The organism is Pararhizobium capsulatum DSM 1112 (assembly GCF_030814475.1).
In the GTDB taxonomy this organism is placed as follows: Bacteria; Pseudomonadota; Alphaproteobacteria; order Rhizobiales; family Rhizobiaceae; genus Pararhizobium; species Pararhizobium capsulatum.
Genome location: NZ_JAUSVF010000005.1, coordinates 1 through 57,671, shown reverse-complemented (window position 1 = coordinate 57,671; position 57,671 = coordinate 1). Strand labels below are relative to the sequence as shown.

Below are 57,671 nucleotides of genomic sequence, written 5' to 3'. Positions count from 1 at the left end.
CCCATCCCTCAGGCGTGGTCAGCAACAGGCTGACTATGCCGTCGAGACCTGGAAACGGGTTCACGCCGAAGAATAGCGCGTAAATGATCACCGCAGCCCGCATCCAGACCAGCATCAGCATGCAGAGCACCATCCCCGTAAAGAACACCTGCTTTCCCGCGAGCGGGCGCACGCCAATCATGTCATGAAGCGTGATGCGCCCGCCCTCTGCCACGGTCCGACTTTTGGCATAGAGCCCGGCGGCAAAGAACGGCGCGACGATCAGCAATCCCGCCATCACGGGAAAGATCAGGTAGTCGAGGCCGGATCGGTACAGGGTCACTATAGCGGACGAGGCGAGGACGAAGACGACGAAGCCATAGACCAGGCTTGAAAATGGTTGGGTGAGCACGTCACGCCAGCCTAGACGGAGCCAGTCGAAAGGAGCGGTGACGGGTAGATGCCGCTGCCGCTTCGGGTTCATCGTCTCCTCGATCCCGGATACCTCGCTCAGATAACGGGCGGAGTTGTCATCCTGCGGCATCTGATCCATCTCCTTCGTTCAGCAAGCGGCCGCGGCGGCCCTGAACTCCATGGGCTGCTGGCCCTTTTCCTTGATATGTTCGACGCAGGCCGGCTGGCTTGCGATCGCGACGTAGACGAGATGCGCGTTGGCACCGACGAAGGTCACGCTGACCAGACCGACCAACAGCCATATGACGGTTCTCGCCGACGGCCTGCTTGCCGAGATCATGGCTGCTGCCTGCCCAGTCCGCTGACATAAAGCGCGACGATTTTGATTTCCGCGGGCGTCAGGCGTTCGTCCCAGGTGGGCATGTGGCCCTGCCGACCGCCATGTACCGTTTCGATAATCCGGCTCATGGTTCCACCGTAAATCCAGCGGCCGTCCGTCAGGTTGGGTGCGCCGAGGTCGGCCTTGCCCTTGGCATTTTCACCGTGACAGGAAGCGCAGCTTGCCAGGAAGACCTGATGACCAGCATCAATATCGCCGAGGCCTTCGCCGTCTAAAGCCTCCTGGCTGCTCAGGGAGTAAACATAGGCCGCGACATCGGTCACCTGTTTTCGGTCGAGCATCTCGTCCGCTCCAAACGCAGGCATCTGCGAGACCCGGCTGTTCGAGTGCCGGGAATTGACGCCCACCGTCATCGTCTCGACGATCCGTTCCGGTTCGCCGCCCCAGAGCCAGTCGTCGTCGGTCAGATCGGGATAGTTCTTTCCGCCTTTTGCGTCCCGGCCATGACAGGCAGCACAGTTGTCTCCGAACAACTGGTGGCCGCTCGAGTTGACCTTCGCCATCAACTCACCATCGGCTCTGATCTGATCAAAAGAGTCCTTCTCGATCCGTTCGGTCCACGGAACGCGGGAGGCGACTGCTTCGACGATCTTGCGCTCCACCGTCTGTTTCTGGTCGCCGCCGATCAGGCCTTTGGTATAGGTCGTTCCGAGCGGCCAGGCAGGATGAAGTACCCACCAAAGGGCGGCAAACAGATGGGTGACGATGAGGAATATGAGGATGCCGCGCGGGATCGGCGTGTCCAGTTCCTTGATGCCGTTCCAGATGTGTCCCGTCGTCCGGCGGCCGGTGACCTGGTCGGTTTCGGTTTCCTCTATCGCCATGGGGTGTCGTCCTTGTCGAATATCTCCGTTTCCGCCCGGTTGAAGCGCGTCCGGTTGGAGGGCCAGAACGTGTAGACGACCACACCGATCGAAAACAGGATGAGATACAGCAGTCCCCACACCTTGGAGAGTTCCAACATGGTCTCGTGGGTCAAGTCCATTTCAATCCCCTTCGCGCTCAGTTGTTGGGGTCCGGCATCTGCTCGGGTGCCGCGGTGTTTTCGTAGGCCGCTTTCGTCAGACGGCCCACGACCTGGAGATAAGCGACCAGGGCGTCCATTTCGGTGACGGTGTTCTTGACGCCGTCGAACGCCGATACCTCCGTCGCGTCGCCATAGCGTTCCGTGACGCCGGAGGACTGGTCGCTGTCCGGATTGGACTGGCCGTATGCGTCCGCGGCCGCACTGGCGATCATCTCGTCCGTGTATGGAACCCCGACAGCTCTCAACGCCGCGAGATGGCCGCCAAGATCGGACAGCTCGAGCTGGGTCGTCGCCAGCCAGCGGTAGGACGGCATGTTGGATTCGGGAACGACATCACGAGGATTGATCAGATGGGCCACGTGCCAGAGGTCGGAGTACTTGCCGCCGATGCGCGCCAGATCGGGACCCGTGCGCTTCGACCCCCACAACATTGGATGGTCGTACTTGGATTCAACTGCAAGCGAATATGGGCCGTATCGCTCCACCTCGTCACGCAACGTCCTGATCATCTGGCTATGGCACGCATAACAGCCTTCCCGGACGTAGATGTCGCGGCCCGCCGTTTCGAGAGGGGTGTAGAGCCTCATGTCGGGCGCATCTTCAACCGTCTCGTGGATGGTGAAGAGCGGGGCGATTTCAACGATGCCGCCAACGCTCCCGGCCACGACGATAGCCAGCATGAAACCGACTGCGGTGCGTTCCAGTTTTCCGTGCAGACGCTCACCCATTATCTCACTCCGCCGGAGAAGGTGCCGCACCGTAGATGCCCGAGGGCAACGGAGCGTCGGAGGTTGCAGTTACGGTGGCGGGAACCGTCCGGACGGTCATCCAGATGTTGTAGCTGGCCACGATTGCGCCGAGGAGAAATAGCAGCCCTCCGAAGGCGCGGGCGATGTAGTAGGGATACATTGCCAGCAGGCTGTCGACGAAGGAGTAGACGAGGGTGTTGTCGGGCGAATACGTGCGCCACATCAGGCCCTGGATAATCCCGGAGTTCCACATGGCGAAGACGTAGATCAGTGTGCCGATGAGAGCCAACCAGAAGTGCACTTCGACAAGCGTCGAAGAATACATCCGCTCGCGTTTCCAGATCGATGGAACGAGCGTGTAGAACGATCCGAAGGTAATCATGGCGACCCAGCCGAGCGCACCAGCGTGGACGTGCCCCACTGTCCAGTCGGTATAGTGGGACAGTGAGTTGACCGCTCGGATCGCCATGAAGGAGCCTTCGAATGTCGACAGCCCGTAGAAGAACGCCGCCATCATGATGAAGCGGAGCGTGGCGTCGTCGCGAACCCGGTGCCAGGCCCCGTTCAAGGTCAGCAAGGCGTTTCCGGCCGATGCCCAGGACGGAACGAGCAGCATCACCGAGAAGGTCATTCCGAGGTTCTGCACCCAAAGGGGTAGCGCGGTGTAATGGAGATGGTGGGAACCTGCCCACATGTAGAAAAAGGTGATGCCCCAGAAGCTGAGGATGGACAGCCGATAGGAGAAGATCGGACGCTGGGCGCGGATTGGGAGGTAGTAATATAGCATCCCCAGAAAGCCTGCCGTCAGGAAGAACGCCACCGCATTGTGCCCGTACCACCACTGTACCATCGCATCCTGGACCCCTGACCATACCGTGTAGCTCTTTGCATGTCCGAAGGAGGCGGGCACTGCGAGATTGTTGACGATGTGAAGGATGGCGACGACGATGATAAAAGCGAGATAGTACCAGTTGGCGACGTAGATGTGAGGTTCCTTGCGCCGTGCCAGCGTGCGAACAAAGAGCACAAAATAGGCAACCCAAACGACAACGAGCCAGATGTCGGCGTACCATTCCGCTTCGGCGTATTCCTTCGATTGGGTAACACCCATGAAGTAGCCGCTGACCGCGATCAGACAAAAGAGATTGTAGCCGAAAACGACGAACCAAGGCGACAACTGATCGGCAAGTCTGGCGCGCGACGTCCGTTGTACAACATGGAAGGAGGTGGCGATCAGCGCGTTGCCGCCGAAGCCGAAAATAACCCCCGTCGTGTGGACCGGACGTATACGGCCGAAGCTCGACCAGGCGGTGTCGAAGTTGAGGCTCGGCCAAGCAAGCTGAGCTGCTGCCCAGACCCCGAAGAACATCCCGAAAACGGCCCAGAACAAAGTGAGGGCAACGCCGACCTTGATGGGATCGTCATAATAGCTGGAGAACCGAACCGCATCCGGCTCCTTGCCGAAGAAGGAGGTCAGTATCCACCAGAACAACCCTCCTGAATACAGGAAGACCATGCCGCCGTGGACGCCCATCGGATCAAACCGGCCGGCGACCGCCATCGCGATGCCGAGGATCATCAGAACCACTAGTATGACCGATGCGAACTCGCGTTCACCTGTCGTAAGCTGTCCCATGCGTTCTCTACCCCCGATAGCGCCAAGCGCATGGTGCAGCACGCTGTTTAAAAAGGCAACTGTTTATAATAGCAGCAATTTTTGGCCCTACTTCTCAGAATTGCTGCAGTGAAAGTCTTGATCTACGGGCGCCTGTGTACGCGTCCGTCACTTCTGAGCGGCCATTCGGACTGCGAATCGGGGACTTATAGACATGGCGGGCATTTGCGGGTTTCAGAACACGGTCGGTTCGTCCTCATTCATTGTCAATCGGCTTGGTAACGGGGCTCTGACTCATATGTGGAACGGCCCGGTTAGCAAGGTTTTTCCTTTGTGAATCGCCGTCGGACGGTGCAGTATGGGCGCGGTCGGCGCCACCTGGGAGCGGCCGGGGAACGGCAACTGGATCCTCGCCAGTAACGCCTTCTACGTCGTCGGATCTGCCCGCCAGGGCGGCATGGGCGCACCGGAAACCGTCCTTTTCCAGCCGGGAGCGCGCCGAGGCCTTCTCCCTTGCCGAAGGCGGCCACGTACTGGTGCTCGCCGATATGACCGATGACATGGTTCTCGCGCCGGTCGAGGCCGGCGCCGACCCTGGCGCCAACGACGAGGATTACCGCTCGCGTTTGCACACTCTTTCCCACCCCGCCGGAGATTGAACCTTGATGATGACCCGCCGCCGCCTGATCGCGATTTCCGCCGCTCTGGCCGCCCTGCCCGTCGCCGCCCAGGCCAATGGGAGAACCGCGCACCTTTGGACCGGGCAGGCTATGGGCGCGCGCGCCTCGATCCGCCTTGACCACCCCGATGCCGAGGCCATCGCCGCCCGCGTCATGGGGGAGATCGACCGGCTGGAAAACCTTCTTAGCCTGTACCGCCCGCAGAGCGCGCTTTCGCGGCTGAACCGCGAGTGATACCTCGCCGAGCCGCCCTTCGAGCTGTTGGAATGCTTTTCGCTGGCCGGTGCCATGCATCGAGCGAGCGGTGGGCGGTTCGATCCGACCGTGCAGCCGCTGTGGGCGCTCTGGGCCGAATCCGCCCCCCGCGGCGGGCGGCCCGACGCACGCGCCATCGAAGACGCGCTGAGCAAGACCGGATGTGGCAAGGTTGAGCTCGACGCGGCCGCGATTGCCCTGCGGCCCGGCATGGCGCTGACGCTGAACGGGATCGGTCAGGGCTATGTTGCCGACCGGATCGCCGCGTTGCTGGAAACCGAAGGGCTGACCGACATCCTGATTGACACCGGCGAATTGCGCGCGCTCGGCGGCAAGCCGGAGGGCGGCGACTGGCCGGTGCGGCTGAAGACCGGCAAGCGCGTTGCGCTGCGCCAGCGCGCGCTCGCCACGTCCTCCCCCCTTGGCACGACCTTCGACCAGGCTGGAAAGGACGGCCATATCCTCGATCCCACGACCGGGATGCCCGCGCCGGCGACCTGGCAGTCCGTTACGATCTCGGCGCCATCGGCGGCCATGGCAGATGCGCTCGCGACGGCTGCCTGCCTGATGTCTGATGCGGCGGCAATTCTTGCGATGATTAGGACCTTTGAAGGGGCGCATCTGGAAGCCGGTACGTAAGTCGCCGCGTCGGTCTTTTACGTCGCACACCATAGGAAAGGCGGTGGTTTTTGTGGCTGATGGTCGGTTCCCTCATCCCCGCCAAATTACTCACTTTTAACAGGATGCGGAAAAAGGCGCTTGCTGCGAGCGGACTGGCGTGATTCCATGCCCGAGTGATTGGCCGGCAGGAGCAGGACATGCGGGGCAGTGATATCCAGACGGCGGGTCTGTTTTCTTATGTGAGCTGCGAAGCACGCGTTCCGACAAGCCATCCGCTGCGGGCAATCCGCGCGATTGTCGACGAGGCACTGGAAGTTCTGTCGCCTGATTTCGAGGCGATGTATTCAGCGATCGGCCGCCCGTCGATCCCGCCGGAGAAGCTTCTGCGCGCCCTGTTGTTGCAGGCTTTCTACACGATCCGCTCGGAGCGCCAGCTCATGGAGCAGATGGACTACAATCTGTTGTTCCGATAGTTCGTCGGCTTGTCGATGGACGCGCCGATCTGGGACGTCACCGTGTTCACCAAGAACCGTGAGCGGCTCCTGGCTGGCGACATCGCCGCCAAGTTCCTGGCCGCATTGCTGAGCCAGCCGCGAGTTAAGGCTCTCTTGTCAGACGAGCACTTCTCGGTGGACGGCACCTTGATCGAAGCCTGGGCCAGCATGAAGAGCTTCAAGCCCAAGGACGAGACTGATGGTGACGGTGATGACAACAACGGCTCCGGCGCTGACGCGAACAAGCCCGCAAAGGCTACGGCACGCAACCCTGAGCGGGATTTCCACGGCGAGAAGCGCAGCAACGCAACTCACGCGTCGACCACCGACCCGGATGCCAGGCTTTACAAGAAGGCCCGTGGGCAGGCGGCCAAGCTTTGCCACATGGGCCACGTCACCCTGGAAAACCGCAACGGGCTGGTTGTCGACGCCACGCTGACCCATGCGACAGGAACCGCAGAGCGCGAGGCTGCACTGGATATGGTGGGCCGCATGGATGGTCGTCATCGCATCACATTGGCTGCAGACAAAGCCTACGATACGGCAGACTTCGTTGCCGCCTTGCGGGATATCAAGGTGACGCCACACGTTGCTCAGAACACGGCGAACCGACGCTCAGCCATCGATGGTCGTACCACCCATCACCCCGGCTACGCTGTCAGTCAGCGCATCCGAAAACGCATCGAAGAGGTATTCGGCTGGGCCAAGACCAGCGGCGGAATGCGCAAGACCCGCCATCGCGGAAAGGATCGCGTCGGTTGGATGTTCACCCTGACAGCGACGGCTTATAATCTGGTGAGGCTGCCAAAGCTGCTGACGACGGCATAATCGCGCCCGCAATCCGCCGAGACACGGCGGATGACGACAAAAGGACCGAAAAGGCCGCTGAAAAAGCCTCATCCCCGCTCGTCTTCGAACCGTCTAGCGAGGATCGGTAGAAAAATTAGCGCTATTTCCGCAATCTGTTAAACGATCTAAAGCTCGGATGATCCATTTCTTTATCGGTCAGAGTTCGAAACCATATCGCACTCAGGGAGCGGATGGCATTCTCGGCTCGAGTTTTTCCCGTGGACTAGATCGGTTAACTCCGCTGAACTATCGGGTTCGTGAAACATCGTCGCTCTGCACGTATGGGGAGATAGTTTGTATATGAATAACGGAGAATAAGCCGGACGCAATAGACGTCTCATTTCTCGCCGCAACAACGCGCGAAACCTCCGGCAAAGGGGTCATAGTCAGAGAGTCTGGCGTCTCATCGTTCGGCGGACAATCACCGCACCTTTGTCATCAACTCCGACAACGCTGGAGCTGTTCTTTCCTTCTTTCAATGACGAGACATCATACTCGATGTTCTCGGAAGGGCGGGCCATCCCATGAAAGGAACCGAACCGTCGGCCTAGTTTCCCTTCGCGAGGAATTTATAAACCTCCCAAAAATTTGGGCTGTCGAGAAAGTCTAGTTTGGGCCGTCTCCGGACTGCCGCTCTTGAAGTGGCGAAAGCGGTCATCCGACCGCTTTTCAGCATCCTTTCGAATGCAAGTAGCTCACGGCGATCTCGCGCAGCCGGTCTTTACCAAACCTCGTTCCGTGTCCGCCATGAACGACTTCGACGTCAAGCTCTGCCAAGCGCTTCATTGTGCCTTTATAGCTTTCGACGTTGCATCCCGGCAAATCATCCACAAGGCCACCTTGGTATATGGCGTCCCCGCTAAAGAACTCACCCGTCGTCTGGTCGAGCAGACCAATGGAACCTGGAGAATGGCCGGGAAGATGCAGAACCGTGTAACACGCGTCGCCGATGTCGATGACGTCGTTTTCCACCAGGATCGTGGTGAGCGCTGCCGGTGAGATTTTGTAGGCGTCCGGCTTGATGCCTGTGGGCACCGCCGCAGTCAGGGCACCCGGCTGGGTGCGAAAATGGTCGGCGAGTGTGTCAGCATCCCGCATGAGTTCGAAGGCCTCGGCCTCAGCCAGGTGACCCAGCCGGGTCTCGAATTCGTGGAACGAGCCGACATGATCGACATGAACGTGGGTCGCCACTGCAAGCACGGGTTTGCCTGGAGGGATATGCAACTCGCTTCTTAGGTTGACGAGGCCCATGCCGAAATCAATGACGAGGTCGGCATCCTTGCCGACGACGTGAAACATGTTGGCCCGGAAGAATTTATGGACATGTGGCTCGCAGATCCGGGTCAACCGATCAGAGATCGCTTCCTTTGAAAACCAACCCGTATTGTTCAAGATAGCCTCGCTCAATGCAGCAGCTTGCCGAGGAAGCGCTTCGTGCGCTCGTGCGTCGGCGCGGAAAACAGGATATCAGGCTGGTTGCGCTCAATGATCTGGCCGCCATCCATGAAAACCACTTCGCTGGCGACCTCACGCGCGAAATTCATCTCGTGCGTGACGCAGACCATCGTTATGCCATCGGCGGCGAGCGAAATCATCGTGTCCAGGACCTCTTTGACCATTTCAGGATCAAGCGCCGACGTGGGCTCGTCGAACAGCATGATGCTGGGGTTCATGCAAAGGGCGCGCGCGATAGCGACGCGCTGCTGCTGGCCGCCGGAAAGCTGGCCAGGATATTTATCGGCCTTTTCCGGAATGTGCACCCGTTCCAGGTATTTCATGGCGATCTCGGTCGCCTGCTTTTTCGGCAGCCTGCGCACCCAGCGCTGGGCGACCGTGCAGTTCTCCAGAACTGTCAGATGCGGGAAGAGGTTGAAGTGCTGGAAGACCATGCCAACGTCGCTTCGAACGCGATCAATGCGCTTGAGCTGGTTGGTGAGTTCGATGCCGTTGACGACGATCGAACCTTCCTGGTGCACTTCCAGACGGTTCATGCAGCGGATCAGCGTCGACTTGCCAGATCCGGACGGCCCGCAGATGACGATGCGCTCACCCTTGCGCACGGTAAGATCGATGCCCTTGAGGACCTGGAAGGCGCCGTACCATTTACTGACGCCGGCAACTTGAATTGCGGTTTGCGTGTTCATATCCGACCCGTGGGTTTGCGGCGATCAGCGATAGCCGCGCGAAAGCACATATTCGATGCGATTCTGGGCGAGCGTAAGCACCGAGACGATGACGAGGTAGTAGACGAGGGCTGCGCCATACCACTCGAGGAACCGGAAGCTGGTGGCGATCGCGAACTGCGAGACGGTCATCAGTTCCTTCAGCGAGATCACGGTCGCCAGCGACGTGGTTTTCAATAGCGAGATGAACTCGTTCATCAACGAAGGAACCGCGATCCTGAGCGCCTGCGGCAGGGTGATGACCAGAAAAATTTGCCAGCGGTGCATGCCGAGCGCGGCCGCCCCCTCCTGCTGCCCACGCCCCACGGCGGCAAAGGCGCTGCGCAGGATTTCCGCCAGATAGGCGATCTGAATCAGTGACAACGCCAGGAAGGCCGCGACGAAGGGCGTGAACCAACCGGCGCGAAAGATTTCGGTGATCTGCGGCAGGCCATTCCACACGAAGAGCAGCACGAGCAGTGCGGGTGCGCCGCGGAACAGCCAGACATAGAGCGTCACCAGCCACCGGACAGAGCGCCGCGGCGAGCCCGCCATGGAACCGAGCCCCATGCCGAGCACGAGGGACACGGCCATGACGCAAAGCGACAGACCGATCGTCAGGAGTGCCCCCTTGAAAAGGGGGGCACTGAAGATCGCCTGGAGGAAGAGGTCGAGCTGGAACAACTTAGACCGCCTATCGTCAGTTGACGTCGTGGGAAACGTCGGTCGCGGTTTCCGGCAGCTTCCATTTCTGGAGCAGCGTTTTCATCTCGCCGCTCGCCTGCAGGGCCTCGATCGCGTCCTTCAGCATCTGTCGGTCGCCATCGCTCTTGCGCAGGTAGATGCCGTAGCTTTCGCTTTGCTCGTAGGTAAAGGGAATGCCAAGCCGGCCCGGCACCTGAAGCATGCGATAAGCGGCCGTCGTATCCTGCGTGATCGTCGCGGTGGCGCGGCCGACGAGGATCTGCTCGATCACGCCCGAGGCGGAGGGATATGTCTGTGCCTGGATCGGCTCTTTGCCGGCAGCTACCAGCTCGGCATTGAGATCGGCAATCATCTTTTCGTAGGAGGTGCCGGCTTCGATCGCCATCACCTTGCCGCTGACATCGGCAGGCACTTTCGTCTCCGCGTCGCTCGAGGAGGTGACCATCACTATGTGCGACCCGAAATACGGAATGCCGTCGTATTTTTCGAGGCGGGGCGGCGTGATCAGGATGCCGCTGGCGACCAGGTCGCAGCGCTTGGAATCGAGCGACGGCAGCAAGCCCTTGAAGTCGCCGACGACATATTCCGCCTTCGCGCCCCAAGCCTTGGCGATCGCGTCGACGACATCGATCTCGAAGCCGACGAGATCCTTATCGCCCGGATTTTCATAATATTCCATCGGCGGGAATTCTCCGCTGGTGCAGACTTTCAGGACGCCGCCCGATACGAAATCCGGCTTCTGGTCGGCGGAAAGTGCAGTGCCTGCGCCGAGCAGGTTTGTGAGCATTGCGCCCACCAAAAGAGACGTTTTCATTCCCAGTATTACGTTCGTCATGGCGTGTTCCCTTTTTTGGCTTTTTACATTGACGTTTTGTGAAGTCGTATATGAAGGCGTTTTGCAGACAAGCTAAATGTTTTCGCCACAAAGACGCAGAAAAACTAAACCATTTGGCTAGCCCACCGCGTTGAGGATCTGGCCGTATATCTCGGTATCAAAGGCCGGAAGGATGAGCGGCTCGACATGGCCATCGCGGCGCGCCGTGAGCACGTATTGCATCATCGCTTCATTGCTCGGCATTTCGAAGATCTGCATGAAATCATAGGTCCCGAGCAGGGCGTAGAAGGCGATCGATCTACCCCCGAGAGCGGCCACGCGATCCTCGCTGATCTTCCGGCGTTTGGCACTGTCGGTCAGCTCGGCAAGCCCCTTCTGCGTGAGGCGCATCAGCGAAACATATTTCTGGGTCTCGCTCATTTCGTCAATTTTCCAAGATTTGTCAGGCCTTTGAGCACCGCTTCGGTATCGGTCAGCGCGCCGAAAATGCCGTTCTCGACAGTGACCATGTGCAAGGCAGCCTCATGCGCATATTGATCACCGCTCGCGCAGGCATCCGCGATTGTCAGGCACTGGAAATTCCGGTCGCAGGCTTCGCGCAGCGTCGTGTGGACGCAGACATCCGTGGTGCAACCGGCAAACAGCAAATGCGTGATGCCCTGCGCGCGCAAGACATGCTCGAAATCGGTGTAGGTGAAAGCGCTGTTGCAGGTCTTGTCGACAATGATGTCCTGCGGGCGCACGTCGAGTTCGGGAACGAGCTGGAAGCCGGGGCTGGAGCGCAGCAGCGCAGTCGTTCCCTCGAGGCCGGACCGTTGCCGGCGCCATTTTTCATAAGGGGTCATATCGGCAAGGTCCGCGCGATAGCCCTGCCGCGTTTGGACGATCTGGATGTCCGCCTCGCGGCAGGCGGCAATGAGCTGGTTCACCGCGGGAAGGATCGCGCGAAGCGGCGCGGGATCATAACCCTGCAGGGCGAAATAACCCGTAGTGGAGAGGAAATCTTCTTGGAGGTCGATGATAACAAGCGCCGTCGTGTGCGCATCAAGATTGCCATCATAGGGGTAGTCGAACGGTGTTGCCGAGATCATGAAAAGGGCTCCTGTTTGTCGATGGGATAACACTCTTAACAGTTTGAAAAAATCAATTTAAAATCACCAATATCGTTCTATAAAGGTAAACAATCAGCCGGATATCCAGATGAGCCGCCTTCCTCCCTACCTGCAATATCTTCCCGCTTTCGAAGCCACCGCGCGCCTCGGCGGAGTGCGGCTTGCCGCGGAGGAACTTAACCTCAGTCCGAGCGCGATTTCGTTGCAGCTCAAGAAGCTGAGCGATGTGACGGGCATCGTCCTGTTCCAGAAGTCGGGCCGAAATGTCGCCCTCACTCAGGCGGGTGGAGATTTCTCGCACGCAGTCGCCATATCGCTGGGACAGCTCGACAGCGCCACGCGGGCATCGCGGAAAATAACCGCCGGCGACCAACCTGCATCACTCTCGGTCTCCGTGCCTACCGCGCTCGGAATCGCCTGGCTGACCGCAACGATCGTCGATTTCGCGCAATCACACAGCATTTCCAATCTCACCATCAACGAGGCGATCACCGCCGCGGAGGTGGATTGGGAGAATAACGACCTAGCGATCGTCTACGACAATCCGCCTTTCACCGGGAAATACTGGCGATCGCTCAGCGAGGTCCGGCTCTGTGCCGTATGCTCGCCGACGCTGTTCCCCCGGCTCGACCTCCGAAACCGCGAAAGGAAGCTGAGCGCCGTGGCGCTGCTGCACGAAGACGACGGCGGGGAATGGGCAAAATGGTCCGTCGCCGCGCGCATCAGCCTTGAGGGAAACACCCGCGTGCGGGTGAATTCCGTGGCGCAGGCGATCGCCTCTGCCGTCCAAGGCCGCGGCGTGGCGCTGGTCTCGGATGTCCTGACACGAAACTATCTGAGCGAAGGACGACTCATCCAGCCGTTCTCAACGACGATCAACGCGGCCCGGGAATATTACATCGTATGCCCCGTCGACCGGGCAAACGATCAGGTCCTGCGCACGCTGGCGGATCGCGTGGTCGAGCAGTTACGGCCCGGCCGCGACCTGACTTCCTAATCCGTTGAACGCCAATTAAGGGAAGAAACCAATGGCGCTACCAAACCTTCATGCCTTCCGCGTCTTCGAAAGCGTCGCGCGGCTCGGCAATGTCAGCGCGGCAGCGGCGGAACTGCATGTGACACCAGGTGCGGTCAGCCAGCAAATCCGCGCACTTCAGGCAGCGCTCGGCGTCGATCTCTTTCAAAAACGCGGCCGGCACCTGGGCTTGACGCCAAGCGGAAGCCAGCTCCAGCGCTCGGTGGCAAATGCCATGGAGGCGATCCACACTGGCGTGCGCCAGCTATCGACGCACCAATATGGCGGAGCACCAAAGCGGGCGCTCACCATCTCTATCCCTCAAGTTCATGGCGTTACTTGGCTCGCCACCCGACTTTTCACCTTTATGGAGGAAAGCCCGAATTTTCAGTTGAAGGTTCTCACCTCCAGCCGCTTTCACGATGTCGACTGGCGCAAGACCGATGTCGCGATCGTTTATGGCATGCCACCATGGCCGGGCTTCTGGTGGCGCCTGCTGCATGGAATCCGCATGACCCCGGTTTGCAGCCCCCAGCTCCTGCGTGGACCTAACGCCATCCGCCAACCCTCCGATCTCGCCTATCATCGACTGCTGCATGAGGACGACGGTTCGCAATGGCGGCGTTGGCAGGCAGAAGCCGGCATCCCTTATGCCGGGGAGTCCGATGTGCACTTCGACGACTTTGGCATAGTGCTCCAGGCCGCCCGAGATGGCTTTGGCGTGGCGCTCAGCGATGAAGTAGTTTCCGCGCGTGATCTCAATGAAGGGCGCCTTGTGCAACCGCTTCAACTCAGTGTCCCGGCCCTTCACAATTATTATTGCATTTGTGCGGAAGCAAAACGGGAGACCGCCGAAGTAAACTCGTTCATCGACTGGCTCATCGAGGAGGCCGCAATGCCTTGAATGCCCCAAGACATCAATGGCATTGAAATAGAAAATTGCGGCCCGGCAAGACCTAACCGGTGATCCGTCTAAAAAAGCATCGCCTTGGACCAAAACCAACGGCCGGTTCGGGGCAGGAAGCGGGCTGGCAAGATATCACTCGAATATCCATGGCATCCTGCTTGCAGCGACCGCAAAAATCTTAACCCAAACAGCCCGAGGCATTCTTTTTTGGCGTTGAACAGCCGTGAAACAAAACTGTAACATACGCCCCGCCGCCCCGGCACCGCCCTGCAACACTGAGGGCGCAGAACTCTCCGCATATCCTTTTCGGGCAATCCCGCCCACAGATATTCGGAGAACGCACTATGTCACAGACCCACATCACCCTCACCGGCTCGGTCCATACCTGGAAGGCCCCGGACAATAGCAGCTATTACGTCACCGGCACCAACCTTGTCGATACGATCACCTCGGCGGGTGGAGACGACATTCTGGACGGCGGAGCGGGCAACGATGTCCTGATCTCGGGTGATGGCGAAGACATCGTCTATGGCGGCGACGGCAACGATACCATCGAGGTCGGTGACAAGGGCATCTATAACGACACCGGCGACGCCACCGTCTATGGCGGCCAGGGCGATGACCACATCACCTCGCATGCTGATACCGCGCTCATCTATGGCGGCACCGGCAACGACCAGATCGACATCGACGGCCCCAACGGCACCGCCTATGGCGAGGACGGTGACGACATCTTGTACGTCGAGGCCGATGCCAAGGTCTGGGGCGGCAATGGCAATGACCAGTTCTTCCTGACTGAGAACATAATCGACGTCGACATCACCGCCTATGGCGATGCCGGCAACGACACCTTTACCTTCGGCGTCGATAGCTACTATAGCCCCGGCTCGACCTTCCGCGCCTATGGCGGCACCGGAAACGATACCTATATCAACGTCGGCAGCGACCAGACGCATGACGTGGTCATCAGCGAGAATGCCAATGGCGGCACCGACACCGTCGTCGTGCTTCTGGGCAACGACTACACGCTGGGCGCCAATATCGAGAATATGCGCGTCGATAACAACGCCTATGACAAATATTATTACGAGACACCGGATGGCGGCAGCAACCTGACCGGGAACGCACTGAACAACGTCATCACCGGTTCGAAGCGCGCCGACAATATCCGCGGCGAAGCGGGCAATGACACGCTTGAGGGCGGGGCGGGCAACGACACGTTGCGGGGCGGCACCGGCAACGACCAGATCGACGGCGGCAGCGGATCGGACACGCTTTACGGTGAGGATGGCAATGACAGCCTGACCGGCGGCCTAGGCGACCGGCTTGAGGGCGGTAACGGTGACGACACATACCTGATCGGCTCGACCAGCACCGTGATCGTCGAGACCACCACCGGTGGCGATGACACCGTGCGTTCGCTGATCACCCATACGCTGGGGGCCAATGTCGAAAACCTCGTCCTGCTGAACGACGGCGCCGCCACCAACGGGACCGGCAACGCCCTCGACAACCGCATGACAGGCTCAGCCACGGACAATGTGCTGAGCGGCCTGGCTGGGCGAGACTTTCTTTACGGCATGGGCGGCAATGACACCCTCTCCGGCGGCGATGGCAAGGACATCGCGCAGGGCGGCGACGGCAAGGACACCGTCCGCGGCGATGCCGGCGACGATCTTCTGAACGGCGGCAACGGCGACGATAGCCTATGGGGCGGCACGGGCATCGACCTTCTGGTCGGCGAGGCAGGCAACGACTATTTGAATGGCGAAGGCGATGCCGATACCATTAATGGCGGCGCGGGCAACGATGTCGGCGTCGGCATGGATGGCAATGACCTGATCCTCGGCGGCGACGGCAACGACTCGCTTTATGGCGGCGCGGGTGTAGACAGCCTGCGCGGCGATGCCGGAGCGGACTATCTGGATGGCGGCACCGGCACCGACAGCATGACCGGCGGACTGGGCAATGACGTCTATATCGTCGACACCACCGCGGACAAGGTGATCGAGGCCGCGGGCGGCGGCACCGACGAGGTGCGGACCTGGACCGGCAGCTATGTCCTGGGCGCCCAGGTCGAGAACCTGATGAAGCTGGGTACCGGCAGCTTCTTCGGCAGCGGCAATGCGCTGAACAACGTTATGACGGGCGGCATGGGCAACGACACGCTGTGGGGCCTGGACGGCAATGACCGTCTGATCGGCGGCAGCGGCAATGACGTGCTGGACGGGGGCGCGGGCAACGACCTGATCCTCGGCGGCGTGGGAGTGGACACTATGACCGGGGGCGCGGGCAACGACACCGTCAGCTTCGCCGCCAATGCCTATGGCATCGGCGTAAACCTGCAGACCAATTTCGTCGGCGGCAGCGATGCCGCGGGTGAAAAGATTTCGGGCTTCGAGAACGTGATCGGCAGCATTGCCGCCGACCAGCTCGTTGGCTCGACCGAGGCGAACATCCTCAACGGCGGCGCGGGCGACGACATGCTGACCGGGGGTGCCGGCGCGGATCGGCTGGACGGAGACGGCGGCTTCGACACTGCCAGCTATGCGGATTCGGCCGCTGCCGTCACGGTGGTACTGGACAGCACTGCGGATACTGCGACGCAGGGCTATTTCGGCACCGGCACCGGCGGTGATGCCCAGGGCGACGTGCTTCTGGATATCGAATCGCTTTACGGCTCGGCCTTCGGCGACAAGCTGACCGGCTCGCAGGCAGGCAGCAGCCTCTACGGCTTGGCGGGCAATGACACGCTGAAGGGGCGCGACGCGGCGGACCTGCTTTCGGGCGGGCTCGGCAACGACAAGCTGAACGGCAATGACGGCGCGGATGTGCTGAATGGCGGCGCAGGTAACGACAAGCTGAACGGCGGCGCGGGCAACGACCTGCTGACGGGCGGCGACGGTATCGATCAATTCATCTTCACCTCGGGCGTCACCGGCGGCGGGATGGACCGGATCACCGACTTCCAGGACGGGTTCGACCAGCTGCAATTCAATTCAGCCTATAAGGGCAATATCACTACCACCGATGTTGCTGGTGGAACCGAGCTGCATGTCGATCTGGGCGCGGATGATTTCGTCGTCCTCGTGCAAAACGCCACTGGCGCGCAGGTTATGGACCAGCTTTTCTACATCTAGAGTTTGTCAGGGAAAAGTGGGAACCGGTTTCCCGAAAAAACATGCGTAGAAACAAAGACCAAAAGCGTACGAGCGAATCTGAAAGATCGCGACACGCTTTGGCCGCAGGCCCCCAAACGTTGCGAACCCGCCCCTTGGGGCGGGTTTTTCATGCCCGGCTTGCTACCAATACCCCTAGCCCGGCTGATAGCGAAAGCCCCGCCCCCGCAGCGTCACGATCTGTGCCGTCCCAAGCTTGCGGCGCAGTCGGGCGATGCGGTTGTCGATCGCGCCATCCAGCGCCTCGACCGTCTCGGCGGGAGCCAGTTCCAGCAGCCGGCCGCGGTCCAGCACATGATGCGGGTTTTCGGCGAAAGCGCGGATCAGCGCAACCTCTCCGGCAGAGAGGGGCGCGGTTTGCCCGTCGGGATAAAGAATCCGCGCCGCGCTGAGGTCGGCGCTGGCGCGCTCGAAGCTGACGATCTTGCGCTGGCGGCCCAGCCGGCGGGCAAGCACGCTGCCGATCCGCGCCGCAAGTTCACGCAGGTCGACCGGCTTGATCAGGTAGTCGTCTGCCCCGGCCTCGAGCCCCACGATTCTGTCGATGGCGCAGGCACTGCCGGTCAGTATGATGACCGCCGCCTTGCCGATCAACGCGCTGTCACCCAGAAATTCAAATCCGCTCTGACCGGGCAGGTTCAGATCCAGCAGAATCAGGTCACGCGGACAGGCGCGCAGCGCCACGTCAAGCGCAATGGCAGTCTCGACGTTCTCGACTTCATAGCCAAGCTCAGTCAGGAATTCGGCCAGGGGGGCGGCAAAATCCACCTCATCCTCGGCAATCAGGATACGGGCCCGCAACATCCTCGATTCACTCGAAATTAATGGTCGTCTATGGACGACCATGATATGAGTCCCTCAACCAAATGTCCAGTTCCGCAGGAGAAGCGTGGTCTACAGGGTCGCCATCGCCGATGACGAGATCGATCTTCTGGAGGCTGTCGCCGAATATCTGCGTGGCCACGGCTATGAGGTCGTGACCGCCATCAATGCCGCCGAGCTTCGCGCGCTGGCGGCGGAAAACTCGATCGACGTCGCCATCCTGGATATCGCCATGCCGGGTGAGGACGGGCTGTCGCTGGCGCGCTGGCTCCGACGGCAGAGCCGCGCCGGGATCATCTTCGCCTCAGCCTCGGGCAGCCCGATGGACCGTATCGTCGGGCTGGAAATCGGCGGTGACGACTATATGGCGAAACCCTATGACCTGCGCGAACTGCTGGCCCGGGTCCGCAGCGTGTTGCGCCGTCTGGACGCCGCGCCCCCGGCTGCGCCTGCACCCTCCGTCCCGGCGGCTCCGCCCGCCCGCCCGATCGGCTTCGGCCCCTATCGGATCGACTTCGACGCCAGGCGCCTGCTTCACGCGGAAAGCGGCGAGATCGGCCTGACTGCCGCCGAGTTCGATCTGCTCGCCGTGTTGGCCCGGCGCCCGAACCGCATCCTGCCGCGCGGGCAATTGATCGAATTGCTAGGCGAAGACGCGATGGACAGTGAAAGCGAACGGCGCATCGATGTGCGCATCGCCCGCCTGCGCCGCAAGATCGAACCCGAAAGCGACCGTCCGATCTATATCCGCACGATCCGGGGCCTGGGCTATATCTTTGAAACCAACGGTGGACCGTGAGCGCAAAAAGCCCCGCCCTACGCCTGCGTCGCCAATTTGGCTGGTTGATTTTGGCCGCCGCCGTGCCGCTGTTCGGCGCGGTGCTGTTTCTGGGTCTGCGCGAATTCGGCAATGCCCGTGCGACGATCCTGAAAGATATTGAGAATGCGCAGGTGCAGCGCCGGGCCGGGCTTGAGCAAATCGCCGATGTCGTCGATACCCATATCGACACGATGCGCGCCTTCGTCGCACAAAACCTGACGCGCGAGGCAGCCCTGCCCGAATATGCCGAGCCGCTGGATTGGCCTCCCGAAGTTCGCCAGCCCGGCGCCGAGCGGGGATTGATCGTGGGCGATCCCGCCCTCATGACCCCGTCGATCCGCCGCGAGATCACCGCCGTCACCCCGTTTTTCGCATTGGCCCGCGCGATGCAGGCCTCACGCCCTTATCTGCGCTGGAGTTATTTTTTCTCGGAGAGTCGCGGCTTCGTCGCCATCTACCCGTGGAGCGATCCCTCGGCGATGATCGACCCGAACACGCCGCGCCAATCCTTGCAGGGCTATTTCGATTATCCGCTTTATACGCTGGGCCTGCCCCGGAATGACCCGGAAAAATCCGCCTATTGGTCGCCGGTCTATGTCGATGCGGGCGGCGCCGGGCTGATGGTCACCTATGCCGCCCCGGTCTGGAGCGGCGAGCGCTTTCGCGGCGTCGTCGGCACCGATGTATTGCTGTCGCATCTTTCGACCCTGCTGGGTGGCTTTCCCGAAAGCGCGGGCCAATTCGCAGTGGTCGACCAGCACGGCAACCTGATTGCCACAGCCGACGGCCGCGCCGCCCATGCACCCGCTCCGGTTCCCGCACGCGAGATGTTCGGCGCGACCGACCTGTCGCTGACCCAAAGCGGCTTTGTCCGGCGCGGCGCGGATCTGGTCCTAGCCAATCCCATTGCGGGGACGCCCTGGCGGCTTATCGTCAGCATCCCCGATGCCTCGGTCACCCGGATGGCGCTGGAGCGGCTGATGCCCTTTACGATCCTGCTTCTGGGGCTTGCGGCGCTTTTGGCACTGGTCATGCGGGCCTTTACCCGCCGTTTTGTCGGTCCGGTGGTGCAGCTTGCCGATTTTGGCGCCATGCCGCCCGATCTGGCCGCCACGGCCCCGCCGCCCCAGGGCCTGCCCGCGCCCTTTCGCACGCTGGCCGAAAAGATCGGCGAAGCCGCGCGCAGCCATGTCGCGCAGACCAGCCACCTGCGGGCGATGGTCGATGGGGTGCCGCTGCGGGTCGCCTATCTGGATGCGGGCCTGATCTATCGCGACGTGAACGTCGAATTCCTGAATTTTCTGGAGCTGACACGCGATCAGGTCATCGGCCACCACGTGGCCGAGATTCTGGGGCCTGAGGTCGTCCTGCAATATGAACGGGTGACCCCCGCCATCCGGCGCAGCGAATTCGGCCGCTTCGAGGGCTGGATCGACTATATTCACCAGGGGCGACGTTATCTTCAGGTTTCGGTCCTGCCCTATCAGGCCGGCGAAGCGCAACTGCCCGGCTTTCTGACCTTCACCCTCGACCTGACCGAGCATCGCCAGACGCAAGAGGCCGCGCAGAACCATCTGGCCGCGCTGACCGAGCGCGAGGCTCGCTATCGCTCGGTCGTCGTCTCGGCGCTGGACGCGATTATCGTCATGGACGAAATGGGGATCGTGCTGGAATTCAACCCCGCCGCCGAGCGCATCTTTGGCTATTCGGCCTCAGAGGCGATCGGGCAGAGCGTCGGTGCGCTGATCGTTCCCGACCAGTTCCGCACCGCGCATGAACAGGGCCTGACCCGCTATCTGCAGGGCGGCGCCGCCCACGTGATCGGCAAGCGGCTTGAGCTGCAGGGCCGGAACCGCACGGGCACGCTGCTGCCGATCGAACTGACGGTGACCGAGGTGCGGCTGGCCACCGGGCGGAGCCTGTTCGTGTCGCATCTGCGCGACCTGACCGAGGCCAAGCAATTGGAACGCCAGATGCAAGAGGGGCGGGAGCGGCTTTATCAGGTCGAAAAGCTGTCGGCCATGGGCTCGCTACTGGCGGGGGTCGCGCATGAGTTGAACAACCCCTTGGCCATTGTCGTGGCGCAGGCGACGCTTCTGGCCGAGAAAACCGCCGACACCGAGATGCGGGTGCGCGGCGAACGCATCCGCGCCGCCGCCGACCGCTGCGGCCGGATCGTGAAAAGCTTTCTGGCCATGGCCCGGCAGAAGCCGCCGCAGCGGCAATTGCTGGCGATCGGCGAGGTCATCCTCAACGCATTTGAGGTGGTGGGCTATGGTCTGCGCAGTTCCGGGGTCGAGACCGTTTTCGACCTGCCCGACGACCTACCGCCGGTCCTGGGTGATCGTGACCTGCTGGGGCAGGTCTTTGCCAATCTGGCGATCAATGCACAGCAGGCGCTGACCGGCCAACCTTTGTCGCGTCTGATCCAGGTGACCGCGCGGGCGGAAGCCGATGAGATCGTCATCCGGTTTCAGGACAACGGTCCGGGCATCGCCAAGGAGTTGGCCGAGCGGATCTTCGAGCCCTATTTTACCACCAAGTCCGTCGATATCGGCACAGGGATCGGCCTGTCGATTTCCCGCAACGTCATCGAGTCCCATGACGGCAGCATCGCACTGGCCCAAGGCGCGCTGCCCGGCGCGTGCATAGAGATCACCCTGCCCGCCGCCCGCACCCATGCCGAGGCCGCTCCGACCCGGCCCACGACCAAAGGCAAGGCCATGACCGTGCTGGTCGTCGATGACGAACCCGATGTCGGTGCGAGCCTCGCCGAGCTGATCGCGCGGGAAGGCCACGCGACCACCATCACGCCCTCCCCCCACGAGGCGCTGGCGTTACTGCGCGAAATACGTTTCGACGCCATGTTCACCGATCTGCGCATGCCCGGCCTGGACGGGGCCGATCTAGCCCGGCAGGCGCTTTCGCTGCAACCGCAGCTGAAGGGCCGGATCGTCGCCGTAACCGGGGCAACGCTCTCCAATCTCGATCCTATGGCGCCTGGAAACGAGCCAGGGTTTATCCTGCTGGAAAAACCCTTCTCGGCGGAGGACGTTTCCCTTGCGCTTCAGGCGCTCGCGGCGGCGGATAACGTCCCGCAGCCCTTGGCGGGGGAATAACGAAATGAGGTGCAGGTATTACGGCGACCATGACATCCGACGCGCAAAGGGTCCTAACAGGTTGCTGCAAAATAGAACGGCATACACGATTGGATTCCGATTTGTACCCTTTGCGCATCCGATACGTCTCGTGAACAAATGAGTTTTGTAGCAACCTGTTAGACTTTGATCGCAATGATCGTCCCGCATGTGCCGCTCGGACGCGCTCAAAGCGATGAAGCCGCCAGTCAAGCCAACCTATCTCGGAAAACGGCGGCCAAATCTCCAAAACTTTTAGCTGCGACAAAGAGGCGGCTGAGACGCGGTAGAGAAATGAGGTGAAAATCACGGGCTTTGTGTGAAAAGCACACGAAAACGCAAACAACAGTACAAGCTAAGCATATGAATTGTTATGATAAATTATAAAAATCTTACGGAGACTGTTTTGGCAGAAATTTTTGGTAGGTGACGCAGTTTGAAACGCATTTCTGCACCAGACGGAAGAATTCGCAAGCGCGTTTGAGAGAGCGCAGGAGAGCGGAAAGCCGGCGATAATCGAGCTACGCCTCGACCCTGAAGCGCTTACGCCAACCCGAACACTCACCCAGATCCGCAAGGGCATGTGACCCAATTTTTAGGCTCCGCTTTACCGGCCATTTCAGCTTGCGTACCCCGGAAGATGTTTTTGCACATCCCTTCGCTGGCAACAAAACGTCAATCGCAACTCACGGTTTTGTTTTTTGGATCTTAGATTGAAGTTTCCGGGACATCGGTTGGATGTTTTCCCCCCATTGTAAACGTCAAAAAGCCCGCAATCGTTACCGATTTGCGGGCTTTTTTTTGTAATTTTGGTTGCGGGGGCCTGATGGCACTGAGACTTGTACATTTCAATGCGAATGAGACAGTCGAAGCGGAAATTATTTCCGTTTCTCGGCAAGAGCTCCGCCTTCTCTTGAGGGGAATGACTGATTTGGAGCCGGGAGCGGACTGGCGGCTCGCAAACATGAAATCGACGAAGCCGACATTCGCATGCCAAGACGTCTAGTGGGGCCGGCCCTACACTGTCGGGATCACAAGCGACAAGGCAGAGCTTTTCCCGTCGTCAAACCGTTGCCCATGGTCTGATGACGGGGTTATTCGCAGCCCACGCCGTCATGGTCCCGATCGAGTTTCGGCTGGTAGCCGGGATCGCCTGCGTAAACGGGTGCCGCTCCAGCCGCGCGGGCGGCGGCACAGTTCGGAAATGGCCTACTGACCTCGCCCTGTTCGTCGGAGTGCTTCTTTCGTGCGGCGACGACGGTCAACGGCTTGACCGATCCGCGCCAGACATCTTCCAGCGTCGCGGACGGCCCGCACCACGCCTGAAGGCGATTGAGCTTGGAGGCCGCACCCGGCTGGTAGGGAAGCGCATAACCTTCCTTGATCAGCACCGTCCCGACATTGGTGTCCCCGGCGAAGACTTTTGCCAGCGTGCGGCCATAGAGGTCGCGTCCAGTCGATTTGAACGTGACCTTGCCGCTGTCGAGAAGCAGGCGGAGCCGTTCCTTGGCCTCCAGCGCCTTGACCAGTTCGGCTTCACAGCGCGGTCGGTAGAATTCCGGCGTGTCAATCTCCACGATGCGGATCGTCCGACCATCGATCTTGATCGTGTCTCCGTCTACGACGTTGATTCCAGCATAAGCAGGAGCCGCGAAAGCGGCGGTGGCCGCGATTGCTGCGGCGATCAGCTTTGTCGTCATTCTATTCTCCAGTGTATCCCAAATCCGGTTCAGCCTGTGTTGGGCGACAATGTCAAACGGGCGGCTCTTATGTGCGCCAGCACTCAGGAAGCGCACGCTCACGGTTCAGGACATCGATGATGAGGGCGCGCGCCTAGCATGCGTGGCGGCATCCCTCCGCCGTCACCAATAGCAAGCTCGCTGAGCCGCTGATTGCGCGAAGCTGCCGATTATTTGCTTTGTGATACCAAATGAGGGGGATGGAGGGCGCGCCGGCAGTTGCGCGCAGCAGCGGCGACGGCGCAAGGCGGGGTGGACAAGCGCACCATCAGTCGCGATCATCCCAAGGGCGGCGGAGGTGCAGCCTTGGAGGGTCACATTCGCAGAACTGCGGAGGCGCATAGCCGTCGATATTCAATGCGCCGAGGCGCGTCCCTGCGATTTTCACGCAGTCCAATTGGACAGTTACGTTGTCTTACGGGCAAGAGAATGAATGACGTTTATCTGATCGCAACGTTCCTAACGTCCTGGTGATGGCTGTATCCTTCGACTATCGCGCGTCCCTCTGCTCCAGTGGGTCGATGGCTTCGGAGCCTTTCGCGCGCAGCTTATCCAGGTGTCCGAAATCGGTCATGACGCTGACAAGTACGCTTCCCGTCCAGCCGAACGTAAACAGCCCTGACATCGAGATGATGGGGCCAAGCAATCTCCATTGATCCGGCAGGCTGACATTGCCTTCACCGAGCGTCGTGTAGTTCTCCAGCACATAGAAATAGCTGTCCCGCATCGACGGTATCAATCCGCCGAAGGAGAGCGGCATGGCCCAGAGAAAGGTCTCGGAGAAGTGGAGAACGGCCAGCGACCCGATGGTTAGAGCAAGAAGTACATTGAGCCGCCAATTTGGTGTGTTGGCATGCATGTGTGCCCAAGTCCGACTGAAGTGCAGATTAATCATCCGTATGCCGACGCCATGCACGAAAATGATCACGATCATGATGAGGGTGCCGAGTAGCATCTCCATCATGGGTCCGGGTGTAGAAAGTTCAGTCATTGCTACATCCACGTTTGGGCCGCAGCCACGGTTTCGTTGGTTGATGTTGTAGGCGGGAAACATCGGGACACCAACGTAGCTGCCGTAGGATCCGTCAGGCAGCCCCGCCTAGAATTAAAAGCGATCTGAGGATCTAGTTCCAAGGTGCTGGCGAGCCGAGATCGACTAGGGGCACGCTTGCCGCGCATAGATACTGTCGCGCCGAAACCAACGCGTTGTCTGTTTTCAGTCAGAGGCAACGACTGCGTCCCTGACCGACATGAGGGCGGGCGCGCCTTATCGCCCAGAGTCATCTCTTCCGATGATCGTCATGCTCGCTTTTTGAAAGCCTGATGTCCTGGAGAAATCGGAAGAGCGAAGCTGCCAGGAAGCAGAGTGCAGCAACGAATAGTACGGCGGCTCCCGGCTCGTGACGATATCCCAAGAATGCGACGACGAATCCGAACAGAAGCAGAAACGTCACGCCAATTCCGGCCAACACAGCGAGGAGCAACGCGCCGTTCAAGAGAATTTCCCGTTGCCGCAACTCCCCGATTTCAGGCTTTAGCCAGGCTCGGGCGACATCATTTTCATCAATCTCGCGGAGGCTTCTAATCCGTTGTGTGACGCCAGAGATCCGATTGACCAGCACCGCCACCAACGCCGCGACGGCGTTGAGCATGAACGCCGGCGCAACCGCGTGATTGATCATTGTTGAAAGCTGATCAGCATCGACTGACATGCCAAAACCTACTACTGGAATTCGTGCCGCAACCACCGGACCAGGCCGTGATCGATAAGCAGGCCTTCCTGTTTGTGGCTGGAAAGCTAGGGACCAGTCTATTGCCCTTTAGGGAAATCGACGTGGAGGCTACGGAATAACGTTCACGGCGCGCGCGGCCACCAGCACGAGGGTCAGCAGCGAAATCGCACTCTCGAGCATCATGAGCGACTTCGCGCGCCGTGTGAGTGGCAGTACGTCGGTCGGACTAAAAGCCGTCGCCGTGTTGAATGCCAGGGATAGATAATCGACGTAGAGCGGTGTCCAACCGGGTGATGCGAGTTCGGGAGCGGACGTCTGTGGAAAGAGCCAGTCTGGTCTCCTTGTGATGCCACGCGCGATGCGCGTCGGACCGCCCGCATCGATCTGCCAGTAAAGCAGTGAGAAGGTAAGAACGTTGGTGACCCAGATCGTAAATGACGACGTCAAAAGAGAGACCGATCGCGTCTCGGGCGGGTGGATCGTGATGATGCCAATCATATCTCCGAGTTCCGCGGCCGTATTGCCAGCGTAGACACTGGCCAGCAACATGATAGCAACTCGCTCGATACGGAGCCAGATTGTCTTGTCGGTCGACACCGTTACCATGATCATTGGAACGAGAGCTGCGACCACAACCGCGTACGAAACCCATCGCGGAATTGCATGGACGTGGTTCGGTAGCACCTCCAAGAGCGCGAACACTGCGAGTATCCCCATCACGGCCGGCCAGCGAGGTTCGTCATTTGCCTTGATTACATCGCTCATCGGACAGAATCCTCCCGTTTATGAATCCTTTCCGGCATTCTGCGCGGGGAAGCTCTCAACCTTCCCGCCACCCAAGCTCAGTCCCTTGCAGTGTTTTTTGATGTCAGATGAGCACCGCTTCGGTGAACAGGGTAAAACCGTCGGTCATGGTTGAAGCCGATCCGAAGAATATGGGTCGCCTTCATTCGTTCGCCGAACAATGGGTCCGCGCGGCATTGATCTGTGAACCAAGATCGGAGCCTCGTCTATTGTCCATTGGGGAAGCTGCGACAGAATTCCGTTCGAACAATGCTCAGTCGAGTGGCTGGACCTCGAGCGCTCTGTTGACAGCCGCAATGAGGGATTTCGCCTGAAACGGTTTTCGAAGATACGCGACGCATCCGGCATCGACGGCAGCACGCTCGAGTGTTTCGTCTTCCACCGCTGTCATGAAAATGATTGGAAGATTGGAACCCCTCTGTCTCAGGGAATTCCACAGCTCGACACCCGACATGCCGCCTAGATGAATGTCAAGGACGAGGCAGTGGACGTTTTCAAGCTGCGCGCGCCGGAGAAAACCTTCGGCTGACGGGTAGCCCTCCGTCATGAACCCGTTCGCGGTCAACAGCCGCTCGACGCTTCTAAGCATGCTCGGATCGTCATCGACCACAGCCACGGTGCCAGGTGAGTTTTCCAAGAAACACCTCTCCGGGGTCAAACCAACCCCTTTCGGGCGTGATCCTATGACGAGTGCCGAGCTGCCGCTATTGTCCTTTGGTGAAGCACCGCTTCAAGAGGCATCGCCCTCTTCAACGAGATCGACAAGTCCCAGCCGCTCGGCGATGGAAACCGCTTCCGCCAGGGATCTTGCGCCGATTTTCTCCATGAGATTGTGTCGATGGGCTTTGATCGTCCTTTCGGACGTGCCTAGAGCGTGCGCGATCTGCTTGTTGAGCTTGCCGCGAACGAGCAGCCGCAAGACTTCGAATTCGCGCGGTGTAAGATTTGATAGACGGGCTCGGGAAGCATTCGTGCGCGCAAACTCCTCTTGGCGGATGTCGGCACGCCGCAGCGATTTATCAATGGTCTCAAGCAGGATGTCGGCTGTTGCAGGTTTCTCCAGAAAGTCGTCGGCACCCGCCTTCATTGCCTGAACGCCTGCTTTAATGTCACCGTGCCCTGTCAGAAACACAATGGGAAGCAGCGGAGCCATCGTCGACAGCTTTTCTTGCAAGGCTAGTCCGCTCAATCCTGGCATGTCGAGGTCAAGCAGGATGCATCCATGTTCGATCCCTGGCAGCCGTGCGAGCAACTCTTCACCCGAAGCATAGAGAGCGACGCCGTATCCCGATGCCGATAGCAACCGTCCTAAGGCGATCCTAAAGGAAAGGTCGTCGTCGACAATGTGGATGATGGGGTTCATGGGTGGTCCGAGCGTGCAAGGGGCAGGACCAGGCGAAAAACGGCGCCGCCTCCGCATCTGTTGGATGCCAAAATTCTGCCGCCGTACGTTTCTGCGATCGTGCGGGCGATCGAAAGACCGAGGCCGGTCCCGGCGGCCTTGGTCGTGTAAAAGGGTTCGAAGATCGTTGCCAGCTTGTCTTCCGGGATGCCGTCGCCGGAATCGGAGATCGACAACTCCGCCTTTGCGTCTTTTGTCAGCCGCGTCTCAAGTGAAATGTTCTTGTTCGTACCCGCCACGCCCATCGAATCCATCGCATTGATTGCGATGTTGAGAATGACCTGCTGAACATGAAGCCTATCCGCGCGGATGGGCAGAGGGTCTTCAGCTCGGCTGGAACTGACCACTATGCCCCTGCGAACCGCTTCACCCTGCAGGATCTTGATAGCGGTGGAGGTCAGCTCGTTCAGATCGAATACCTGCCAGTCAATTTCGCGCCTCTTCTTCAGAAGTCCCCTCATACGGGAAATGATGTCGTGGGCACGCTGATCATCATCGCGTATATCGACGAGGATTTGCTCAATCAGTTTCAAATCCGGAAAGGGGGACCTCAACACGATCGAGGCCGCCTCGGCATTGCTGCGAATGGCTCCAAGCGGTTGGTTCAATTCGTGGGCTATGGAGGCCGAAAGAGCGCCTGCGGTCGCGGACTGGTTGAGGTGGATGACCTCCAGCAAGCGATGTCGGGACTGAATTTCTGCTTTTAGACGACGACGGCGTTCCAGAAGGAGTATGGTGATTACTACACTCTGCAGCGCGACGACAAAGACGGCGACGGACACGTCGATCCAATGATCTTCCAGTAAACTTGGCTGCCGGAACATCTGGACCGTGCCGGGTGGCAAGTACTTATCAGAAAGCCCCCATCGCTTGAGCTGCCGCGCATCGACCATGTCGACTAATGGTGCCTGAGCGTGTTCGACTGGTTTTCCATGGAGGACATCCAACGCTAGCTCGGCCACCGTGGTTCCGAGCGACTCGAACGTGACGACGTTTCCGCCAACGATCCCATAGTCGAGATAAGTAGGATATGGACCATAAATGGGAGCATTCGCGTTGGCCGCTATTTGCTTGACGGCGTCCCTTGGAATGAAGTTGCGGCCGCTTCGATCCTTGAAGATAGTCAGCATCAAGACAATGCTGTCGCGAGGGAATGCCGCCGCCCTGGCAGCAAGCTCCTCAATCGTCAGGTTTTCAAGGTAAGTGGTATCATAGTTCTTCGAAAACGACGTCAGATCGGTTTTCGCCGCTTCCAACCACCATCGATCAAACTCCGATGATCCGCCGATGACGAAAAGATGACGGGCATCAGGCTGCAGACGTCGAGCCAACTCCGCGGTCTTGAGAATGTTGAACTCGGTGAACACCCCCGTCACATCGGCTGGAAGGTTCATTCTGAGAGCGGTCGACCTGTTGAACCCGGCGACAACGAGCCGGGCGTCCTTTGCCAGCGATGCCCGATGTTTCGCGATGAAATTTGCCGACTGTTCGCCAAGTGCGATGACCACGTCCGGCTGGCGAACCGCATACTTTTCCGCAAGAAATTTCCCCATGCGATCAACATGCTCCGCCTCAGGAAAGCGTGAAAGGTCGAGGAACTCGGAGAAAAGGTCGATTTTTCCACCCGTGGCATCAAGTAGTCGCTTCCTTACCGCTTCCCCCGCGACCGTGGTTGCGGCGATCCGCTCGTCATAGGGATAGAGCACCAATATGCGCGGAGCACGGGTTTCGCTGATTGTTTGGCCGACCGCCGTGGAGAGGCCCGGCAAGAGAAGAAGGAGGCACAGGCTGCATACCTTCGTGAGCCATCGCTGCAGCCTGGCCCAGTCACATAGCATGCGCATCGCTCTTCCCCCGAAAAGGTAACGCAATCTAACAAGTCGAGGTTGCTAATACAACCACCGCTTTAGGTGCCAGTTGGTGCGAAAACATACTTTTGCCCAAAGGTACAATATCGCTGGCGAGAGGGCTCGGATAGCTTCCCCACCTGAGTGTGCGTCCCAGCCTCGACTGCTCATCAGCGACGCACACCCTCGAAAAGCGTCATCGTATTGGATTGCTTATTTAATTTTCGGTCAACTGAAAACGGGCATGTGCCGGAAGCGCTTGGCGGTTCCGCGAACAAACCTCACTGGAGGATCTCAGGATGAATTTTCGTCTCGTCTATTCGGTCGGAGCCTTGGCGGCTTCGACGTTTCTTGTGGGGGCATTATCCCCTGTGATGGCGCAATCGCCGTCTAAGCCAAACATTCTCTTCATCGTCTCCGACGACACAGGCTACGGCGACCTCGGACCCTATGGCGGCGGTGAAGGACGCGGCATGCCGACACCGAACATCGACAAGCTGGCGGATGAAGGTATGACCTTCTTCTCGTTCTATGCTCAGCCAAGTTGCACCCCCGGTCGCGCGGCAATGCAGACCGGACGCATACCAAACCGCAGCGGCATGACGACCGTTGCCTTCCAGGGCCAGGGTGGCGGCCTGCCAGCGGCCGAGTGGACGCTCGCCTCGGTGCTGAAGCGAGGTGGCTATCATACCTATTTCACGGGCAAATGGCATTTGGGCGAGTCGGACTACGCACTACCGATCGCGCAGGGCTATGATGAGATGAAATATGTCGGCCTCTATCATCTCAATGCCTACACATACGCCGATCCGACCTGGTTTCCGGACATGGATCCCAAGTTGAGGGCGATGTTCCAGAAGGTGACAAAAGGCTCGCTTTCGGGCGTAGCCGGCGGCGAGGTCAAGGAAGACTTCAAGATCAACGGCCAGTACGTTGATACGCCCGTGATCGACGGCAAGGAAGGTGTTGTCGGCATTCCGTTCTTCGACGGTTATGTCGAGAAGGCGGCCGTCGAATTCCTAGATGAAGCAGCAAAGAAGCCTGATGAGCCGTTCTTCATCAATGTCAATTTCATGAAGGTGCATCAGCCGAATATGCCTGCACCGGAGTTCGAGCATAAATCCTTGTCGAAAAGCAAGTATGCGGACTCGGTTGTCGAGCTCGATACGCGTATTGGCAGGATCATGGACAAGCTGCGTGAAACCGGAATGGATAAGAACACGCTGGTCTTTTATACGACAGACAACGGTGCCTGGCAGGACGTCTATCCTGATGCCGGATACACCCCCTTCCGCGGCACCAAGGGCACGCTGCGCGAGGGTGGCAATCGCGTTCCCGCGATCGCCGTTTGGCCGGGCAAGATTAAGCCCCGCACCAAAAACCACGACATCGTTGGTGGTCTCGATCTGATGGCAACCTTTGCAGCAACCGGCGGCGTCCCTCTGCCGACAAACGACCGCGAAGACAAGCCGATCATTTTCGACAGCTACGACATGACGCCGATCCTGCTCGGTAGCGGCAAGTCAGAGCGCAAAAGCTGGTTCTATTTCACGGAGAACGAGCTTTCACCCGGTGCGATCCGCGTGAACAACTACAAGTTCGCGTTCAATATCCGTGGAGATAACGGTGCAGAGACTGGTGGTCTGGCCGTCGATTCCAATCTTGGCTGGAAGGGCGAGGAGAAGTACGTGGCCACCGTGCCTCAGGTGTTCGATCTGTGGCAGGATCCACAGGAACGCTATGACATCTTCATGAACAACTTCGCGGAGCGGACCTGGATGGGCGTGGTCATGGGGGAAGAACTGAAAACGATCATGGCGACATACGTCAAATATCCGCCGCGCAAGCTGCAGAGTTTTGGCTATACCGGCCCGATCACACTTTCAAATTATGAGAAGTTCCAATGGGTCAGGGACAGTCTCGCCAAGGAAGGCGTCAACATCACACTGCCGTCAGGCAACTAACCTTCGCGGCGGCCCTGTCCTTCAGGGCCGCCATTTTTCCACGAAGAGATTGCACACAACGACTGCCGGAGATCCTGCGATGGCTGCAGCACGAAATATCCTCAAGTTCTCCCGCAACGCCGCGTTCGGCGTGGCGACATTCATGCTCCTGGCGGCCTCGGCATTTGCTCAAACCGACCCTCTTCCGTCGTGGAATGACACCGCCGCCAAATCCTCCATCGTTGCCTTCGTCGAAAAGGTCACGAAGCAAAATACCACAGATTTTGTTCCGGAATCGGATCGGATCGCCGTGTTCGACAATGACGGCACGCTGTGGAGCGAGCAACCGATGTATGTGCAACTCGCTTTCGCGCTTGACCGTGTCAAGACGATGGCTCCCGAACATCCCGAATGGAAGGACACCCAACCGTTCAAGGCGGTGCTGGAGGGCGATCTGAAAACGCTTGCCGCTGCGGGTGAGAAGGGTCTGATGGAAATCCTTATGACGACCCATTCCGGGATGAGCAGCGACGAGTTTCTGAAGATCACGACCGACTGGATCGCCAGCGCGCGCGATCCCAAGTTCAAGAAGCCGTATACCGAACTCGTCTACCAGCCGATGATCGAAGTGATGCAGTATCTGCGAAACAACGGCTTCAAAACCTTCATTGTCTCGGGCGGCGGTGTGGAGTTCATGCGGCCCTGGACAGAAAAGGTCTACGGCATTCCGCCCGAACAGGTGATCGGCTCGTCGATCAAGACGCAGTTCGAGATGGTGGGCGATGTCCCGACGCTCCGCCGATTGCCGGAGGTCAACTTCATCGACGACAAGGCCGGAAAACCGGTTGGCATTAACGAGAAGATCGGTCGCCGCCCCATCGCCGCGTTCGGGAATTCGGACGGGGATCTGGAGATGCTGCAGTGGACGACAATGGGTGGCACGACGCCTCGCTTTGGTTTGATCGTTCACCACACGGACGCGGAACGCGAATATGCCTACGACCGGGAAACCCAATTTGGCAAGCTTGACAAGGCGCTTGACGCCGCGCCGATAAATGGCTGGACCGTCGTCGATATGAAAGCCGACTGGAAGCAGATTTTTCCCGACAAATGACTTGATGTCTCACAACCGCAGTGCGGATACTATCGCCTCCCGCCCTGCTACTGAGGGGGACATGAGACGTGCGGCGTAGGAGCGTTTGATTGAGAGCGCATTTCTCTCCATTAGCAATGGTACGGGCCGCCCTGCTCATCTGCGGAATGCTTGGGCTTGCACCTGCGACCGCCGCAGCGGAAGATTTGACGCCGCTTGCTGCCGACCCGCAGATCGCCAACCACGCTGGCTTCGTCGATGAGAGATTGTGTTCGTTGTGCCACGCTGATCAGGCGGCTGCTTTTGCCACGTCTCATCATGCCAAGGCGATGGCCGTGGCCAGCGACGCCACGGTGCTCGCCGATTTCAACGACACCAGCTATGAAGGAAACGGCGTCACGGCAAGCTTCTTCCGCAAGGATCGACAGTTCTACGTCAGCATCGAAGGGCCAGACGGCAAACAGGCGGACTTCGTAGTCAAATACACCTTCGCCTACGAGCCGCTGCAGCAATATCTGATCGATCTCGGCGGCGGAAAACTCCAGACGCTCGACATTGCCTGGGACACAAAGAAGCGAGAGTGGTTCTGGCTTGGGGCCGGATCGGTCGCGAAACCCGGCTCGACGTTTCATTGGACGGGTCCCTTCTACCGATGGAACCGCACTTGCATCGACTGTCACTCGACCGATCCGCAGACAAATTTCCGGTCGGAGACGCATACGTATGAGTCTTCGTATGTCGCGACCAGCATCGGTTGCCAGTCATGTCATGGCGGCGGCGCGAAGCATGTCGAATGGGCAAAACCGCAGTCCGAGGCGTCCGCTGCAGCTTCCTTGCCGCGCGTGGGACTGTCAGAGGTCAGCATGGACACCTGTCTCGCATGCCATTCGCGACGGACACGGCTTGTCGGCGACTACAAGCCGGGCGGTTCGTTCCTCGATAACTTCTCCCCGGCAATGCTGAGGAGCGACCTCTACTTTCCCGACGGTCAGGTCCTCGACGAAGTCTTTGAGTACGGCTCTTTCCAGCAAAGCAAGATGGCGCGGGCAGGCGTAACCTGCTTCGACTGCCATCGCCCGCATGAGGGCGGCGTCAAGGCCGTTGGAAACGCGCTCTGCACCCAGTGCCACACGCGGGACGCTCCCGAGCGCTTTGCCCTCAATGATCCGAGCGGTGCTTTCGACACTCCAACCCATACCCATCATGCTGAAGGCTCAAGCGGCGCGCTTTGCGCCAGCTGCCACATGCCGGAGCGGACCTATATGAAGGTCGATCCCCGTCGTGACCATTCCTTCGTGATCCCGCGGCCAGATCTGTCGGAGATGTATGGCACACCGAATGCCTGCACATCATGCCACGAGGGCAAGACGAACGTCTGGGCGTCGCAGACCTTGGACAAATGGTTTGGCGCAGGATGGCGAAACCGTCCTACGATCGCACATGCCTTCGCGGGCGCTGCGCAAAACGACGCGGCATCGATCCAGGCCTTACGGGCGCTTGTCGGAGACGGAAAACAAGCAGGGATCGTTAAGGGAAGCGCTATTGGCGAGATGAGCAGGCTGGCAGGAGCGGACGCAGTCGCGGATGTTAAAGCGGCCACAGAGAACGTCGATCCGCTGGTGCGACTAGGGGCAGCAGAGGCTGCCAACAACCTGCCACCCGAGGTTCGGCTCGACACGATAGGCAGGCTTCTCGGCGACAAGACGCGAGCGGTCCGGGTAGCGGCAGCCAGGGCGCTCGGAAGCACACAGTCGCTGGACTTCCTCGGAGATCAACGTCGTGACTTCGACCGCGCCGTCGCCGACTTGAAAACCTATGTCGAGGCGAACGCGGACGTCGCAGAGACACAGAGCAACTATGGCACGTTCCTGCTCGAACAGGGACATCCCCTGGAAGCAGAGAAGACCCTGCGTAAGGCAATTGATCTCGATCCAGGCCTTCCGGGCGCACGCATCAATCTGGCCGAACTTTACCGCGCCACAGGGGACGGGCTGAAATCCGAACAGACCTATGCCGAAGCGGTCGCGGGAAATCCTGACCGGGCTGACCTTCGTTTCGGCCATGGCCTGTCCCTCGTACGCCAGAAGGCGACGGCAGAGGCGATAGGAGAACTGGAGATGGCCGTCCAGTTGGACCCAGCCAACGCGCGCTACAGGATGACCGCGGCCGTCGCACTCGATTCGGTTGGACGGACGGAAGAGGCGTTTGAGCTGTTTGATCCGGCTCAGGCGACTGGTGCGGATGCCAACCTGTTAAACACGGCCATTCAGATAGGGCTCAAACTCCGCCGCTATGCGGAGACACTTAGTTTTGCGATGGCGCTGTCACGTTTGCAGCCGGACGATCAAAACGTTGCAGACCTCGTGAGACAACTGCTGGCTGTTGGCGAGGACAACAAATGATGAGCGAATACACAGTGGGGCAGTCAACGTCGCCGATAGTCCATATTCGATTGCGGACAAGAAGTTGGCTCGTTGCGTTCGCTACCCAGGTACGATCTCGCGGAAATGATGTGCATTTGGCAACTCACCGACCAGAAGCGGAGCACGCAATGACGAACTACATCAAGCTCACTCTTTCTGTTGCTTTCGCCGCGATGGTCTGCGGCGACGTCCACGCGGCAGATCTTCCGCCGCTGATGACCGAGAAACCTCAAGTGATCGAGTCGGAATCCGGCTGGACCTTCGCAGTCGCGCCCTATTTCTGGATGGCCGGAATTTCTGGTGACACATCGCAGTTTGGTCTGCCTGTCGTCCATATGGACTCCGACTTCAGCGACGTCTGGAACAATCTTGACTTTGCGTTCATGGCAGCCGGGGAGGCACGGAACGGCCGCTTCAGCGTGATAGGCGACGTCGTCTACACGAAGTTGTCCGCCGACGCAGAGACACCACGTGGAATCCTTGCCGATAATGTGGATGTGGCGACGAGCACGTTCTCCGGCCTGCTTGGCATTAGCTACGCGGTTCTGGACGGACCCGAGGGTCACCTTGACATCGTCGGAGGTGTCAAGGTCTGGTCGGTCGATACGACGCTCTCGTTCGACGGTGGACTTCTTGGCGGCATTGAGAGAAGCGACGGTGCGACCTGGGTTGATGGCATGTTCGGATTAAAGGGGAAATATTCGCTTACACCGGAAATCTATCTGACCGGTTGGGGGCTGTTAGGCGCGGGCGGAGCGGACATTGATTGGGATGTCGCGCTTGGATTGGGCTACGATTTCAACGAACGGATTTCGGCGATAGCGGGGTATCGTGCACTCGGGGTCGACTACAGCCACGACGGCTTCGTCTTCAATGCCGTGCAGCAGGGTCCGATTCTCGGCGTTTCGATAAAATTCTAGCGCCTACCAACAACTTATGGAGACCGACAATGACATTCTCGGCTTTGAGGAACTCCATCAGTCTGTTGGTGCTGTTCGCTTGGACGACCTTGCTCCAAGCTCAAGAGTCCAGCTCAGACCTGGCAAAGAAGTTGTCGAACCCGATCGCTTCGCTGATAAGCGTTCCGTTTCAGTACAACTACGACCACGGCTACGGTCCGCTGGACGGCGACAAATCGACTCTCAACATCCAGCCCGTCATCCCGATCTCGTTGAACGAAGACTGGAACCTCATCTCGCGCACCATTCTCCCGGTGATTTGGCAGGACGAAATCGCAGGGCCGTCAGGATCGCAGTTCGGCCTCGGTGACACCGTTCAGAGCTTCTTCCTCTCTCCGGCGAAGCCAACCGAGAATGGGCTCGTCTGGGGCGCAGGCCCAGTATTCCTGATACCTACGGGGACGGACGATTTGCTGGGCGGGGAGAAATGGGGAGTGGGTCCGACGGTCGTTGCGCTAAAGCAGGACGGCCCGTTGACCTATGGGGTGTTAGCCAATCACATCTGGTCATTCGCGGGCAACGACGACCGGGCTGACATCAGCAACACGTTTCTGCAGCCATTCCTTTCCTATACCACGCCTGACGCCTGGACGTTCGCCCTGAACACCGAGTCGACCTATGACTGGAAGACCGAAGAATGGTCCGTTCCCATCAACTTGACGGTTTCCAAATTGGTGAAGATCGACAAGCAGCCGATCAGCCTCACAGCGGGGCTGCGCTATTGGGCAGCGGCACCCGACAATGGCCCGGAAGGTCTGGGAGTGCGAGTGGGACTGACGTTCCTGTTTCCAAAATGAGCGGATGGGCTTTGACAACAACCGTCAGAAAGTGGCACGAGGCAGTTCCGCTATTGGATCGTGTTGTTTTTTAACACGCCAATGAGTGCCTGCCCGTCCGTGAAATACGGATCGCCGCCACCGTTTCTGCCTGTTTTAGTCTCCCCAATACCCATTCGAGAATAGGTCGTTGAAATCTGCCCAGCCTTCTGCAGGTCATCAATGACAAGATCGCGATCAGCATCGACGTCCGGGCCGATGTGATGCGTGATTTCCCCCGTATCGTGGCTGACGCCGACGCCGCGGTCGAAGCTCGCCGAACCGAGCCAAAGCGGCCGGCCATCAGGTTCGAGACTCGTCGTCATCCAAAAGCGGACGTGATGCCGCTCGTCCGCACTCCGGCCGACCGACTTCTCGAACGCCAAGTCCTGCTTACGGCCGTCAAACACCAGCGCACTGACCGGAGCATCGAGATCCGGACGGTCGAGCGCCACGCTCAATCCGATCTCGATTGAGGTACGCAGCGTGATTTTGTCCGCCGGATTCCATTTCGCCGCGACAAACGACCGGATCAGTTGCTCCTTGGTCCCTACCAAGCCGACGTTGATTGGATCGCCCGGAATGTCCTGCTCCGTGGTCGTTACCATCGTGCTGAACCCCGCCAGACGGCGGCCGTCATGGAAGATCCAAAGTTCAGGAATCAAAAAATAGCAGACCAACAAGTATGCCGCGACCAGGGACGCAATTGCGCCCGCCGCAAGCTGAACTATGCCTCTTTGCCCATTGCTTCTCGACATCGGGGCGTCGTCCTTACATTAGCAGTGAAGCAGGGTAACGGCGTAAGGCGACGCTAAAGCGCTCCTTCGACTATCGAAGACAGCGCCCACCATAGTCTGCCACCAATCGGTCAACAAGATCGCAACGAGCTATAGACTGGCCCAAGAGGCTGACGCTTCAACCTGAGCAAAAACATTCGGTCGCGAGGTTCCGCAATATATTCGGGTACGCGCAGTCCGCTTTCAGGAAGTTATTGCGAAGTCGCCCGGCCTCCACTCAGGCTTAATTTGGGACGAATGACCCGACCACTTTGCGCCCAAAAGCGGACTATTCCCCATAGAATGCTGAATGATAGCGCACGACTCCTTGAAGCTCGTCATCGCCGAAGTCCAGACGTTGGAAATACTCCTGAGGAACGCCCGGAAACTTCAGGGCGGAGTCAGTTTTAAACCCGAAGCGGCAATAATAGGCAGGATCGCCTAAAACGACGCACCCTCGCGCACTAAGCGCTTTTATCTGGTCGAGCCCGGCTTCAATGAGCTGGACACCGACACCTCGCCGTTGCTGGTCAGGTCGTACAGCAATCGGACCGAGGCCGTACCACTCGACTGATTGTCGATCGATCTCGATAAGAGAAAAGGCGACATAACCCACGATCACACCATCAAGTTCTGCGACTAGGGATTTTGTCAACGCACCTGCCGCCCGCAGGGCGTCGACAATCGCTGCTTCAGTCCCATCACTGTGCGGCGCTCCTTCGAACGCGGCTGTAATAAGCTTTTGAATTTCTGGAATGTCGCGGGGATTTTCGGGTCGTATTATCATAAGAGGTTTGTAGCAAACAGCCGCCGGACCGCCAACAGCTAGTCTCCTCTGGTGAAGGGGTTCGGGTGCCGTAGGGCGTAGAAAGCCTCTCATGCAGGAACGCGCCGAGCCTTCTTATAGCACTGCGATCTGGATGAGAGGCCGCTCGTCCTGATTGTCGCGACGCACCTTCTCGTCCTCGACACCAAGATTGCCGGATATGCCGGCAAGGAACAGAGGAAGAATGCCCATGACGTACCAATCACCGAACGCCAGCGAAAGCCGGCTGGAACGCGGCAAGCGGGCGCTCGCTGAAATCGACGGTGCGGCCGGTCACAATGTCATCGCCGCTCTGGGGAACATCGCTCCCGACTTCGTAGACTACAGGCCCCGAACAGAGTGCAGGTTTTGCACAGGTCCAGGCACTGATCATCGAGGCGATAGCCGACAGTTAGGCTTGACGTTTTTCACATCACGCCCGCCTTTCTCTACGCAGTCTTCGGCTCCAAGGAGGAGATTTGTCGACGGGCGCTGGATTATAGCATCGAGCGTGTGTCCAAGGCGCGGCAAGGGAAGTTGTCAGCTTGTGGCGCCCTGCGTTCTAGCTCGATAATATCGCGGAGGGGGTCACGGCTCTGAGTAAACCGCGTGGCTGCATAATCTCGACCGCTGCTCTTCAGCATGCCGAAGAATGAGAGTGTCGCCACGACGATTGCAGCCCGGCGCGAAGATTTGGTTCCGTTGAGGAAGGCGTCTGAGCAGGCCGTCAGCGAGGGAGATAGGGATTCTCTATCTCACTTTATTCGACAGTCGTGCAGGGCTGTCGGCGCAGGCCGTATTTCGCCTGGGCTATACCACTGGCGTTTCCCTATAGGCGGAAAAGCCGCAGGCGACAGCGCGACCATTGGCATCGAAGACATGAAAATTTTGACGTGGAGCGCTGAAGCGGATGGTTTGCATGCGATCAAATGAACGCTCACCGTCCGTCTTGATGAGCAGTTTTTCGCTGCAGCCCGGTAGATCCACATAGAGTATCTGGGACTCCCCAAGATGCTCCACCAGGTCGATGACACCTGCAAGTATTGGGTCGCTCTCGCCAGCCCTGTCGATCTGAACATTCTCCGGCCGAATGCCGAAGCTGATCGTGTCACCTTCGGACAGACTGTTTTGTTCCACTGATATCTCGAGGCAAATGCCGCACTCGAGCTGGCACCGCGCCGATCCTTCCGAACGAGCGATTACCTTTCCGTGCAAAATGTTCATCGCGGGAGAACCGATGAACTGGGCAACAAACAGGCTCGCGGGCTTCCTGTAAAGGTTAGTCGGCGTGCCCACCTGTTCGATGCGACCGTCCTTGAAGACAACGATGCGGTCCGCCAACGTCATCGCCTCGACTTGGTCATGCGTGACGTAGATCATGGTCACATCCGGCATGCTCTGTTTCAACTTCGCGATCTCGATTCGCGTAGCAACGCGAAGCGCCGCATCGAGATTGGACAACGGCTCATCGAAGAGAAACACGCGCGGGTTGCGCACAATCGCCCGGCCGATCGCAACCCGCTGCCGCTGCCCGCCCGAAAGCGCCTTGGGCTGCCGTTGCAGGTATTTGTCGAGTTGCAGGATTTCGGCCGCCTTGCGCACCCGCGCATCGATCTCGGTTTTCGGCGTGCCGGCGATACGCAGGCCGAAAGCCATGTTCTCGTAGACAGTCATGTGCGGATAGAGGGCATAGGACTGGAACACCATGGAGATGCCGCGCTTGGAGGGAGCGACGGCATTCATCCGCTCACCGTCGATGACGAGGTCGCCGGAGGTGATGCTCTCAAGGCCGGCAATCGAGCGCAGCAAGGTGGATTTGCCGCAGCCAGAAGGGCCGACGAAGACGATGAACTCGCCTGATTTTATATCGAGGTCGATCCCGTGCAGGACTTCGAAATCGGCATAAGCCTTGCGAATGTTTCTCAACGACAAATCAACCATTGTTCCCATTCCATTGTTTTGATTTCACCACTGGAGGCAACGTGTCAGGGGGCAAGCCTGGCCAGAAACCGCGTCAGCGGATCCGGCTCCCTGTTGAGGATCTCGAGGTCGTTCTTGCGCCTGATGGCCTGGCGCACGACCTTGGCGCCCACATAGCGCAGAGGCTCGGGCGGTAGCCGCGTGCGCTTGCCGATGCCGACCAGCCCGGAACGGCTCCAAACATCGTCGCGTCCGAGGACGAGGCTCGCCATGATACGTCCTGCGACAGGCGCTTGCGCGATGCCCGTGCCGTTGAACCCCATCGCGTAAAAGATGTTGGCATGGTCCTTCAAATGGCCGAAGATCGGTAGGTGCTGCGCTGTGCAATCGATCGGGCCGCTCCAGTCGTAGAGGACGGGCACTTCCTTGAGTTGCGGATAGACCCGGTGCAATTCCCTGATGTTGTCGGCCCCTGCATCGCCGCTGCGGTTGAAGCGACCATCGATCCGATCGCGATAGGCAATGCCGCCCGTGCCCCGCCCAAAGATGACCTGCCCAGCGGGCGTACGCTGGTAGTAGAGCACGTGATGCTGAGCATCGCAGATCGACGCCCCGTCAACCCAACCTATCCGCTCGAGGATGTCGGCCGTCGGGGCGGTCGCGATGACTTGGCTGCTGACCACATAGAGATAAGGATGTAGTTCCGGAATGGCCGACAGCCAGGCGTTTGCGGCGAGAACAACCTTGCCGGCGCAAAGCACGCCCCCGGCGGTGCGCAGCTGCGGTTGGGCTCCCGGGACAATTTCGAGAACCGGGCTGTGCTCGTGAATCACAATGCCTTTGGAAAGGGCGAGACGACGTAGGCCCAGTGCAAGCTTCGCGGGCTGGACCGTCCCCGCCCTGTCCTCGACGATGCCGACATAAGAGGCGGTGGAACCGGTCCGGCGCAAAATGTCGGAGCGCATGAGCGGCCGGAAGCGCTCTTCGCCGACGTCGCGGCACAAATCGCAGGCTTGCGTCCAGGCACCTTCCTGCGCCGTCGAGCTTGCGGTCCACAGCCAGCCGTCAAGCCTGAGATCCATGTCGATGGTGCCTGAGGCTTGCAAGCCGCTCAGTTCCTCGATGGCGTCGACCGTTGCGCGGCACAGCCTGAGCGCGTTTTCCTCGCCAACAAGTGCACGCAGCATGTCAATTTCCGCAAACCAGCTATGAACCTGCCCGCCATTGCGGCCCGAGGCGCCGGAGCCGCAGAAATCAGCTTCAAGAACCGTCACCCGTGTCTGCGGGGCCTGCTCCTTGATCCGCAGGGCCGTCCAAAGACCGGCATATCCGCCGCCGACGATCGCTACATCGCAATCCGCGCTACCCTGCAAGGGCGAGGTGACGGCATCCGCGTCTATGCTTTGCAGCCAGAAAGAGCGGTCCGCCTTCGCCGCCACGACGGGCGGCCTCAATTTGATGGTGTTCATGCTCAAGCCCTCTGTGCCGTGCGGATGACGCTATCGTATTTGTCGAGCAACCATTGGGGGATCGCCCGGATCGGTTGGGGGAAACCGCCGAGATGGGAGCAGGTTTCCGCGGCGTTGGCGGCGGAACGGGTCAGGGCGGCTTGCTCCGATCGATCCTCGAGGAAGCGCGACACGAGGAAGGTGGCAATAAAACTGTCGCCTGCGCCGCAGGTGTCAACCACCGTCACCGGTACCGAGTTTGCGCAAAACAGTTCGCTGCCATTGTCATAGAAGGATCCGCGCTTCCCGCAGGTGATCACGACCTGACGCGCCCCCGCCTCGTTGAACCGGGCGATCAACGGCTCGACTGGTTCCGTCGGATCATCCGGTCCGGAGGCGAAAAGCAACGGCACGCCTTCAAGTGGAAGGTCGAAATACCGCGTGGAGACATCAATGCTAAACGGCACTCCATCCGCGACGAGGCGGCGGACCAACTGCTCGCTGGAATTGGTGCCAAGATGCACCCAGTCCGCATGCAATAGCGCCTCATAGCGCTCCGGGTTCGGAACATAGTTCTCGCCGACACCGAGGGATTCGAGAAGAAAGCGCCGCTCGCCGGCATCGTCGGTCAGCAGCGTCACCGCCGAAGCGCCGGGCCGTATTTCGATATCGGCGGGGATGAGGCCCGCCTCCTCCACGGCGCGAAACATGATCTCCGCTTCTTCGTCCGGCCCCAGCGCGCCGAAATAACGAGAATCAAAACCCTGCCGCCGCCACTGCACGGCAACATTGAGAGCATTGCCTCCCACGGTGACGAAATCTTTATTGAGGTAGGCGTCGAGGCAATTGTCACCGACGGCAATCAGCTTGAAATTCGTCATGCTTATTCCGCCTTCCGTCTCAACAGGGTCCACATCCTATTTCCCGATGCCTTCGGCCAGTCCACGAATGAAAAAGCGCTGGGCCGCAAAGAAGGTGATAACGATCGGAAGCGCCGAGAGCGTCATCGCCGCGAAAACGACGGCATAGTTCGTCCCATGCTTCGCCATGATGGAGGTGAGGCCGACGGGCAGCGTCTGGAGGTCCGCGCCGCTGGTGAAGATCATCGCGAAGAGATACTCGTTCCACGCGAAGAGCACGTGCAGGATCACGCAGGAGATCAGGATCGGCTTGCACAGCGGCAGCGTCACCCGCCAGAAGATCTGGCCCTCGCTGGCGCCGTCCATAACGGCGGCTTCGTCCAGGTCGCGGGGCAGTCCGAGCATGTAGGCGCGTATGAGGAAGGTCGTGAAGGGAATGCGGAAGGCAGTGTAGAGGATGATCAGCGCCCAATAGGTGTTGTAGAGGCCCAATTCCTGCATCATGCGCACAAGTGGAATGACCGCGACCGTCGGGCTCAGCATGAGGCCGCCGAGCACGATGCCGACGAAGAACGGCTTTCCCGGCAGTTTCGACCGGGTTAAGCCATAGGCGGTCCAAGCGCTGACCAGCACTGTGCAGACGGCCGATCCGAGAGTGACGATGACGCTGGTCGCGATATAGTTCCGGATGCCCTGGTTCCAGGCGGAGATGTAGTTCGTCACACTGAGGCCGCTCGGCAGCGCAAACGGGTTGCCGAAGATCTCGGAATTGGTCTTGAAGCCGTTCAGTGCCATCCAGAACAGCGGATAGAGGACGACGACGCCGAGGGTGAAGAGGAAGGTGACGAGGCAGACTTTCGCCAGCACGGCGACGAAGTCCGTGCGTTCGGTTTCCCGCGGTTGATAGGCGACGCTCACAGGTCAACCCTCCGTCTCTTGGTGTACCAAAGTTGCGCTAAGCCGGTCAGGAGCGTGATGACGAAGATGACCGACGCGATGGCCGCGCCATAACCGAAGTCGTTTTCGATGAAACCCTGCTGGTAAAGCCAAGTCCCCAGTACCTGGCTGCTGTTGTTGGGGCCGCCGCCGGTCATGACCATGACCTCGTTGAAGACTTGGAACGCGCCGGTGATCGTGACAATCACCATCAGGCCGGTCATTTCGCGGGTGAGCGGAAAGGTGATGTTCCACAGGCGGCGCCAGGTCCCTGCCCCGTCCATGATCGCGGCGTCGTAGAGTTCCCGCGGGATCTTCTGGATGGCGATGGCGAACAACAGTGTTGAATAACCAAAACCCTGCCACTGGCTCATGGCGATGATGGCGTAGATTGCCGTCTGCTCCTCGCCAAGCCAGGCGCGCGACCAGTCCGCAAGCCATATATGCGTAAGTGCCGAATCCAGAAGCCCGATGTCCGGTTGATAGATGAAATAAAACAGGAGGCCGGTCACGGTGATCGAGATGGCCGAGGGCACGAAGTAGACGGCACGCCAGAACCGGCGCCATTTCTCCTCGCTCAGCCCCTCGATGAGGGCAGCGAGAACGAAGGCACCGAAAACCTGGAAGATGACCGAGATGACGGCGTAGAGCGTGTTGTTGACGATCGCCGTCCAGACGACCGGATCACCCTGCAGGCGCCGGTAATTGTCCAGTCCGATGAAAGCGGTCTCGCCGGTGAAGATATCCTGGTTCTTTGTACTGACGAGGAAATTGTCGAAGATCGGATAATAGACGAACCAGAGGATCAGGACGAAGGCAATCAGGACCCAGCGGAACGACAGGATCCCGGTTACCGTGCCGAGCCGGTCATTTTCCGACCGGCTCGACCGAGTGAAGCCGATTTTGGCGGCTTCACCCTTGTGTTGTTGTTTCATGACCGCCATTGCGAGCCCTATCCTACTTGGACGAAGCTGCCGCTTCCTTGACCCGTTGCATGACCTCTTCCGGGGTCATAGTGCCGCCGACCAGCGCTTGAAGACCGGATAGCCAGGCGGCGGCCACGCGCGGTGGATTTGCCGTATCCAGCCACGGCATGAGATAGGAGGAGTCAGCGATCACCTTCAGTCCGTCGACGACGGCCGGGTTCATGGTTTCGGCGGAATAACCGCCGACCGTCGCGCTCGGTTGGCCGTAGGGCGGAGCCGACAGGACCCTGCCGTTTTCAGGAGACGTAGCGAACCGCATGAAGTCGATCGCGAGTGGAATGTTCTTGGAAGCCGCGCTGATCATATAGCCTTCCGGCGCCCCCTCGATGGATTTGACGTCACCCTTGGCATCCTTCGGCGCCGGCAGCTTGAAGAATGCAAAGTCCTCCCGCTTCAATGCACCTTCTACCGTGCTCTGGTCGAATTCGATGATCTCCTGATAATACATTGCCGCCTTGCCGCTACCGAACTGCTGTATGGCGGAGGCATAGGAGGAACCGTTCGTTCCGGCGCCGTCCGAGCATTGGTCGATCAAATTCTTGAACTGCGTCAGGCTGACGACATAGCCGGGATCGGCAAATTCGGCCGTGGCCGGGACAAAGTCCTTTTCGAGGGTCGCCTGCGGCACATTGTAGGCGAGCAGTTGCCCCGCATAATGAACACCGGGCCAGCCTTCTTTGTTGCCGAAGGAAACCGGCGTGACGTCGGACTTGCGAAGCGTCGCGCAGGCGCTTAGCAACTCCTCAAAGCTCTTCGGTTCGGAAACGCCCGCCTTTTCGAATAGGCTCTTGTTGTAGCCCATGAACTTCGCGTCGAGGTAGAGCGGGATGCCGTAGAGCTTGCCGTTGTACTGGAAGGCAGAGACGGCTGCCGGGGCGAGCGTCTTGCCCCATTCGGTGTCCGGGCCGATGACCGGCGTCAGGTCGACAGCCCGGTTGCCGCGCACGAAATTCTCGCCCCAACTGCCTGTCCAGGTGAAATAGACGTCCGGCAGTGAATTAGACGCGACCAGGGCCTTCGTTTTACCCTTCACACTGTCGTCGCTCTCCTGGATGAGTTCAACCTTCACGCCGGGATGAAGCTTTTCGTATTCCTGCGCCGCTTTGACGAAGAACGGAGAAAGCTGCTGCAGGCCGAATTTGGTCAGCACGCTGATCGTGCCCGAGTATTCGACCGCCGCATTGGGGTCGGCCACGACGGAGTCGGCTGCGTAAGCGGGGCTGACGCCGCCTATGGCGAATGCGGCCACAACGAGAGACCCGAGGCTCGTTGTGCTTAGAAACGTGTTGGTTTTCATGTCGCAGTTCCTCTCTGTTATCTTCGCTTCTTAGGGGGCATGCAAAACGCTGAAAATCCGATCCGGGGCTATCGCCGGACCGGGGAAGCCTTAGTATTCGACACGTTTGTAGTAGCGACGCGTCGTCAAGGGATGATCGCGCAGGACTTCCAGATGGGCGCTCAAGCGTTCCAGCATCGTCGCTAGGATGACTGGGGAAATCAGGCGGCGGGTCCTAGCGGAAATGCCCGGAAGGCCAGCTGACGCCGCATCGATGACGCGCACCTTATCCGTGTAGCGCTTTGCGAAATTTTCCACCCGGTCGGTGAGCGGCCGGAATGCATCCTCGCCCTTGAAGATGAACAGGCTGACCCCTGGCTCGACCAGTTCCAGCGTGCCGTGGAAGAAGTCGGACGCTTGGACTGGACGGGTGCGGATCCACTGCATCTCCTCAAGGATGCACATTCCGTAGTAATGGGCTTCCGGCCAAACAGACCCTGCACCGGTGAATATGTGGTAGGTCTCGTCCTTGATTTCATTGGCGAGGGAGGCGGCGTTCGCTTCGTAGCTTTCCTTCACTGAAACCAGCAGTTCCGGCAGCAGTCTGAACTCCGCGACCGTCGCGTCGAAATCGGGATACTCACCGCGCTCGGCGAGAAGTGCGAGCACAATAATCAGGGTTTGCAGGTAAAACGATTCAGAGGAAGTGTCATCTTCGGCAAAGTTCGTGAAGTTGTAGTCGGCGTCACGGCCGAGCGGCGTATCCTTGTGACCGGTCAGTGACAGGGTCTTCACGCCGCGTTCCTTGAGGAAGGCAAGCAACTGTACGCTTTCCTTGGTCGTGCCCGACAGCGAGGGCAGGACGACCAGCGCCTTTTCATTGAGACCGGCCGGCGGCTCCAGGACGACTTGAGCGGAATACGCCGCGGAAACCGGAAAAACCGTTGAACCGCGGGCAAGCTCAATGGCCGGTTGGGTGAGGAACTGCACGCCGCCGGTGCCCATGAAAAAAATGCGCTCCAGCCCGTCGCTGAGCAGATCGCGCATCAGGGTGCGCACGTCGTCAGCGATTGCGACTGCGCCGCTTTGTATCTTCACAAAGCGATCTCTATCGAAGTTGAGCATAAGGACCTTCCCGTTTTGCGCTCCGCGAAATCGCTTTCAAAGCGCGATGGCGTGCCTGCACAAATGATCTTTGAAACAATGTGAGATCGATCTCACATATATTTAACGCACAAGAGTCGTGGGCTGGCAAGTAGCACTCAAAATAATTTTTGGAATAGTATATCCGGCGCTTAACGGCCGCTTCGATGGCTCACGGAGCCTCGGACTACCAGCTTGGTTTCAAAGCGTATTTTTTGCATGTCGTTGCTTTTCCCCGAGAGTCTGTCGAACAACAGCCGGGCGGCCGTACGACCGATTTCAGACACGGGCTGTGAGACGACGGTTATCTGCGGATCGGTGAACGTGGCTAAGTTGAAGTCGTCGAATCCGATCAGGGAAACGTCATAAGGTATGGAAATGCCCATGGAGCGGAAGGCCAAAAGCGCGCCTTGGGTCATCAAGCTATCAACCGTGAAAAGGGCTGTGGGAGGGGTCTTCTGGCTAAACAATCGGATAGTCGCGTCGACCGCATGCTCTACCGTCGACTGAGAAACGGAGACTATCCTATCGTTGGCTTTAATGTCATTTGCAGAAAGCGCAGCGTGATAGCCATTCATGCGTTCGCGTGATGTAAAAATGCGCGCATTATCCTGCAATAGACCGATGCGGTGGTGGCCCATGCCAATAAGATAGTCAACGGCCTTGCGTGCCCCGCCCTCGTTGTCGACAGCGACACTATCGCATTCGACATCTTCCGCGACACGATCAACCATTACGATCGGCACATGTTCAGCGGTCAACCGCTGAAGGTGCGAATTGCCCTCGGCGGACGCCGGAGCGACAATGAATCCACGAATGCCCAAAGACTGAAGACTCGCGAGCAGCGAGATCTCTTGCTCAAGTTCTTCTTCGCTGCTGGCGATCACGAGGTTGTGCCCGCACTCACGGCATAGAACTTCGATATCGTGCGCGATTCGGGCGAAAAAGGGATTCTGAATATCCCCGAGGATGCAGCCGATGACGGGCAACCGCCCACCGCGTAACGCCTGCGCGAGGCGATTGCCGCGATAGCCGAGGGTTTCCGCAGCAGCCTGAACCTTGCGGCCGGTTTCGTCACCAACATAGCCGTAGCTGTTCAGGGCACGGGCCGCCGTTGCGCGCGACACATTCGCCAGCGCCGCTACATCTTTCAAAGTCGCCGGTTTCCGAACCATTTTACCCTTCGCGATCTTAAAAACAGGATCCCTCCAACATCCTCCTTGTAACTTCGGGTGTCCGGTCCGTATAGGTCATGTCGCTGCGAAATGCGTGGTGCCGAACCCGTGCCCTTGTGGGCGCTGGCGGGGGTGGGAGGAGCGAGACTCTCCTGCGCTATCAAGCGTTCTGGGCGGAAGGTGGCGAGCATCGGATGGCTCTGTCCGAATCCTCCACAACCTCATCGAGGGTCGAGGGGTGCGCCCGCCCCGGCTTGCAAGGCCTTTGATGCAAGCGGCAATCAAACCCTTTTGGGAAGCCTGATGGGTTGCAAGTTATGACGATTCGGAATCAAATCTAGATGCCTGCTGGACCTGATACCACCTGCGGTTCCTGGGAGCGATCGCCCACGGTCGTCTACCGGGCGGGAACCCCAACCTTGCTCGACGCATCGCGGGCGAAATCCACTTAGGGTGTGGGTTATAGACGGAGTCGGAAGGGCGCGCAGCGTTGCTTTTGCGGAGTTTACTCCCACATTCGGTCGGACTTGCCACGGGTTGCATGCCTTAACGAGGACCGAACTGCAGACCCGCGAACTCAATCGGTGTGGTCATAACGATGATTTATGGAACATATTTGGCCCGCACGAGCAACCGCCCTTTTCGGACATGGTGAGCTTCTCGACCGCATTTGGGGCGCGGAAAAGCTCAGTGATGAAGTCAGCGGTATAGGTCATGCCGGTTTGACGCTCAATCGCGCCGGTGCCATCGTAACCAAGGCATGATCGCACGCAATCCGGACATTAGGGCCCCTGCAGCTGATCTTCGCAAGGAACCCTAATGCCGGAGCGTTCGACTTCTACCGGCGGCTGAATATATCCATATGGGCTTGCCTCGCGTCAATGGTTGGCTCTGGCAGGAGTGCCCCGCTGAGTCAGCGGTAAGGACACCAAGATCAGGCAACAACCCCGATCAATTCTGCGACTGAATACGGTGTCCGGAGGTTGCGGTTAGGCCATGCGAAATCTATTCTGCCTGCAGCAGCACCGCCTGCACAGGAAACAGGGATTCAAAATGGCGACTGGTACCGTAAAATTCTTCAACGAAGACAAGGGATTTGGATTCATCACACCCGAGAATGGCGGTACCGATGTATTCGTCCATGTGTCTGCACTTCAGAGCGGCGGCTCGCTACGCGAAGGGCAACGAGTGAATTACGACGTCGGGCAGGATCGCAAGACGGGTAAATCCAAAGCTGAAAACGTCCGCCCAATTTAACTAAGTGAGGTGTGAATGCGCGAATTTGCGTCTTCACACCTCCACAACCGTATTGGAGGTCGCGGCGGGGAACCCGCCGATCTGAGCGCGCCGACAGTTGCGAACAGAGTGCCCAAAGGCGTCAATCCCCATTGGAACGTTGACAAACGTGGAGGTTGCAGCCCTCTCCCTCTACCCCTGCCTGGACCAAGACTCGCATTGTTCGCAAAGGTAGCGGACCCGACACCCAAAGCTCGATCATTCAACGCACTGCGAGCGTCGAGAAAATCGCAAATCTCGTGACCTACCTGGCATCGCCCTTGGCATCCGCAACGACCGGCGCTTCAATGCGGGTGGACGGAGGTCTGAACGACACGCTCTGACGAATCCCACCGATCGGCCACTGCATCGTCTTTGTCCGAGGTTGACTCCGCAATGCGCTGCAGTGGCGGGCAATTTGGCCGCCTTCATAAGCTCCTCTATTCTCGATCCTCGCCGACCTCGATGCCACGCATGGTAACCGGGGGAAACCACAGAGAGGGAAATACGGCTCTGCGGATTGTCGGCCGCGATCATACTGCTGGCCAATTTCTCGCTTTTAGATGAGAGGAACTTACTGCTGGGATCATGGCGTTTCAGCTTGCGGACGCCAACACGTCGTTCGGCGGCGTTTGCTCAAGCAGCACTGCCTCGTAAACATCTCTGACTTCAAGCTTGACCTGTTACAGATTCGAACGTGTCAATTGCGCACAGGAGGCACTTCCTACAACGCTCACGCAATTTGCCTTGCTATGTCACAATCCAAAAATGCAAAGTACCTGCTGAATATCGTTTGCATCTGGAAGCCAACATGGATCGCTGGACCGAGTTTCAGGTGTTCGTCAAAATCGCCGAAGAGAAAAGCCTGACGAACGCGGCACGGGCCCTGAATTTGTCTGTTTCCGCCATCAGCCGACATCTCATGAACCTTGAGGCCCGGCTTGGTGCCCGGCTTATCCAGCGATCAACACGTCAGTTGAGCCTCACCAGCGAAGGAGAGGCGCTTTTCACAGATGCGCGCGATCTCCTTGCCACTTGGGAAGCGGCGGAAGGGAACGTCACGGCTCGTTCACACGCGCCCACGGGACGGTTGCGTATTGGGGCATCCCTGTCGTTTTCCCTGCTGCATTTGATGCCCGTCGTGGCGCAATTCCGGCAACTCTATCCAGCCGTGTCAATCGAGATTGTTTCGTCCAACCGATACTATGACATCATCGAGAATGGCTTGGATCTTGCGATCCGCACCCGCCGGGTTGAAGCCGATAGCTCGATTACCATTCGGCGACTGGGCGAGACACGTCGACTTCTAGCTGCCTCTCCACAATATCTGGAACGACGCGGCATACCCACCCATCCTCATGATTTACTCGAACATGATTTGATCTTGTACACGCTCGCCGACAATTGGAATGAATTCCATTTTTGCAAGGGAGAGGATGCTGTCGTCATCAAGGTGGACGGTGGTATACTGGCGAATGATGGACAGTTGATTTGCCAGGCCGCGCGAGACGGCCTGGGTATACTGGCCCAGCCGACATACATCATTCAAGATGATTTAGATAAAGGCCGTCTGGTAAGGGTGCTGGACAACTGGGATTTGCCCCGACTTACGATGAATATCGCCTACCCCAGCAAGTCATTTGTCCCCGTCAGGACCCGTCTGTTCATAAATTTCTTGGCCGAACGTTTCCGTATGAACGATTTCGAAGCCATCTGGACGGTATGAGCATTTTTGCAATTTTCGCAACAATGTTTCCCAAAATGACAACTTTGTCTCATCCTGGGTAACTGTTAGAGGTTGATCACTGTCGCATTCACTTGCGGCGACAGATCACCAACATGCAGATATCAAGGGAGGATGATGGCATGAGAGGTATATTTACGACGCTTTTGGCCACGACGACGTTGCTCGCAGGGGCAGCATATGCGCAAGATGCGGGGAAGGTTTTCTTCCTGCTGCCCAACACCACGACCATCCGTTTCGAAAGCCGAGACGCACCATTTTTCGTTGAAGCCATGAAGACGGCTGCTCCGAATGCTCAGGTCGTTGTCCAGAACGCGCAGGGTGATCCGCAGCAGCAGCAACGTCAAATCGAAGACGCGATTTCCCAGGGCGCGAAATTGATCCTGCTGACATCGGCAGACGCCAACCTTATCGCAGGCGGACTTGCTGCTGCCCAGGCAGCTAACATCCCGGTCGTGCTCTACGACCACGATGCCGTTGGCGGCAAGGCAGAAGCTCATATCGTATTTGACTCACTTGCTGTGGGTCAGGCCCAGGGGAAGCGCGCAGCTGAAATGATCAACAAAATTGAAAAGTCGCCGGTCAAGGTGGCCCGCATCAAAGGAAACCAGGGCGAATACGGCACAGGACAGTATGAGAAAGGTCAGGACGAGTTTCTGAAGCCCCTCATTGCTTCCGGTAAAGTTCAGGTTGTTTGCGAGCAGTACACACAAAATTGGGATCCAACTGTAGCTCAGTCATTTGCAGAAGACTGCTTGACCAAAAACGGCGGCGACGTCGACGTCTTCCTCGGCATGAATGACGGCACGACCGGTGGCTCGGTAGCCGCGCTAATCAGTCAGGGTTTCAAACCGGGTGACAAGGTCGTCACCGGCGGACAGGATGCGACCGTCGAGGCACTGCGCTACGTTGCCCAAGGGTGGCAAGACAATTCCGTCCTGAAGGACCTCAAGGTCGAAGCGACCGAAGCCGCCAAGGTCGTTGCATCGATCCTAGATGGCAAAGGCGTTCCGAAGGAAATCGTCAATGGCAAGGTGAACAACGGGTTCATGGATGTCCCGGCCGTCCTGCTGCCTGTCGAAAACATCACTATCGACAATCTCGGCGAGGTGGTGAGCAAGGGCGTTTGGACCTGGAAGGAAATTTGCCAAGGCGTCGAGGACACCGAGGTTTGCAAGGCTAATATGTAAGCGAGATGGGGGCGGAGGCTCTGCCGCCCCTATCAATCTTGGGAGGATTGATTAATGACAGCACTGGCAGCCGAGCAGCCGAGCGCAGCTCGCAGCGGCGCGACCCCACTGGTTTCGCTTCGCAATATCCAAAAACATTTCGGATCTCTGCATGCGCTGCGCGGCGCATCTGTTGAAGTCTATCCCGGAGAGATCGTGGCCCTCGTCGGAGACAATGGCGCAGGTAAATCCACGCTGGTTAAGGTGATGGCTGGCGTCCACGCCGCGGACTCAGGCGAATATCTTTTCGAAGGCAAATCCGTCCAGGTGAAGAAGCCGACCGACGCAACGGCACTCGGCATTCAAACGGTGTACCAGGATCTTTCACTGTGCAGCAATCTTGACGCCGTGCAGAACCTCTTCCTGGGCCGCGAGATGACGGGGTCCTGGTGGGGAGGCGGACGTATCCGGCGTGCCGAATGCGAGGTTCGCGCACGCGAGCTGCTCACACGGATGCGGCTTGGCAATCTCTCGCTGACGCGGCCTGTCGGCGCGATGTCGGGAGGGCAACGTCAGAACATTGCCATCGCGCGATCAATTCTCGAAACGCCCAAGGTTGTTATCCTCGACGAGCCCACGGCTGCACTTAGTCATTCCGCCGCAGAGGGTGTCGCGACGCTTATTCGAACGCTGGCCGATCAGGGTCTCGGCATCGTTATCGTCAGTCACGATATTCACCACTTCGTCGTAAACGCGACTGACCGTATTGAAGTCATGCGTCTTGGAACCAACGTCGCCAGCTTCAAATCCAAGGATGTCACCGGCGAGCAGGTCGTGAACGCGATGGTCGGGGGCAATGAAGGCGTCAATCTTGCGGGCTGACTGCAAAGTCTCCACATATTCGAGGGAAATTCCGATGGCCAACATCATTATCGCGGAGGTGCCCGCAAAGCGCCCACGCCGAAGCTTTGGCGAACTTCTTTCCAACGACTTGCGCGCGCTGCCGATCGTCATCGGGCTTGTTGCGCTTGGGTTCTTCTTTGCCTCACAAAGCGACGTGTTCCTTACGTCGCGAAACCTCTCGAACCTGTTGATACAAAGTACCGTCGTCGGCATCATGGCATTGGGCTTGATGTTCGTTCTGTTGGTGAAAGAGATCGACCTCTCGATCGCGGCCATCAACGGCGTGACCTCCGTGCTGATGGCGAAATTCATCGTCGAATTTGGCGTATCGCCCTGGATTGCCGTTCCCGTCGCCATCCTGATCGGGGCTGCCATCGGCAGTTGCTCGGCGCGTTGGGTCACCTTTGTCGGGGTTCCGTCGTTCGTGGTGACGCTCGGGCTCGGACTGGCGTTGAACGGTCTTCAATTGATGCTACTCCCTGCAACCGCCCGCTATGGCCTACAGCAGACCGGCATCGAAATGATCGCCCTTACAAACATCAGCGGCGTTTGGGCCTGGCTCGCTCTCGTCCTCGGCATTCTCGCCTATGCGGGTCTGGTGGTGTCAGATGTCGCGCGTCGGCAAAGGGCCGGTTTGCAGGCGCCCTTCATGCAGAGCGTCGTCATGCCGATCGCCGCTGCTGCCGCTTTCGGGGCTGTTGTCGTGGCGATCCTGATATCCCATCAAGGTATCCCGCTCGTAGTCCTGATCGTCGCTGTCTTGCTGGGTGTTGGCGGCTACGTCCTAAACAGCACGCGGTTCGGACTTTACCTCTACGCTGTCGGTAACAACGAAGAGGCAGCTCGGCGCGCGGGCATCAAGGTTTCAACCATCAAGATGGCTGCCTTTGCGATCGCTGGCGGGATCGCGGCTCTGGCCGGCATCATCGGGGCGTCCCGCACACTCGGTGTCGGTGTTTTCTCTGGTGGCGGCGTCGGAGGCGGCACCCTGCTGCTTGAGTCTATCGCAGCGGCGGTTATCGGTGGTGTCAGCCTATTTGGCGGCCGCGGTTCAATCCATGCCGCGTTGCTGGGTGCGCTCGTCATCGGAACCGTCGGCAATGGTTTGAATCTGATGGGCGTCGAAAACGAAGTTCGACTGATAGTCACCGGGCTGATGCTTGTCCTGGCCGTATCAATCGACAAGCTGATCGAACGGGCCACCGGCCACCAGAGCTTCTGACGCAATTTTCCCAAGGTGCGAGCGCGCTAGGGGTAGCAATCGGCATAAGAAAGGCCGCTGAAATGAAGACTAAAGATATCGAACTCTGCGCCAGCTACTGGACAGTCAGCGGCGCCGTGCATCCGGGCTCACCGAGCGAGATCAGCCCCTTCTCTTTGAAGGATCGCGCTGAGGTTTGCGGCAGGGTCGGCTGGCGGGGCATGGGGTTCGTCCTTGACGACATGAATGCTTCGATTGGCCGATACGGCTTGCCGACCGTGCGCCAGATTTTTTCGGACAATGGCATTCGTCATGTAGAACTCGAGTTTCTTGTAGACTGGCATCTTGCCGGCGAGAAGCGTCTCGCGTCGGATGCCGCCTATGATCGCTTGCTTGACGTCGGCGCCGAACTTGGTGTCAAGAAGATCAAGATTGGCGGCGGGGTCTTCGAAGAGGGCGAGCCGGATATGCCGGTCATGCGAAGTGCGCTTGCCACGATCTGCGAACGGGCCGCGCCACTTGGCATCGATATCGTCATCGAGTTTCTGCCCTTCGCCAGCATCAACACCATCAAGCGCGGGCTGGCGCTCTTTGATGGGATCGGCACGACGAATGGCGGCCTGCTGGTTGATACGTGGCACATTCAGCGAGGCGGCATGACAGCCGACGATATAAGGCAGATTCCCCTCGAATTTCTGCGAGCAGTCGAACTCGACGACGCAGGTCCAGAAGTGCTCGGCTCGCTCTTCAACGATTCCACCCATTACCGTCGTCTGTGTGGCGAAGGCTCGATCGACATCCCTTCTCAGATCCAGGCCATTCTCGATGTAGGATATAATGGCTACTGGGGCGTCGAAGTGATCTCTGCCTATCACCGACACCTCCCCTTGGAGATCGCTGCGCAGCAGGCTTTTGACACGACGATGCAGCAGTTTCAGGCTGTTGAACTGCCTGCGGATTAACCAATCTGCCGCTGCGCAAACAGCGTCCAATACGAAAACATCAAGGACTTGAAAATGGTAAGAATTGCAGTTCTCGGCGCAGGACGCATAGGTAAGATTCACGCGGCCAGCGTGGCCGCAAATCCAAAAGCCACGTTGGTGGCCGTCGCCGATCCTTTCGCAGATGCCGCCCAGCCGGTAGCGGACGGATACGGCGCCGAGGCGATGACGGACGCCATGGCGGCGATCGAGCGATCAGATATCGATGCGATCGTCATCGGCACCCCGACAGACACCCATGTCGGCTTCATGATGAAGGCCATCGAACTCGGTAAAGCGGTACTTTGCGAGAAGCCTATCGACCTTGACATTGCCAAGAGCGAGGCCGCCGCCGTCGCGGTGGAGCGTGCCGGTGGCAAGGTGATGCTGGCCTTCAATCGCCGCTTCGACAGCACTTTCGCCGAAATGCGCCGCGCCATCGACGCCGGGCGTATCGGCGATGTTCGCCAGGTGGTCATCTCCAGCCGCGATCCCGGAATGCCGCCGCCTGCTTACGTCAAAACCTCCGGCGGCATCTTCAGGGACATGACAATTCATGACCTGGACATGGCCCGCTGGCTTCTCGGCGAAGAACCCGTGCTTGTAACCGCCGTTGGTTCTCGTCTGGTCGATCCGGATCTTCTGGTCCAGTATAACGATTACGATACGGTGATGGTGGTTTTGCAGACCGCAAGCGGCAAACAAGCACACATAAACAATTGCCGTGAAGCCGTTTATGGCTATGACCAGCGTGTCGAAGTGCTCGGTTCGATCGGCATGCTGACACAGGACAACCTTCGTCCTACCACAATGCGCGTGACCACGGCAGAGTTGACCGATGCCCGCGAGCCATTGCTGAACTTCTTCCTTGAGCGTTATGCACAGGCGTATCGCGCTGAGATGGACGCTTTCATCGATGCAATCCATGGCGACAAGCCAATGCCGACAACTGTCCGTGATGGTGTGCTGGCTTTACGCCTCGCCGAATGCGCAGTTGAATCCGCGCGAACCGGCCGCGCTGTCGCCGTCTAATACAAATGCAGGAAGGGAGATAACGGTCATGTCCTACGCTATCGGAAACGAAACCACATTTGGAATCGCTTGCCTCGGCATCACACACCCACACACGTCGGGCCGGGTGAAGGCGTTTCAACGGATGCCGAACGCGAAGGTTTTAGGCGCCTACGATGCGAGTCCGCTTCTTGATCCATTCGTTGAGGCCATGGGGATTGCCAAGCGTACCAAGGACGAAATTCTCTCCGATCCGGATGTGCACGCGGTTCTCATCCATCCTAAGAGCTACCTGATGGCCGACTGGGCGATGGAGGCGATGGAAGCAGGCAAGGCTGTGCTCTGTGAAAAGCCCGCCGGTCGAGGATCGGTCGATACGTCACGTTTAGTGGAATGTGTAGAGCGAACCGGGCAGCTCTGTCAGGTCGGCTATTGCTGGCGCTACGCGCCTTCGGTCGACAAGATGCAGGAAGTCCTCCAAGCCGGTCAACTGGGCAAGGTGCTGCAGGTTCGAGCGCATGCTGGTTGCTCGCATGGAGAAGCGGATACCGATCACATGCGCCAACCCGGCGACATCGGCGGCGCGTTCTACGTGATTGGCTGCCATACGATCGATCGCTTGCTGTTACACTTCGGAATGCCGCAGTCGGTGAACGCTCGGATCAGCAAGTTCGACGGCGTGATGACGCCGGATGCACGCGAAGATGCCGTTGGTGCTATTCTGAATTACGCCGACAAGCTGATCACAATCGACTTCATGTCGTGGGATCCGCTGCCCTGGACCGAAAGTTGGGACATCACTGCGTACGGGACGGAGGGTGTCATGCATTCCCGCCCGCTGCCTGCCTCCTACAAGCTCTATAGCACCGGCAAGACTGGCCTCCCCGAGGGCTGGACGGAATGGAACGAGACGAGCTTTCCCGAGATCTGGGCCGTTCGCAAGACCGTCTACTCGCCCGAAATCGCGGAGATCGGAAACCCTGTCTATTTCGATCGCGAGGCCGCAGCCTTTGCGAACTCCATCCGGTCCGGGGCGTCATCAAACGTGCCAGTGCATCAGGCCCACAATATCAACCGCATCCTGGAAGCGCTTTTTCAATCGTCGTCGCAGAACGGGACCGAGATCAAGCTCTAATCCTTAGAATGGCACAACGTCATGCCAGCCAAACCTCCTACGCGCTTTCGGGGTAGTACAATGATCAAGCATATCGTGATGTGGAATATGGCGGGCGATACCAAGGAGGATCGCTCCGAAGCGGCGAAATTTCTTCAAAGCCGCTTCGAAGAGCTACGGGGTGAAGTTCCGGGCTTGCTTCATCTTGAGGTGGGTCTCGATCATAGCAGCGTCGATTACGCCTGCGACGTCGTCCTTTACACCGAATTTGAGAGCCAAGAAGCTCTCGACGCCTATGCAACACATCCTGCGCATTTGCGGGTCAAGGGTGAGCTTGGGCAGATGAGGATTGCACGTTTCCAAGTCGACTACGCAGTCGCCGGAAGCTCTCTTTGAACGCGGTCTCGGGGATAC

At 58.9% G+C, this 57,671-nt stretch carries 55 protein-coding genes and 1 pseudogene (1 of these 56 running past the window's edge); 25 read left to right on the top strand and 31 right to left on the bottom strand.

What is annotated here, in order from left to right:
* The 6 genes in view from QO002_RS29425 to ccoN are tightly spaced (at most 18 nt apart) and all read right to left on the bottom strand, a layout consistent with a single transcriptional unit that may run on beyond the window.
* Positions 1-523: the 5' portion of a DUF2189 domain-containing protein gene (locus QO002_RS29425; protein WP_307236821.1), read on the bottom strand. 284 nt of this gene lie to the left of the window's left edge; only the first 523 of its 807 coding nucleotides appear in the window; it begins with the start codon at positions 521-523; its stop codon lies off the left edge, out of view.
* A gap of 18 nt (positions 524-541) precedes the next feature.
* Complete coding sequence (locus QO002_RS29420; RefSeq protein ID WP_307236819.1) at positions 542-733, bottom strand: hypothetical protein; 192 nt, start codon at positions 731-733, stop codon at positions 542-544.
* Entirely contained in the window at positions 730-1,617 is an 888-nt protein-coding gene (gene ccoP, locus QO002_RS29415; protein WP_307236816.1) for a cytochrome-c oxidase, cbb3-type subunit III, read from the bottom strand. The genes QO002_RS29420 and ccoP overlap by 4 nt, the downstream gene beginning before the upstream one ends.
* Complete coding sequence (locus tag QO002_RS29410; protein WP_307236813.1) at positions 1,608-1,778, bottom strand: cbb3-type cytochrome c oxidase subunit 3; 171 nt, start codon at positions 1,776-1,778, stop codon at positions 1,608-1,610. The genes ccoP and QO002_RS29410 overlap by 10 nt, the downstream gene beginning before the upstream one ends.
* A gap of 17 nt (positions 1,779-1,795) precedes the next feature.
* Positions 1,796-2,548 (bottom strand): cytochrome-c oxidase, cbb3-type subunit II, encoded by a 753-nt coding sequence (ccoO, locus tag QO002_RS29405; protein WP_307236810.1) that lies wholly within the window; start codon positions 2,546-2,548, stop codon positions 1,796-1,798.
* A 4-nt stretch (positions 2,549-2,552) separates the two neighbouring features.
* Positions 2,553-4,205: a cytochrome-c oxidase, cbb3-type subunit I gene (gene ccoN / locus QO002_RS29400; protein WP_307236806.1), complete on the bottom strand. Its 1,653-nt coding sequence runs from the start codon at positions 4,203-4,205 to the stop codon at positions 2,553-2,555.
* A gap of 337 nt (positions 4,206-4,542) precedes the next feature.
* Between ccoN and QO002_RS31075 the strand changes: the two genes are divergently transcribed.
* The 4 genes and pseudogenes from QO002_RS31075 (at position 4,543) to QO002_RS29385 (ending at position 7,062) form a co-directional block, all read left to right on the top strand.
* The gene (locus QO002_RS31075; RefSeq protein ID WP_370878626.1) at positions 4,543-4,743 is read left to right on the top strand and encodes a nitrous oxide reductase accessory protein NosL; all 201 of its coding nucleotides are present in this window, start codon (positions 4,543-4,545) and stop codon (positions 4,741-4,743) included.
* A 103-nt stretch (positions 4,744-4,846) separates the two neighbouring features.
* Entirely contained in the window at positions 4,847-5,098 is a 252-nt protein-coding gene (locus tag QO002_RS29395; RefSeq protein ID WP_307236804.1) for a hypothetical protein, read from the top strand.
* Between the two features lie 27 nt (positions 5,099-5,125).
* The gene (locus QO002_RS29390) at positions 5,126-5,758 is read left to right on the top strand and encodes an FAD:protein FMN transferase (protein ID WP_307236801.1); all 633 of its coding nucleotides are present in this window, start codon (positions 5,126-5,128) and stop codon (positions 5,756-5,758) included.
* A gap of 179 nt (positions 5,759-5,937) precedes the next feature.
* Positions 5,938-7,062: pseudogene (locus tag QO002_RS29385) on the top strand (IS5 family transposase).
* Between the two features lie 690 nt (positions 7,063-7,752).
* On the opposite strand, the gene QO002_RS29380 reads toward QO002_RS29385, so the two are convergent.
* The 6 genes from QO002_RS29380 to QO002_RS29355 form a co-directional block, all read right to left on the bottom strand.
* A complete protein-coding gene (locus tag QO002_RS29380) occupies positions 7,753-8,475 on the bottom strand; it encodes an MBL fold metallo-hydrolase (protein WP_307236797.1) in 723 nt (240 codons plus the stop codon).
* Between the two features lie 11 nt (positions 8,476-8,486).
* Positions 8,487-9,227: an amino acid ABC transporter ATP-binding protein gene (locus QO002_RS29375; protein WP_307236794.1), complete on the bottom strand. Its 741-nt coding sequence runs from the start codon at positions 9,225-9,227 to the stop codon at positions 8,487-8,489.
* Between the two features lie 24 nt (positions 9,228-9,251).
* Positions 9,252-9,929, bottom strand: coding sequence for an amino acid ABC transporter permease (locus tag QO002_RS29370; RefSeq protein WP_307236791.1), 678 nt, complete (start codon positions 9,927-9,929; stop codon positions 9,252-9,254).
* 16 nt (positions 9,930-9,945) lie between these two features.
* A complete protein-coding gene (locus QO002_RS29365; RefSeq protein ID WP_307236788.1) occupies positions 9,946-10,785 on the bottom strand; it encodes a transporter substrate-binding domain-containing protein in 840 nt (279 codons plus the stop codon).
* 117 nt (positions 10,786-10,902) lie between these two features.
* Entirely contained in the window at positions 10,903-11,205 is a 303-nt protein-coding gene (locus QO002_RS29360) for a GYD domain-containing protein (protein WP_307236785.1), read from the bottom strand.
* Complete coding sequence (locus tag QO002_RS29355) at positions 11,202-11,876, bottom strand: cysteine hydrolase family protein (RefSeq protein WP_307236782.1); 675 nt, start codon at positions 11,874-11,876, stop codon at positions 11,202-11,204. Before QO002_RS29355 ends, QO002_RS29360 begins: the two co-directional genes overlap by 4 nt.
* 109 nt (positions 11,877-11,985) lie before the next feature.
* Between QO002_RS29355 and QO002_RS29350 the strand changes: the two genes are divergently transcribed.
* From QO002_RS29350 to QO002_RS29340, 3 genes are all read left to right on the top strand, one after another.
* Positions 11,986-12,894, top strand: a complete 909-nt coding sequence (locus tag QO002_RS29350; protein ID WP_307236779.1) for a LysR substrate-binding domain-containing protein — start codon at positions 11,986-11,988, stop codon at positions 12,892-12,894.
* Between the two features lie 31 nt (positions 12,895-12,925).
* Positions 12,926-13,816, top strand: coding sequence for a LysR substrate-binding domain-containing protein (locus tag QO002_RS29345; protein WP_307236776.1), 891 nt, complete (start codon positions 12,926-12,928; stop codon positions 13,814-13,816).
* Between the two features lie 347 nt (positions 13,817-14,163).
* Positions 14,164-16,959 (top strand): calcium-binding protein, encoded by a 2,796-nt coding sequence (locus QO002_RS29340; RefSeq protein ID WP_307236773.1) that lies wholly within the window; start codon positions 14,164-14,166, stop codon positions 16,957-16,959.
* Positions 16,960-17,133: 174 nt separating this feature from the next.
* Here the strand turns inward: QO002_RS29340 and QO002_RS29335 are convergent, their stop codons facing one another.
* On the bottom strand, positions 17,134-17,844 hold the full coding sequence (locus QO002_RS29335) for a response regulator transcription factor (protein ID WP_307236770.1): 711 nt from the start codon (positions 17,842-17,844) through the stop codon (positions 17,134-17,136).
* Positions 17,845-17,887: 43 nt separating this feature from the next.
* Here QO002_RS29335 and QO002_RS29330 point away from each other — a divergent pair, with 43 nt between their 5' ends.
* Together QO002_RS29330 and QO002_RS29325 are read left to right on the top strand one after the other, a co-directional pair.
* Positions 17,888-18,619 (top strand): response regulator transcription factor, encoded by a 732-nt coding sequence (locus tag QO002_RS29330; protein WP_307236766.1) that lies wholly within the window; start codon positions 17,888-17,890, stop codon positions 18,617-18,619.
* Positions 18,616-21,759: a PAS domain S-box protein gene (locus QO002_RS29325; protein WP_307236765.1), complete on the top strand. Its 3,144-nt coding sequence runs from the start codon at positions 18,616-18,618 to the stop codon at positions 21,757-21,759. Before QO002_RS29330 ends, QO002_RS29325 begins: the two co-directional genes overlap by 4 nt.
* A 1,112-nt stretch (positions 21,760-22,871) precedes the next feature.
* On the opposite strand, the gene QO002_RS29320 is transcribed toward QO002_RS29325, so the two are convergent.
* The 7 genes from QO002_RS29320 to QO002_RS29290 form a co-directional block, all read right to left on the bottom strand.
* Positions 22,872-23,477: an excalibur calcium-binding domain-containing protein gene (locus QO002_RS29320; protein ID WP_307236761.1), complete on the bottom strand. Its 606-nt coding sequence runs from the start codon at positions 23,475-23,477 to the stop codon at positions 22,872-22,874.
* A gap of 529 nt (positions 23,478-24,006) precedes the next feature.
* Positions 24,007-24,507, bottom strand: coding sequence for a two pore domain potassium channel family protein (locus QO002_RS29315; protein ID WP_307236758.1), 501 nt, complete (start codon positions 24,505-24,507; stop codon positions 24,007-24,009).
* A gap of 289 nt (positions 24,508-24,796) precedes the next feature.
* On the bottom strand, positions 24,797-25,264 hold the full coding sequence (locus QO002_RS29310; protein WP_307236755.1) for a DUF2721 domain-containing protein: 468 nt from the start codon (positions 25,262-25,264) through the stop codon (positions 24,797-24,799).
* A 93-nt stretch (positions 25,265-25,357) separates the two neighbouring features.
* On the bottom strand, positions 25,358-26,014 hold the full coding sequence (locus QO002_RS29305; protein ID WP_307236753.1) for a hypothetical protein: 657 nt from the start codon (positions 26,012-26,014) through the stop codon (positions 25,358-25,360).
* A 292-nt stretch (positions 26,015-26,306) separates the two neighbouring features.
* Positions 26,307-26,690: a response regulator transcription factor gene (locus QO002_RS29300; protein ID WP_307236751.1), complete on the bottom strand. Its 384-nt coding sequence runs from the start codon at positions 26,688-26,690 to the stop codon at positions 26,307-26,309.
* Positions 26,691-26,783: 93 nt separating this feature from the next.
* The gene (locus QO002_RS29295; protein ID WP_307236748.1) at positions 26,784-27,416 is read right to left on the bottom strand and encodes a response regulator transcription factor; all 633 of its coding nucleotides are present in this window, start codon (positions 27,414-27,416) and stop codon (positions 26,784-26,786) included.
* Positions 27,413-29,299: a sensor histidine kinase gene (locus QO002_RS29290; protein ID WP_307236942.1), complete on the bottom strand. Its 1,887-nt coding sequence runs from the start codon at positions 29,297-29,299 to the stop codon at positions 27,413-27,415. The genes QO002_RS29295 and QO002_RS29290 overlap by 4 nt, the downstream gene beginning before the upstream one ends.
* A 302-nt stretch (positions 29,300-29,601) precedes the next feature.
* Between QO002_RS29290 and QO002_RS29285 the strand changes: the two genes are divergently transcribed.
* The 5 genes from QO002_RS29285 to QO002_RS29265 all read left to right on the top strand — a co-directional run bounded on the left by QO002_RS29285 (position 29,602) and on the right by QO002_RS29265 (position 36,517).
* Positions 29,602-31,266: an arylsulfatase gene (locus QO002_RS29285; protein ID WP_307236744.1), complete on the top strand. Its 1,665-nt coding sequence runs from the start codon at positions 29,602-29,604 to the stop codon at positions 31,264-31,266.
* 79 nt (positions 31,267-31,345) lie between these two features.
* Positions 31,346-32,359 (top strand): HAD family hydrolase, encoded by a 1,014-nt coding sequence (locus tag QO002_RS29280; protein WP_307236741.1) that lies wholly within the window; start codon positions 31,346-31,348, stop codon positions 32,357-32,359.
* Between the two features lie 116 nt (positions 32,360-32,475).
* Positions 32,476-34,740, top strand: coding sequence for a tetratricopeptide repeat protein (locus QO002_RS29275; protein ID WP_307236938.1), 2,265 nt, complete (start codon positions 32,476-32,478; stop codon positions 34,738-34,740).
* A 194-nt stretch (positions 34,741-34,934) separates the two neighbouring features.
* Positions 34,935-35,681, top strand: a complete 747-nt coding sequence (locus QO002_RS29270; RefSeq protein ID WP_307236640.1) for a hypothetical protein — start codon at positions 34,935-34,937, stop codon at positions 35,679-35,681.
* Positions 35,682-35,710: 29 nt separating this feature from the next.
* A complete protein-coding gene (locus tag QO002_RS29265) occupies positions 35,711-36,517 on the top strand; it encodes a transporter family protein (RefSeq protein WP_307236738.1) in 807 nt (268 codons plus the stop codon).
* A 50-nt stretch (positions 36,518-36,567) separates the two neighbouring features.
* On the opposite strand, the gene QO002_RS29260 is transcribed toward QO002_RS29265, so the two are convergent.
* The 11 genes from QO002_RS29260 to QO002_RS29210 all read right to left on the bottom strand — a co-directional run bounded on the left by QO002_RS29260 (position 36,568) and on the right by QO002_RS29210 (position 47,860).
* Positions 36,568-37,293 (bottom strand): LssY C-terminal domain-containing protein, encoded by a 726-nt coding sequence (locus QO002_RS29260; RefSeq protein ID WP_307236734.1) that lies wholly within the window; start codon positions 37,291-37,293, stop codon positions 36,568-36,570.
* 307 nt (positions 37,294-37,600) lie between these two features.
* Positions 37,601-38,098: a GNAT family N-acetyltransferase gene (locus QO002_RS29255; protein WP_307236731.1), complete on the bottom strand. Its 498-nt coding sequence runs from the start codon at positions 38,096-38,098 to the stop codon at positions 37,601-37,603.
* Between the two features lie 114 nt (positions 38,099-38,212).
* Complete coding sequence (locus QO002_RS29250) at positions 38,213-38,377, bottom strand: hypothetical protein (protein WP_307236728.1); 165 nt, start codon at positions 38,375-38,377, stop codon at positions 38,213-38,215.
* 549 nt (positions 38,378-38,926) lie between these two features.
* On the bottom strand, positions 38,927-40,057 hold the full coding sequence (locus QO002_RS29245) for an ABC transporter ATP-binding protein (protein WP_307236726.1): 1,131 nt from the start codon (positions 40,055-40,057) through the stop codon (positions 38,927-38,929).
* Between the two features lie 44 nt (positions 40,058-40,101).
* On the bottom strand, positions 40,102-41,505 hold the full coding sequence (locus QO002_RS29240) for an NAD(P)/FAD-dependent oxidoreductase (protein WP_307236723.1): 1,404 nt from the start codon (positions 41,503-41,505) through the stop codon (positions 40,102-40,104).
* 2 nt (positions 41,506-41,507) lie between these two features.
* Positions 41,508-42,365, bottom strand: coding sequence for a PfkB family carbohydrate kinase (locus tag QO002_RS29235; protein ID WP_307236720.1), 858 nt, complete (start codon positions 42,363-42,365; stop codon positions 41,508-41,510).
* Between the two features lie 36 nt (positions 42,366-42,401).
* Positions 42,402-43,262 (bottom strand): carbohydrate ABC transporter permease, encoded by an 861-nt coding sequence (locus QO002_RS29230; RefSeq protein WP_307236717.1) that lies wholly within the window; start codon positions 43,260-43,262, stop codon positions 42,402-42,404.
* Complete coding sequence (locus QO002_RS29225; RefSeq protein WP_307236714.1) at positions 43,259-44,224, bottom strand: carbohydrate ABC transporter permease; 966 nt, start codon at positions 44,222-44,224, stop codon at positions 43,259-43,261. Before QO002_RS29225 ends, QO002_RS29230 begins: the two co-directional genes overlap by 4 nt.
* A gap of 13 nt (positions 44,225-44,237) precedes the next feature.
* On the bottom strand, positions 44,238-45,563 hold the full coding sequence (locus QO002_RS29220) for an ABC transporter substrate-binding protein (protein ID WP_307236711.1): 1,326 nt from the start codon (positions 45,561-45,563) through the stop codon (positions 44,238-44,240).
* Between the two features lie 90 nt (positions 45,564-45,653).
* Entirely contained in the window at positions 45,654-46,667 is a 1,014-nt protein-coding gene (locus QO002_RS29215) for an SIS domain-containing protein (protein ID WP_307236707.1), read from the bottom strand.
* 170 nt (positions 46,668-46,837) lie between these two features.
* Entirely contained in the window at positions 46,838-47,860 is a 1,023-nt protein-coding gene (locus QO002_RS29210; protein ID WP_307236704.1) for a LacI family DNA-binding transcriptional regulator, read from the bottom strand.
* Between the two features lie 605 nt (positions 47,861-48,465).
* Between QO002_RS29210 and QO002_RS29205 the strand changes: the two genes are divergently transcribed.
* The 11 genes from QO002_RS29205 to QO002_RS29155 all read left to right on the top strand — a co-directional run bounded on the left by QO002_RS29205 (position 48,466) and on the right by QO002_RS29155 (position 57,653).
* Positions 48,466-48,624, top strand: coding sequence for a hypothetical protein (locus QO002_RS29205; protein WP_307236701.1), 159 nt, complete (start codon positions 48,466-48,468; stop codon positions 48,622-48,624).
* Between the two features lie 289 nt (positions 48,625-48,913).
* Positions 48,914-49,117 (top strand): cold-shock protein, encoded by a 204-nt coding sequence (locus QO002_RS29200; protein ID WP_307235900.1) that lies wholly within the window; start codon positions 48,914-48,916, stop codon positions 49,115-49,117.
* Between the two features lie 155 nt (positions 49,118-49,272).
* Positions 49,273-49,479: an SDR family oxidoreductase gene (locus QO002_RS31070; RefSeq protein ID WP_370878625.1), complete on the top strand. Its 207-nt coding sequence runs from the start codon at positions 49,273-49,275 to the stop codon at positions 49,477-49,479.
* Positions 49,480-49,946: 467 nt separating this feature from the next.
* Positions 49,947-50,861 carry a LysR family transcriptional regulator gene (locus QO002_RS29190; RefSeq protein WP_307236698.1) on the top strand — a complete coding sequence of 305 codons (915 nt, stop codon included), beginning with the start codon at positions 49,947-49,949 and terminating at the stop codon, positions 50,859-50,861.
* 140 nt (positions 50,862-51,001) lie between these two features.
* Positions 51,002-52,069, top strand: a complete 1,068-nt coding sequence (locus QO002_RS29185) for an ABC transporter substrate-binding protein (RefSeq protein ID WP_307236695.1) — start codon at positions 51,002-51,004, stop codon at positions 52,067-52,069.
* Between the two features lie 54 nt (positions 52,070-52,123).
* The gene (locus QO002_RS29180) at positions 52,124-52,930 is read left to right on the top strand and encodes an ATP-binding cassette domain-containing protein (protein WP_307236691.1); all 807 of its coding nucleotides are present in this window, start codon (positions 52,124-52,126) and stop codon (positions 52,928-52,930) included.
* 34 nt (positions 52,931-52,964) lie between these two features.
* On the top strand, positions 52,965-54,173 hold the full coding sequence (locus tag QO002_RS29175) for a sugar ABC transporter permease (protein ID WP_307236688.1): 1,209 nt from the start codon (positions 52,965-52,967) through the stop codon (positions 54,171-54,173).
* Between the two features lie 62 nt (positions 54,174-54,235).
* A complete protein-coding gene (locus tag QO002_RS29170) occupies positions 54,236-55,114 on the top strand; it encodes a sugar phosphate isomerase/epimerase family protein (RefSeq protein ID WP_307236686.1) in 879 nt (292 codons plus the stop codon).
* Positions 55,115-55,168: 54 nt separating this feature from the next.
* On the top strand, positions 55,169-56,164 hold the full coding sequence (gene iolG / locus QO002_RS29165; protein WP_307236683.1) for an inositol 2-dehydrogenase: 996 nt from the start codon (positions 55,169-55,171) through the stop codon (positions 56,162-56,164).
* Positions 56,049-57,278 carry a Gfo/Idh/MocA family protein gene (locus QO002_RS29160; RefSeq protein WP_307236680.1) on the top strand — a complete coding sequence of 410 codons (1,230 nt, stop codon included), beginning with the start codon at positions 56,049-56,051 and terminating at the stop codon, positions 57,276-57,278. The genes iolG and QO002_RS29160 overlap by 116 nt, the downstream gene beginning before the upstream one ends.
* A 60-nt stretch (positions 57,279-57,338) precedes the next feature.
* On the top strand, positions 57,339-57,653 hold the full coding sequence (locus QO002_RS29155) for a Dabb family protein (RefSeq protein WP_307236677.1): 315 nt from the start codon (positions 57,339-57,341) through the stop codon (positions 57,651-57,653).
* Positions 57,654-57,671 lie beyond the last annotated feature (18 nt).

What these genes read in the sequence shown, in the direction of transcription:
- QO002_RS31075 (WP_370878626.1), top strand. Translation starts at nt 4,543, where the DNA reads ATGGGCGCGGTCGGCGCCACCTGGGAGCGGCCGGGGAACGGCAACTGG.
- QO002_RS29170 (WP_307236686.1), top strand. Translation starts at nt 54,236, where the DNA reads ATGAAGACTAAAGATATCGAACTCTGCGCCAGCTACTGGACAGTCAGC.
- QO002_RS29375 (WP_307236794.1), bottom strand. Translation starts at nt 9,227, where the DNA reads ATGAACACGCAAACCGCAATTCAAGTTGCCGGCGTCAGTAAATGGTAC.
- QO002_RS29225 (WP_307236714.1), bottom strand. Translation starts at nt 44,224, where the DNA reads ATGGCGGTCATGAAACAACAACACAAGGGTGAAGCCGCCAAAATCGGC.
- QO002_RS29175 (WP_307236688.1), top strand. Translation starts at nt 52,965, where the DNA reads ATGGCCAACATCATTATCGCGGAGGTGCCCGCAAAGCGCCCACGCCGA.
- QO002_RS29190 (WP_307236698.1), top strand. Translation starts at nt 49,947, where the DNA reads ATGGATCGCTGGACCGAGTTTCAGGTGTTCGTCAAAATCGCCGAAGAG.
- QO002_RS29260 (WP_307236734.1), bottom strand. Translation starts at nt 37,293, where the DNA reads ATGTCGAGAAGCAATGGGCAAAGAGGCATAGTTCAGCTTGCGGCGGGC.
- QO002_RS29275 (WP_307236938.1), top strand. Translation starts at nt 32,476, where the DNA reads ATGGTACGGGCCGCCCTGCTCATCTGCGGAATGCTTGGGCTTGCACCT.
- QO002_RS29220 (WP_307236711.1), bottom strand. Translation starts at nt 45,563, where the DNA reads ATGAAAACCAACACGTTTCTAAGCACAACGAGCCTCGGGTCTCTCGTT.
- QO002_RS29180 (WP_307236691.1), top strand. Translation starts at nt 52,124, where the DNA reads ATGACAGCACTGGCAGCCGAGCAGCCGAGCGCAGCTCGCAGCGGCGCG.
- QO002_RS29210 (WP_307236704.1), bottom strand. Translation starts at nt 47,860, where the DNA reads ATGGTTCGGAAACCGGCGACTTTGAAAGATGTAGCGGCGCTGGCGAAT.
- QO002_RS29410 (WP_307236813.1), bottom strand. Translation starts at nt 1,778, where the DNA reads ATGGACTTGACCCACGAGACCATGTTGGAACTCTCCAAGGTGTGGGGA.
- QO002_RS29355 (WP_307236782.1), bottom strand. Translation starts at nt 11,876, where the DNA reads ATGATCTCGGCAACACCGTTCGACTACCCCTATGATGGCAATCTTGAT.
- QO002_RS29185 (WP_307236695.1), top strand. Translation starts at nt 51,002, where the DNA reads ATGAGAGGTATATTTACGACGCTTTTGGCCACGACGACGTTGCTCGCA.
- QO002_RS29290 (WP_307236942.1), bottom strand. Translation starts at nt 29,299, where the DNA reads ATGCGCATGCTATGTGACTGGGCCAGGCTGCAGCGATGGCTCACGAAG.
- QO002_RS29365 (WP_307236788.1), bottom strand. Translation starts at nt 10,785, where the DNA reads ATGACGAACGTAATACTGGGAATGAAAACGTCTCTTTTGGTGGGCGCA.
- QO002_RS29340 (WP_307236773.1), top strand. Translation starts at nt 14,164, where the DNA reads ATGTCACAGACCCACATCACCCTCACCGGCTCGGTCCATACCTGGAAG.
- QO002_RS29245 (WP_307236726.1), bottom strand. Translation starts at nt 40,057, where the DNA reads ATGGTTGATTTGTCGTTGAGAAACATTCGCAAGGCTTATGCCGATTTC.
- ccoP (WP_307236816.1), bottom strand. Translation starts at nt 1,617, where the DNA reads ATGGCGATAGAGGAAACCGAAACCGACCAGGTCACCGGCCGCCGGACG.
- ccoO (WP_307236810.1), bottom strand. Translation starts at nt 2,548, where the DNA reads ATGGGTGAGCGTCTGCACGGAAAACTGGAACGCACCGCAGTCGGTTTC.
- QO002_RS29320 (WP_307236761.1), bottom strand. Translation starts at nt 23,477, where the DNA reads ATGACGACAAAGCTGATCGCCGCAGCAATCGCGGCCACCGCCGCTTTC.
- QO002_RS29200 (WP_307235900.1), top strand. Translation starts at nt 48,914, where the DNA reads ATGGCGACTGGTACCGTAAAATTCTTCAACGAAGACAAGGGATTTGGA.
- QO002_RS29215 (WP_307236707.1), bottom strand. Translation starts at nt 46,667, where the DNA reads ATGCTCAACTTCGATAGAGATCGCTTTGTGAAGATACAAAGCGGCGCA.
- QO002_RS29345 (WP_307236776.1), top strand. Translation starts at nt 12,926, where the DNA reads ATGGCGCTACCAAACCTTCATGCCTTCCGCGTCTTCGAAAGCGTCGCG.
- QO002_RS29240 (WP_307236723.1), bottom strand. Translation starts at nt 41,505, where the DNA reads ATGAACACCATCAAATTGAGGCCGCCCGTCGTGGCGGCGAAGGCGGAC.
- QO002_RS29335 (WP_307236770.1), bottom strand. Translation starts at nt 17,844, where the DNA reads ATGGTCGTCCATAGACGACCATTAATTTCGAGTGAATCGAGGATGTTG.
- QO002_RS29270 (WP_307236640.1), top strand. Translation starts at nt 34,935, where the DNA reads ATGGTCTGCGGCGACGTCCACGCGGCAGATCTTCCGCCGCTGATGACC.
- QO002_RS29285 (WP_307236744.1), top strand. Translation starts at nt 29,602, where the DNA reads ATGAATTTTCGTCTCGTCTATTCGGTCGGAGCCTTGGCGGCTTCGACG.
- QO002_RS29255 (WP_307236731.1), bottom strand. Translation starts at nt 38,098, where the DNA reads ATGATAATACGACCCGAAAATCCCCGCGACATTCCAGAAATTCAAAAG.
- QO002_RS29160 (WP_307236680.1), top strand. Translation starts at nt 56,049, where the DNA reads ATGCAATCCATGGCGACAAGCCAATGCCGACAACTGTCCGTGATGGTG.
- QO002_RS29265 (WP_307236738.1), top strand. Translation starts at nt 35,711, where the DNA reads ATGACATTCTCGGCTTTGAGGAACTCCATCAGTCTGTTGGTGCTGTTC.
- QO002_RS29420 (WP_307236819.1), bottom strand. Translation starts at nt 733, where the DNA reads ATGATCTCGGCAAGCAGGCCGTCGGCGAGAACCGTCATATGGCTGTTG.
- QO002_RS29280 (WP_307236741.1), top strand. Translation starts at nt 31,346, where the DNA reads ATGGCTGCAGCACGAAATATCCTCAAGTTCTCCCGCAACGCCGCGTTC.
- ccoN (WP_307236806.1), bottom strand. Translation starts at nt 4,205, where the DNA reads ATGGGACAGCTTACGACAGGTGAACGCGAGTTCGCATCGGTCATACTA.
- QO002_RS29205 (WP_307236701.1), top strand. Translation starts at nt 48,466, where the DNA reads ATGGAACATATTTGGCCCGCACGAGCAACCGCCCTTTTCGGACATGGT.
- QO002_RS29350 (WP_307236779.1), top strand. Translation starts at nt 11,986, where the DNA reads ATGAGCCGCCTTCCTCCCTACCTGCAATATCTTCCCGCTTTCGAAGCC.
- QO002_RS29235 (WP_307236720.1), bottom strand. Translation starts at nt 42,365, where the DNA reads ATGACGAATTTCAAGCTGATTGCCGTCGGTGACAATTGCCTCGACGCC.
- QO002_RS29315 (WP_307236758.1), bottom strand. Translation starts at nt 24,507, where the DNA reads ATGACTGAACTTTCTACACCCGGACCCATGATGGAGATGCTACTCGGC.
- QO002_RS29360 (WP_307236785.1), bottom strand. Translation starts at nt 11,205, where the DNA reads ATGAGCGAGACCCAGAAATATGTTTCGCTGATGCGCCTCACGCAGAAG.
- QO002_RS29295 (WP_307236748.1), bottom strand. Translation starts at nt 27,416, where the DNA reads ATGAACCCCATCATCCACATTGTCGACGACGACCTTTCCTTTAGGATC.
- QO002_RS29305 (WP_307236753.1), bottom strand. Translation starts at nt 26,014, where the DNA reads ATGAGCGATGTAATCAAGGCAAATGACGAACCTCGCTGGCCGGCCGTG.
- QO002_RS29155 (WP_307236677.1), top strand. Translation starts at nt 57,339, where the DNA reads ATGATCAAGCATATCGTGATGTGGAATATGGCGGGCGATACCAAGGAG.
- iolG (WP_307236683.1), top strand. Translation starts at nt 55,169, where the DNA reads ATGGTAAGAATTGCAGTTCTCGGCGCAGGACGCATAGGTAAGATTCAC.